62 protein-coding genes, 1 pseudogene and 1 other annotated feature (1 of these 64 only partly in view) are annotated in these 57,671 nt (G+C 36.9%); of the genes and pseudogenes, 8 read left to right on the forward strand and 55 right to left on the reverse strand.

Going from position 1 to position 57,671, the window contains the following annotated elements; translation table 11 throughout:
• Window positions 1-620 precede the first annotated feature (620 nt).
• From KO172_RS00335 to KO172_RS00365, 6 genes are all read right to left on the reverse strand, one after another.
• The gene (locus tag KO172_RS00335; RefSeq protein WP_019213882.1) at window positions 621-1,310 is read right to left on the reverse strand and encodes a hypothetical protein; all 690 of its coding nucleotides are present in this window, start codon (window positions 1,308-1,310) and stop codon (window positions 621-623) included.
• 5 nt (window positions 1,311-1,315) lie between these two features.
• Window positions 1,316-2,059, reverse strand: a complete 744-nt coding sequence (locus KO172_RS00340) for a restriction endonuclease subunit S (protein ID WP_019213883.1) — start codon at window positions 2,057-2,059, stop codon at window positions 1,316-1,318.
• A 329-nt stretch (window positions 2,060-2,388) separates the two neighbouring features.
• Window positions 2,389-3,606: a tyrosine-type recombinase/integrase gene (locus KO172_RS00345; RefSeq protein WP_001291561.1), complete on the reverse strand. Its 1,218-nt coding sequence runs from the start codon at window positions 3,604-3,606 to the stop codon at window positions 2,389-2,391.
• An 81-nt stretch (window positions 3,607-3,687) separates the two neighbouring features.
• Window positions 3,688-3,891: an excisionase gene (locus KO172_RS00350; RefSeq protein WP_000814511.1), complete on the reverse strand. Its 204-nt coding sequence runs from the start codon at window positions 3,889-3,891 to the stop codon at window positions 3,688-3,690.
• 460 nt (window positions 3,892-4,351) lie between these two features.
• Window positions 4,352-4,582: a helix-turn-helix domain-containing protein gene (locus KO172_RS00360; RefSeq protein ID WP_000857133.1), complete on the reverse strand. Its 231-nt coding sequence runs from the start codon at window positions 4,580-4,582 to the stop codon at window positions 4,352-4,354.
• Complete coding sequence (locus KO172_RS00365; protein WP_000804885.1) at window positions 4,579-5,001, reverse strand: sigma-70 family RNA polymerase sigma factor; 423 nt, start codon at window positions 4,999-5,001, stop codon at window positions 4,579-4,581. The genes KO172_RS00360 and KO172_RS00365 overlap by 4 nt, the downstream gene beginning before the upstream one ends.
• 504 nt (window positions 5,002-5,505) lie before the next feature.
• On the opposite strand from KO172_RS00365, the gene KO172_RS00370 reads away from it, so the two are divergent.
• Window positions 5,506-5,859: a helix-turn-helix transcriptional regulator gene (locus tag KO172_RS00370; protein WP_001227347.1), complete on the forward strand. Its 354-nt coding sequence runs from the start codon at window positions 5,506-5,508 to the stop codon at window positions 5,857-5,859.
• A gap of 59 nt (window positions 5,860-5,918) precedes the next feature.
• Here the strand turns inward: KO172_RS00370 and KO172_RS00375 are convergent, their stop codons facing one another.
• The 24 genes and pseudogenes from KO172_RS00375 to KO172_RS00490 all read right to left on the reverse strand — a co-directional run bounded on the left by KO172_RS00375 (window position 5,919) and on the right by KO172_RS00490 (window position 29,186).
• Complete coding sequence (locus KO172_RS00375; RefSeq protein ID WP_012962334.1) at window positions 5,919-6,107, reverse strand: cysteine-rich KTR domain-containing protein; 189 nt, start codon at window positions 6,105-6,107, stop codon at window positions 5,919-5,921.
• A 97-nt stretch (window positions 6,108-6,204) separates the two neighbouring features.
• Window positions 6,205-8,124: a tetracycline resistance ribosomal protection protein Tet(M) gene (tet(M), locus tag KO172_RS00380; protein ID WP_002843300.1), complete on the reverse strand. Its 1,920-nt coding sequence runs from the start codon at window positions 8,122-8,124 to the stop codon at window positions 6,205-6,207.
• A gap of 15 nt (window positions 8,125-8,139) precedes the next feature.
• Window positions 8,140-8,187: pseudogene (locus tag KO172_RS08090) on the reverse strand (hypothetical protein); the annotation flags it as partial.
• Between the two features lie 313 nt (window positions 8,188-8,500).
• The gene (locus KO172_RS00390; protein WP_001224320.1) at window positions 8,501-9,436 is read right to left on the reverse strand and encodes a conjugal transfer protein; all 936 of its coding nucleotides are present in this window, start codon (window positions 9,434-9,436) and stop codon (window positions 8,501-8,503) included.
• Window positions 9,433-10,434: a bifunctional lytic transglycosylase/C40 family peptidase gene (locus tag KO172_RS00395; protein ID WP_000769868.1), complete on the reverse strand. Its 1,002-nt coding sequence runs from the start codon at window positions 10,432-10,434 to the stop codon at window positions 9,433-9,435. Before KO172_RS00395 ends, KO172_RS00390 begins: the two co-directional genes overlap by 4 nt.
• Window positions 10,431-12,542: a CD3337/EF1877 family mobilome membrane protein gene (locus KO172_RS00400; RefSeq protein WP_000214903.1), complete on the reverse strand. Its 2,112-nt coding sequence runs from the start codon at window positions 12,540-12,542 to the stop codon at window positions 10,431-10,433. Before KO172_RS00400 ends, KO172_RS00395 begins: the two co-directional genes overlap by 4 nt.
• A gap of 68 nt (window positions 12,543-12,610) precedes the next feature.
• Window positions 12,611-15,058 (reverse strand): conjugal transfer ATPase TcpF, encoded by a 2,448-nt coding sequence (tcpF, locus tag KO172_RS00405; protein WP_000331160.1) that lies wholly within the window; start codon window positions 15,056-15,058, stop codon window positions 12,611-12,613.
• Window positions 15,042-15,434: a conjugal transfer protein gene (locus KO172_RS00410; RefSeq protein ID WP_000723888.1), complete on the reverse strand. Its 393-nt coding sequence runs from the start codon at window positions 15,432-15,434 to the stop codon at window positions 15,042-15,044. Before KO172_RS00410 ends, tcpF begins: the two co-directional genes overlap by 17 nt.
• 88 nt (window positions 15,435-15,522) lie before the next feature.
• Window positions 15,523-16,020, reverse strand: a complete 498-nt coding sequence (locus KO172_RS00415; RefSeq protein WP_000342539.1) for an antirestriction protein ArdA — start codon at window positions 16,018-16,020, stop codon at window positions 15,523-15,525.
• Window positions 16,021-16,136: 116 nt separating this feature from the next.
• Window positions 16,137-16,358, reverse strand: a complete 222-nt coding sequence (locus tag KO172_RS00420) for a hypothetical protein (RefSeq protein ID WP_001009056.1) — start codon at window positions 16,356-16,358, stop codon at window positions 16,137-16,139.
• A 42-nt stretch (window positions 16,359-16,400) separates the two neighbouring features.
• Window positions 16,401-17,591 carry a MobT family relaxase gene (gene mobT, locus KO172_RS00425; protein WP_191619837.1) on the reverse strand — a complete coding sequence of 397 codons (1,191 nt, stop codon included), beginning with the start codon at window positions 17,589-17,591 and terminating at the stop codon, window positions 16,401-16,403.
• Window positions 17,592-17,783: 192 nt separating this feature from the next.
• Complete coding sequence (locus tag KO172_RS00435) at window positions 17,784-19,169, reverse strand: FtsK/SpoIIIE domain-containing protein (protein WP_000813488.1); 1,386 nt, start codon at window positions 19,167-19,169, stop codon at window positions 17,784-17,786.
• A gap of 28 nt (window positions 19,170-19,197) precedes the next feature.
• Window positions 19,198-19,581 (reverse strand): YdcP family protein, encoded by a 384-nt coding sequence (locus KO172_RS00440; protein ID WP_001234286.1) that lies wholly within the window; start codon window positions 19,579-19,581, stop codon window positions 19,198-19,200.
• Between the two features lie 18 nt (window positions 19,582-19,599).
• On the reverse strand, window positions 19,600-19,914 hold the full coding sequence (locus tag KO172_RS00445) for a YdcP family protein (protein ID WP_000420682.1): 315 nt from the start codon (window positions 19,912-19,914) through the stop codon (window positions 19,600-19,602).
• 339 nt (window positions 19,915-20,253) lie between these two features.
• Window positions 20,254-20,514: a restriction endonuclease subunit S gene (locus tag KO172_RS08095; RefSeq protein ID WP_084691357.1), complete on the reverse strand. Its 261-nt coding sequence runs from the start codon at window positions 20,512-20,514 to the stop codon at window positions 20,254-20,256.
• Window positions 20,499-22,538: an HsdM family class I SAM-dependent methyltransferase gene (locus KO172_RS00450; RefSeq protein ID WP_019213886.1), complete on the reverse strand. Its 2,040-nt coding sequence runs from the start codon at window positions 22,536-22,538 to the stop codon at window positions 20,499-20,501. The genes KO172_RS08095 and KO172_RS00450 overlap by 16 nt, the downstream gene beginning before the upstream one ends.
• A 25-nt stretch (window positions 22,539-22,563) precedes the next feature.
• Window positions 22,564-23,175, reverse strand: a complete 612-nt coding sequence (locus KO172_RS00455; protein ID WP_019213887.1) for a DUF8453 domain-containing protein — start codon at window positions 23,173-23,175, stop codon at window positions 22,564-22,566.
• A 378-nt stretch (window positions 23,176-23,553) separates the two neighbouring features.
• Complete coding sequence (locus KO172_RS00460; RefSeq protein ID WP_019213888.1) at window positions 23,554-23,967, reverse strand: hypothetical protein; 414 nt, start codon at window positions 23,965-23,967, stop codon at window positions 23,554-23,556.
• Between the two features lie 589 nt (window positions 23,968-24,556).
• A complete protein-coding gene (locus tag KO172_RS00465) occupies window positions 24,557-24,688 on the reverse strand; it encodes a hypothetical protein (RefSeq protein WP_019213889.1) in 132 nt (43 codons plus the stop codon).
• A gap of 412 nt (window positions 24,689-25,100) precedes the next feature.
• The gene (locus tag KO172_RS00470) at window positions 25,101-25,463 is read right to left on the reverse strand and encodes a plasmid mobilization protein (RefSeq protein ID WP_215491653.1); all 363 of its coding nucleotides are present in this window, start codon (window positions 25,461-25,463) and stop codon (window positions 25,101-25,103) included.
• Window positions 25,464-25,828: 365 nt separating this feature from the next.
• Window positions 25,829-27,238: a VapE domain-containing protein gene (locus KO172_RS00475; RefSeq protein ID WP_019213891.1), complete on the reverse strand. Its 1,410-nt coding sequence runs from the start codon at window positions 27,236-27,238 to the stop codon at window positions 25,829-25,831.
• Window positions 27,239-27,507: 269 nt separating this feature from the next.
• Window positions 27,508-27,876, reverse strand: coding sequence for a plasmid mobilization protein (locus KO172_RS00480; RefSeq protein ID WP_019213893.1), 369 nt, complete (start codon window positions 27,874-27,876; stop codon window positions 27,508-27,510).
• Window positions 27,869-28,990: a site-specific integrase gene (locus tag KO172_RS00485; protein WP_019213894.1), complete on the reverse strand. Its 1,122-nt coding sequence runs from the start codon at window positions 28,988-28,990 to the stop codon at window positions 27,869-27,871. The genes KO172_RS00480 and KO172_RS00485 overlap by 8 nt, the downstream gene beginning before the upstream one ends.
• A gap of 1 nt (window position 28,991) precedes the next feature.
• Window positions 28,992-29,186, reverse strand: coding sequence for a hypothetical protein (locus tag KO172_RS00490; protein WP_019213895.1), 195 nt, complete (start codon window positions 29,184-29,186; stop codon window positions 28,992-28,994).
• 269 nt (window positions 29,187-29,455) lie between these two features.
• Between KO172_RS00490 and KO172_RS00495 the strand changes: the two genes are divergently transcribed.
• Window positions 29,456-29,887: a helix-turn-helix domain-containing protein gene (locus KO172_RS00495; RefSeq protein WP_019213896.1), complete on the forward strand. Its 432-nt coding sequence runs from the start codon at window positions 29,456-29,458 to the stop codon at window positions 29,885-29,887.
• A 48-nt stretch (window positions 29,888-29,935) separates the two neighbouring features.
• Here the strand turns inward: KO172_RS00495 and KO172_RS00500 are convergent, their stop codons facing one another.
• From KO172_RS00500 to guaA, 3 genes are all read right to left on the reverse strand, one after another.
• A complete protein-coding gene (locus tag KO172_RS00500; protein ID WP_019213897.1) occupies window positions 29,936-30,376 on the reverse strand; it encodes a hypothetical protein in 441 nt (146 codons plus the stop codon).
• Complete coding sequence (locus KO172_RS00505) at window positions 30,369-30,575, reverse strand: helix-turn-helix transcriptional regulator (RefSeq protein WP_019213898.1); 207 nt, start codon at window positions 30,573-30,575, stop codon at window positions 30,369-30,371. Before KO172_RS00505 ends, KO172_RS00500 begins: the two co-directional genes overlap by 8 nt.
• 381 nt (window positions 30,576-30,956) lie before the next feature.
• On the reverse strand, window positions 30,957-32,492 hold the full coding sequence (guaA, locus tag KO172_RS00510; protein ID WP_215491654.1) for a glutamine-hydrolyzing GMP synthase: 1,536 nt from the start codon (window positions 32,490-32,492) through the stop codon (window positions 30,957-30,959).
• 134 nt (window positions 32,493-32,626) lie between these two features.
• On the opposite strand from guaA, the gene KO172_RS00515 reads away from it, so the two are divergent.
• The gene (locus KO172_RS00515; protein ID WP_215491655.1) at window positions 32,627-34,696 is read left to right on the forward strand and encodes a YcdB/YcdC domain-containing protein; all 2,070 of its coding nucleotides are present in this window, start codon (window positions 32,627-32,629) and stop codon (window positions 34,694-34,696) included.
• Between the two features lie 57 nt (window positions 34,697-34,753).
• Here KO172_RS00515 and KO172_RS00520 read toward each other — a convergent pair whose 3' ends face one another.
• The 13 genes from KO172_RS00520 to KO172_RS00580 all read right to left on the reverse strand — a co-directional run bounded on the left by KO172_RS00520 (window position 34,754) and on the right by KO172_RS00580 (window position 46,870).
• Complete coding sequence (locus KO172_RS00520; protein ID WP_215491656.1) at window positions 34,754-35,800, reverse strand: M42 family metallopeptidase; 1,047 nt, start codon at window positions 35,798-35,800, stop codon at window positions 34,754-34,756.
• Between the two features lie 2 nt (window positions 35,801-35,802).
• Window positions 35,803-36,237, reverse strand: coding sequence for a type II 3-dehydroquinate dehydratase (gene aroQ / locus KO172_RS00525; protein WP_215491657.1), 435 nt, complete (start codon window positions 36,235-36,237; stop codon window positions 35,803-35,805).
• Window positions 36,234-36,740 carry a shikimate kinase gene (locus KO172_RS00530; RefSeq protein WP_215491658.1) on the reverse strand — a complete coding sequence of 169 codons (507 nt, stop codon included), beginning with the start codon at window positions 36,738-36,740 and terminating at the stop codon, window positions 36,234-36,236. The genes aroQ and KO172_RS00530 overlap by 4 nt, the downstream gene beginning before the upstream one ends.
• A complete protein-coding gene (gene aroC, locus KO172_RS00535) occupies window positions 36,737-37,783 on the reverse strand; it encodes a chorismate synthase (RefSeq protein ID WP_215491659.1) in 1,047 nt (348 codons plus the stop codon). The genes KO172_RS00530 and aroC overlap by 4 nt, the downstream gene beginning before the upstream one ends.
• Window positions 37,761-38,996 (reverse strand): 3-phosphoshikimate 1-carboxyvinyltransferase, encoded by a 1,236-nt coding sequence (locus KO172_RS00540; RefSeq protein WP_215491660.1) that lies wholly within the window; start codon window positions 38,994-38,996, stop codon window positions 37,761-37,763. The genes aroC and KO172_RS00540 overlap by 23 nt, the downstream gene beginning before the upstream one ends.
• Window positions 38,968-39,972: a 3-dehydroquinate synthase gene (locus KO172_RS00545; protein ID WP_215491661.1), complete on the reverse strand. Its 1,005-nt coding sequence runs from the start codon at window positions 39,970-39,972 to the stop codon at window positions 38,968-38,970. Before KO172_RS00545 ends, KO172_RS00540 begins: the two co-directional genes overlap by 29 nt.
• Window positions 39,965-40,783, reverse strand: coding sequence for a 3-deoxy-7-phosphoheptulonate synthase (aroF, locus tag KO172_RS00550; RefSeq protein ID WP_215491662.1), 819 nt, complete (start codon window positions 40,781-40,783; stop codon window positions 39,965-39,967). The genes KO172_RS00545 and aroF overlap by 8 nt, the downstream gene beginning before the upstream one ends.
• On the reverse strand, window positions 40,773-41,555 hold the full coding sequence (locus KO172_RS00555) for a shikimate dehydrogenase family protein (RefSeq protein WP_215491663.1): 783 nt from the start codon (window positions 41,553-41,555) through the stop codon (window positions 40,773-40,775). Before KO172_RS00555 ends, aroF begins: the two co-directional genes overlap by 11 nt.
• Window positions 41,545-42,552 carry a gluconeogenesis factor YvcK family protein gene (locus KO172_RS00560; protein ID WP_215491664.1) on the reverse strand — a complete coding sequence of 336 codons (1,008 nt, stop codon included), beginning with the start codon at window positions 42,550-42,552 and terminating at the stop codon, window positions 41,545-41,547. The genes KO172_RS00555 and KO172_RS00560 overlap by 11 nt, the downstream gene beginning before the upstream one ends.
• Entirely contained in the window at window positions 42,545-43,414 is an 870-nt protein-coding gene (gene rapZ / locus KO172_RS00565; RefSeq protein ID WP_215491665.1) for an RNase adapter RapZ, read from the reverse strand. Before rapZ ends, KO172_RS00560 begins: the two co-directional genes overlap by 8 nt.
• Window positions 43,415-43,424: 10 nt before the next feature.
• Window positions 43,425-44,201: a PHP domain-containing protein gene (locus KO172_RS00570; protein WP_215491666.1), complete on the reverse strand. Its 777-nt coding sequence runs from the start codon at window positions 44,199-44,201 to the stop codon at window positions 43,425-43,427.
• Window positions 44,194-45,096 (reverse strand): UDP-N-acetylmuramate dehydrogenase, encoded by a 903-nt coding sequence (gene murB, locus KO172_RS00575; protein WP_215491667.1) that lies wholly within the window; start codon window positions 45,094-45,096, stop codon window positions 44,194-44,196. Before murB ends, KO172_RS00570 begins: the two co-directional genes overlap by 8 nt.
• Before the next feature lie 319 nt (window positions 45,097-45,415).
• Window positions 45,416-46,870 carry a YfcC family protein gene (locus KO172_RS00580; protein WP_251320097.1) on the reverse strand — a complete coding sequence of 485 codons (1,455 nt, stop codon included), beginning with the start codon at window positions 46,868-46,870 and terminating at the stop codon, window positions 45,416-45,418.
• 199 nt (window positions 46,871-47,069) lie between these two features.
• On the opposite strand from KO172_RS00580, the gene KO172_RS00585 reads away from it, so the two are divergent.
• The 5 genes from KO172_RS00585 to KO172_RS00605 all read left to right on the forward strand — a co-directional run bounded on the left by KO172_RS00585 (window position 47,070) and on the right by KO172_RS00605 (window position 53,136).
• Window positions 47,070-47,858, forward strand: a complete 789-nt coding sequence (locus tag KO172_RS00585; RefSeq protein WP_215491668.1) for an HAD family hydrolase — start codon at window positions 47,070-47,072, stop codon at window positions 47,856-47,858.
• 64 nt (window positions 47,859-47,922) lie between these two features.
• A complete protein-coding gene (murJ, locus tag KO172_RS00590) occupies window positions 47,923-49,473 on the forward strand; it encodes a murein biosynthesis integral membrane protein MurJ (protein ID WP_215491669.1) in 1,551 nt (516 codons plus the stop codon).
• Window positions 49,463-51,211, forward strand: coding sequence for an ABC transporter ATP-binding protein (locus KO172_RS00595; RefSeq protein WP_215491670.1), 1,749 nt, complete (start codon window positions 49,463-49,465; stop codon window positions 51,209-51,211). The genes murJ and KO172_RS00595 overlap by 11 nt, the downstream gene beginning before the upstream one ends.
• Window positions 51,212-51,289: 78 nt before the next feature.
• Window positions 51,290-52,177: a protease complex subunit PrcB family protein gene (locus KO172_RS00600; RefSeq protein WP_215491671.1), complete on the forward strand. Its 888-nt coding sequence runs from the start codon at window positions 51,290-51,292 to the stop codon at window positions 52,175-52,177.
• Window positions 52,178-52,308: 131 nt separating this feature from the next.
• The gene (locus KO172_RS00605) at window positions 52,309-53,136 is read left to right on the forward strand and encodes a C39 family peptidase (RefSeq protein WP_215491672.1); all 828 of its coding nucleotides are present in this window, start codon (window positions 52,309-52,311) and stop codon (window positions 53,134-53,136) included.
• A gap of 45 nt (window positions 53,137-53,181) precedes the next feature.
• On the opposite strand, the gene KO172_RS00610 is transcribed toward KO172_RS00605, so the two are convergent.
• From KO172_RS00610 to KO172_RS00650, 9 genes are all read right to left on the reverse strand, one after another.
• Window positions 53,182-53,667: a GNAT family N-acetyltransferase gene (locus KO172_RS00610; protein WP_215491673.1), complete on the reverse strand. Its 486-nt coding sequence runs from the start codon at window positions 53,665-53,667 to the stop codon at window positions 53,182-53,184.
• A gap of 67 nt (window positions 53,668-53,734) precedes the next feature.
• Entirely contained in the window at window positions 53,735-54,115 is a 381-nt protein-coding gene (gene rplL, locus KO172_RS00615; protein ID WP_479680623.1) for a 50S ribosomal protein L7/L12, read from the reverse strand.
• A gap of 22 nt (window positions 54,116-54,137) precedes the next feature.
• On the reverse strand, window positions 54,138-54,674 hold the full coding sequence (gene rplJ, locus KO172_RS00620; RefSeq protein WP_374047643.1) for a 50S ribosomal protein L10: 537 nt from the start codon (window positions 54,672-54,674) through the stop codon (window positions 54,138-54,140).
• Window positions 54,675-54,729: 55 nt separating this feature from the next.
• Window positions 54,730-54,843: a sequence feature (ribosomal protein L10 leader region), on the reverse strand.
• A 53-nt stretch (window positions 54,844-54,896) separates the two neighbouring features.
• On the reverse strand, window positions 54,897-55,595 hold the full coding sequence (rplA, locus tag KO172_RS00625) for a 50S ribosomal protein L1 (RefSeq protein ID WP_215491675.1): 699 nt from the start codon (window positions 55,593-55,595) through the stop codon (window positions 54,897-54,899).
• A 51-nt stretch (window positions 55,596-55,646) separates the two neighbouring features.
• Window positions 55,647-56,072 (reverse strand): 50S ribosomal protein L11, encoded by a 426-nt coding sequence (rplK, locus tag KO172_RS00630; RefSeq protein ID WP_215491676.1) that lies wholly within the window; start codon window positions 56,070-56,072, stop codon window positions 55,647-55,649.
• A gap of 61 nt (window positions 56,073-56,133) precedes the next feature.
• Window positions 56,134-56,730 carry a transcription termination/antitermination protein NusG gene (gene nusG / locus KO172_RS00635; RefSeq protein WP_251320098.1) on the reverse strand — a complete coding sequence of 199 codons (597 nt, stop codon included), beginning with the start codon at window positions 56,728-56,730 and terminating at the stop codon, window positions 56,134-56,136.
• 2 nt (window positions 56,731-56,732) lie between these two features.
• Complete coding sequence (gene secE / locus KO172_RS00640; RefSeq protein ID WP_215491677.1) at window positions 56,733-56,924, reverse strand: preprotein translocase subunit SecE; 192 nt, start codon at window positions 56,922-56,924, stop codon at window positions 56,733-56,735.
• 18 nt (window positions 56,925-56,942) lie between these two features.
• Window positions 56,943-57,092: a 50S ribosomal protein L33 gene (rpmG, locus tag KO172_RS00645; protein WP_019213927.1), complete on the reverse strand. Its 150-nt coding sequence runs from the start codon at window positions 57,090-57,092 to the stop codon at window positions 56,943-56,945.
• Between the two features lie 141 nt (window positions 57,093-57,233).
• Window positions 57,234-57,671, reverse strand: the end of a protein-coding gene (locus tag KO172_RS00650; protein ID WP_215491678.1) for an S-layer homology domain-containing protein. It continues 1,257 nt past the right edge of the window; only the last 438 of its 1,695 coding nucleotides appear in the window; its start codon lies beyond the right edge, outside the window; the stop codon is at window positions 57,234-57,236.

Here is a 57,671-nt window from a genome sequence, read left to right on the forward strand (position 1 = left end):
TCGTTCAGTCACATTAAGCAAATTTATGAGATAAAATTAGTGGATTTTTGTAGCTTGAGTTTTTCGCTCTCCCAAATTTCGCTGGAAAATTTGATGAGAAAGGCGATGTGCAGAATTTTTGCGAGTGAGTCGTATAGACGATACGTCGCAACGAGCAAAATCTTTTTTATCAACACCAAAACCCATTTATTCAAATTTGTGAGATAAAACGGAATTATTTTGCGATGTGCAGAATATTTAGGAGTGAGGCGGGCTAAACGCCCTCCCATATCCTATCTAGTTCAATGCCGTGAGTCACGAGATAAAACGGTTTATTTAAAACTCTATCAACGCCAAATTTTATTTATTCAAAATTTGTGGAAATAAATGGATGGATTAGACGTAGATGAGGAGGCTCACAAACGAGTCGTATAGTTAATACTTCGAGTTTGTGAGCCGACAAATCAAGTTTAAGCCGCCATTTAGGCCGCAAATTTTACTCCCACTCTTCATTATCAATCATACGCTGTATCTAAAAGCATTTAAATCAAGCCATTTTATTTTTATAAATATTAATAAATCCGCTTAATTATACCACATTTTATTATTTTTATACCCATTCCAGTACCAGTACCAGACATTTATTCACACTTAATCAATTCTAATACAAGTGATACTAACGATAGCATTCTAAAATATAAATATTCGATAAAAGAACTATTTGGTAATTTCTTTTGTGTTGTTTCTGAATGTCTTATATTGTATGAATTACCAATTTCTGTTAATTCAATAAATTCTTTATTTATTAGTTCTTCAATTTCTTCTTGATTACTTGAAATCTTTTTTATAATTTTATCTACGGAAGATTTTTTATTTGCACACTCTAAAGTCTTAAGTCGTTCAAACGCATCCCATATTTTTTCAAGTCCTATTTTCTTTTCTCTAGATCCTTTTTTACTAATATATATTTTAGACTCAAGAATCAAATTTTTTAATTCTTCTTCTGCTGAAGATGTTGTACATAAATTTAGCAATTCTTTTGAATCATTACTAATGTTATTTCCTTCAATTTCTAATTCATCCTCATTCATTAATACCCATGTTAATAATGCGGCTTTTAATTTTTTTAATTCTGGCCTGTAATCATATTCTTCTCCAAGTAATGCTGCTTTTCCTTCAACTTTAATAACTGAAATTATCTTTGGTAAAATTAGTACATATTTCGTACTCAAACTATTCCACAAATCTTGAGAACCGTTTCTATGCTCTAATTGTTGTTCAATTACTTCTATATCAGCTTGTATAATACTAAACACTTTATTTTTTTTCATATTTATCACCTAGCTATATCTAATTTCATATCGTTAATTTTTTGATCTAAATATATTATAATATCTTTCATAGATAGTTTTTTTAGAGCTTGCATTAAATTTTCCATAAATGTAAAGTCAATTTCTCCATTTTTATCTACTGGAAATTTGATATATTTATTTTTAACTACATCCCAACCACCTAATTTGTTTTTATATGAATATATAGGCAAATCAGTAACTTTATTTATACAAGATACAAAAAACAAATAAACATTAGGGCTTAAATTTTTATTTTTATCTTTCCATTCAATAGCATAGGCATCTGACAATACTGAAAATTCTCTAGACTGATAGTACGATCTATATACATCGCTATTAGATGGGATAGAAATAACATTTTTTATTATAGTGGCACCTGTCTTAGGTGCAAAATAATTTAAGCCTTGATTCATAAAGCTTGAAGTTAAAACGGGAAGAATATACTCTCCTGTAGGTTCTTTAGGCAATTTCTTTGCTTTATATGGTAATTTCTTTGTTTTTACTCTTTCAAAATAATCTCCTATTTTAAGTTCTTGCCACTTAACTTTCTTTAAATTATCTATTGCACTTATTTCTACATCCTTTAGTTTATAATCTTTTAATCCTGTAACATTTAGATAAGCTTCTAGCTCGGAGAAACGCTGAGCTTCCAGTTCGGCGACAAAGGATTCTATAAACTCAAAATCTATTTCATTGTTTTTTTGAGGAAGTAAAATTTGTGAATTCAAAAAAGTGTCATTTACATCTCTAACTAAAACATTTAATAAAATTGGTTTTAATGAATTTAAAGCTGTTGTAAAAAATGGTACAGTACTACTTTTTACATTAAATAGCGGGATTATTTTTCTTACAAATTGACCAGCATACCATTGTTTTTTTCTATAAACAAAGTATAAATTTCTAATTATCTTTTTATATTTTCTTAAATGCTCGTAAAGCCTTATTCTATGTGCTTTCGAGTATTTTTACTGTAGGAAGATACTTCACGTTTCTTTGCATATTTCCTCATGTCTTAGCTGTCAGAAGTGGTAAATAAGTAGTAAATTCATTTGTACTACTAAGCAACAAGACGCTCCTGTTGCTTCTCTTTATTCAAGCGTTTCATTTCTGCCATTGCAGAATCGAATGTTGCATGTGCGTAATAGTTCAGCGTCATGGCTATATTAGCATGTCCCATAATGTACTGTAATGCCTTTGGATTCATTCCTGCATTTGCATAGTTGGTACAGAATGTATGTCGCAAACTATGTGGAGTGATGTGTGGCAATTTATCCTCGTTATACTTATTGTATTTCTTAACAAGACCTTTCATCATGCCGTTGTAATCACTTGCCACTTTTGGATAGTTCTTTCTATTAAGAAAGAGGAAATCACTATATCCATCAATCTCAACACGCTTATCATTCTTTCGATTCGCTAACACTCGCTTAAATGCTTGATAGGCTTCTTCAACCATAGGAACTTGACGTTCGCCACTTTTGGTCTTTGGTGTTTCAATGTAGTACCCAATTTCAGTATCTCTCAATAGCTGATGGTCTATATTGACAAGACGATTCTCAAAATCTAAATCTGGAAGTGTCAAACCACCAAACTCTGAAATACGAAGACCTGTTTTTAAGAGTATCAGAATTTCATCATAATTTTTGCTGTAGGTTTTATCAGCTTTTGCAAAGGCTAACAGTTTTTCTTCCTGTTCTTCTGTTAGTACGGTCTTAGGGACAGTATCATCATCAAGAACTGCTTTCAGTTGAAAGTCAAATGGATTCTTCCGAACACAATCATCTTGTATAGCAATATAGAATGAAGCCTTTAAAGAACGTTTGTAGTTATTGATGGTTTGATAAGCATAACCATTTTCACTCATTCTAATAGCCCATTCTTTAGCGTCTGATGGCTTAATACTGTCAATACTTCTTACACCTAACTTGTCTTTCTTCAAAATATCCATAAGATATTTGCGTCCAGTTTCAGTGTTTTTTCTAACCTTTGGTCTTTGAGCGTTCTGTTTTGCGTAAAGCTGGCAGAGTGTCATTTTCTTTCCTACAACATCAATACCATCATGAATGTCTTTCTGTAACTCTGCGATTTTCTCTCTAAGTGAGATACAATCACGCTTTCCTGCTGGTACTCGGTCTGTAGCCACAAGTTTCCACGAGTAAACAAATTGCGGTTCTCCAAATGAATCTATATATTTGTATAAGTATCTTCCGTCTTTTCGTTGGCTCTCTCCAGTCTTTAAGATTCGACCTTTATTGTCACGTCTTTTTTCTGACATGGCATTTGCTCCTTTCCTTTATGGAAAGAGCCTTGATACGACTTAATACTATTTTATCATATACAAGACCCTTTGGCGACGCTAGATTGCGTCCAATGTATCTATAATTTTTTCAAATTGTTTTCGTTTAATCTGAATACGATTGCCATTCATAATCAGCCAATTTGCATTTTTATTTTCCTCTGCCAAGCGTCGTAGCTTGTTTTCGCCAATACGAAAATATTTTGACGCTTCTTCAATGGTTAGGGTATAACGTTCCCAAATAGGAATGTCAGTCTGCTTCATAAAATCCTCCTTTCCAAATCACTTATTTGGATTTCATAAAAGTTGTTTTACCAGCAATCGAACAGCTTTAGCAAAGCTCACGGGAGTTCCACCCCTGCATGGTTCTCATGTAGCCATACTCATTGCCTGCGACGGTTTTATCACGCTCGGACTATTGACTGTATGGGAGTATCATTATCACGATAAGAATGTCGTTGCAGGCAATCCTGCTAAAGATTGCTTCTCGGATCACTAACATGAATCGCTCGCTATCTTTATAAGATAGGTCATGGCGGTTAGTTCCGTTGGCTCTTTTCTTATCGAAACGTATTCGATTACTTTTATTCAGTTTTCAAAGAACAATGGCTCGTTAGCCTATCAAAACACATTGAAAGCTCAATATGCTTTGGTGGAATAACAAACCTCCCTGTTCGGGAAGCGTGGAATGGTTTAGCACGCTTCCACGAAAGGAGAGAGGATATTACTTAATTTCAAATGACAAAATCTTTGTAATCAGTCTGGTTTCCATTCTTCCACGTAAGACTTCATCAACGACCATACTTTGATTGCCATATTCATCTTTCATAAGTCGTAGGGAACGCTTCGTTATGTACCCTCTGTAATGATGTAGAATCTGGTTAATCGCTTCGGTATCGCCATCTGTTGCCTTTACAATGAGAGGAAAGGGAATCATAGGATATTGTGTTTTCATTCTTCAAATTCCTCCATAAACTTTTTAATTAAGGCTAGTCCACTGGTTCTATGCCGATAGACAGTAGAACGGTTCAATTTCAACAGGTCTGCAATTTCTGAATCGCTCATGTCCATAAAGTAAAACAGCAGTAGAATTTCACGTTTCTTGTCTGGCAACTCACGTAATGCTTCACTCAACAAATCATTTTCAACGCCTACTGATAACCCATTGAGTGTAAAAATCTGAAAGTCAGTTGAATAGTTATCTGTTGTCGCAAACTGGCTAACAAGATAATCGCCAACATCCGAAAAGGACACCTCACGCTTTGCAATCCTTGAAAGATAAAGCATATAATTCTTTCGCTCGTCTTCCATAGCACGTTTACAGATATAGTCAAACTGATTTTCTATTGTGGTCTGAAAAGAAGATGGTTTCATGTTTCTCACCCCCTTTCTGTCTAGGAAAGGAAGTGAGCCTTGCTCGTTTATCTCCTTTCACTCTTAGTCCCAATGTGAAAGGGGGATTTGTTGCATTACTGATAAATAAACTTTGTAAAAAAGTTCTGAATAGCCAAAAAAGCATATAAACAGATTTATTTCTCTGTTTACATGCTTCTGTTATTCTATCTATATGATTTATAAAACCACATTGGTGGACGTACTTATCTATTGCAGATAGACGACTTTTTTTGACAAGAACCCAATGTAAGGAAATTTATTGTATATGATGTACTTCATGGCGACGTTGACCTCCAACAAACCGCCATTTGGAAGTAATATACAATATTTTAACAGCGTAAATAGCACTACCATATAACGGTTTTTTTTATTGGCGTTTAGTAGTGCTTTTTATTAAATATAAACCTATAAACCATATAACACGTTTTTCTATACCTGTTTTTAATTCAGTAGGAACAATAAAATGTATAGAGGTGGTCTACTATGCGTAAAAAAGAAGATAAATATGATTTTAGAGCCTTTGGTTTAGCCATTAAAGAAGCTCGATTGAAACGAGGTTTAACTCGTGAACAAGTGGGAGCATTGATTGAAATTGACCCACGGTACTTAACTAATATTGAAAATAAAGGGCAACACCCCAGCATACAAGTTCTTTATGACCTTGTATCGTTACTTCATGTTTCCGTTGATGAATTTTTCTTACCTGCTAATAACTTGGTAAAAAGCACCCGACGATTACAGATAGAGAAATACATGGATAGCTTTACAGACAAAGAACTATCCTTAATGGAATCTTTAGCCAGCGGTATCAACGAAGCAAGAAACATCGAAGACTAATTAAAAGAATCCATACATAACGGAAAGAGCCGATAAAATGAGATTGTATTAATCTCATTTTATCGGCTCTGCGTCTTTGCGTCTGGCTCTGTAATCACAGTTACTTTGAACTGCTTTATTTCAATTAAATTTTCTTGTCTGCATTTCGGACAATAGAGGGGGAATTTTTTTAATTCAGTATCTTCCCTTATCTTTAATCGTGTTTTATTTCCACATACAGGACACAATATCCACTTGTAGTTTATAATAACTATCTCCTCCTTTACACTTTAATTCAAATCTTTATTAAAAAATATTTCATCTTATTTAACAAGAAACCATATTTATATAACAACATAAAATACACTAAGTTATTTTATTGAACATATATCGTACTTTATCTATCCGACTATTTGGACGACGGGGCTGGCAAACAGGTTCACCGGTAGTAACATGGTACCCTTTTAACTCTGTTAAACAAACACTACGTCCATTTGTAAAGAAAGTTAAATCACTACGATATTCTTGAATACACCGAGCAGGGATTTCTCCACTAAGAATGACCTCATTATTTTTCAATTGAGTGTCTACGATGTTCGCACAATATTTAGGAGCATCGTTGTATGCTCGTGAAAGATATTCCTGTGGCGCATAAATTTTAAAACTAAGATATGGCTCTAACAATTCTGTTCCAGCTTTTTTTAAGACTTGTTCCAATACAATAGGAGCAAGCATCCGAAAATCTGCTGGGGTACTAACAGGGCTATAGTATAAGCCATACTTAAAACAGATTTTACAGTCCGTCACATTCCAACCATATAATCCTTGTTCGCAACCATAGCGTATCCCTTCCATAACTGCATTTTGAAATGATTGATTTAAGTATCCAAGAGAAACCGAGCTCTCATACTGCATTCCACTTCCCAACGGAAGCGGTGATACAGATAAACCAATGGAAGCCCAGAAAGGATTTGGCGGCACTTCGATGTGAATGGTATATTCTGCATTTTTTAACGGTCTCTCCATATAAATGACTGTAGGCTCTTTTAGTTCTATCTCCACATGATACTTTTCTTGCAACAGTGCACTAATCACTTCCATTTGTACTTTCCCTAAGAAAGAAAGTATAATTTCATGTGTCGTAGAATCCACGTAATATCGTAGAAGCGGATCACTATCTGAGATTTCCAAAAGGGCATCAAGCAACATTTCTCTCTGTTCAGGTTTACTCGGTTCAACAGTTGTTTGTAGTAGAGGGTGCGGATTTTCAATCTTTTTTCTCTGTGGCAATAGTTTTGTATCTCCAAGAACACTATTTAACTTCAAAAACTCATTTTGCAAAATAACAATTTCTCCAGAATAAGCCTTATCGATTTTACATAATTCACCATTTATTGAAGTATACATTTCTGTAATTTTTATTTTTTCCTTTTCCGATATTCTAACCGAATCTCGCAAATGCAGTACGCCACTATAAAGACGTATATATGCAAGACGCTGTCTTTTTTCCGAATACTCAATTTTGAAAACTTTTCCGCAAAGTTCAGACTGACCTCGATGTGTTGATGAATAAAATTTATTCGTAATCACTTCTATAAGGTTATCAATCCCTATATTGTTTTTTGCACTTCCGTGATAAACAGGGAACAGGGAACAATTCTGAAATCTTATGCTTTCCTCTTGTTCGAGTTCCAATGCTTCTAATGATTTACCGGACATATATTTCTCTAAAAGGTCATCGTTTCCCTCTATTACCGTATCCCATTGTTCAGATTCGGTAAAGTTCGTCACACACATATTAGGATACAGTTCTACCTTCTGTTTGATTACAATTTCGGCAGAAAGTTTCTCTTTAATATCCTGATAAACCGTTGATAAATCAATTCCATTTTGGTCAATCTTATTGATAAAAAAGATTGTGGGAATCCCCATTTTCCTAAGTGCATGAAATAATATACGAGTTTGTGCTTGTACGCCATCTTTTGCAGAAATCAGTAGAATTGCCCCATCTAAAACTGATAATGAACGATATACTTCTGCTAAGAAATCCATATGTCCTGGCGTGTCTATGATGTTCACCTTCGTATTTTCCCACTGAAAAGAGGTTATTCCTGTCTGAATTGTAATTCCTCTCTGACGTTCTAAAAGCGTATTATCCGTCCTCGTTGTACCTTTGTCCACGCTTCCTAATTCTGTAATCGCTCCACTGTTATATAATAAGCTTTCTGTTAAGGTAGTTTTTCCTGCATCAACATGAGCTAAAACTCCAATATTAATAATTTTCATGTGATTTTCCTCCATTCAAAAACCCAAAAGGGCATAAAAATCCCAGTGATAAATACTTTTATCACTGGGATTTTTATGCATAACCATAGGTATACAAAGCATACAGATATTCTCTGGATACTTTAGAATCACATGATAAAGGTATTCTTAAACTGGGTACAAAAAACTAAGCCCTCCTAAAAAAGGACATCTAATTATTTGTTCCCACTATCAAATTGACAGTTTATTTAAGAATACCTTGCCGCATATTTATTAACTCCTTTTAAATAGATACTTAAATAATAGCACGTAAGAGCATATTTGTCAAGGAATCTCCAATTTTTTATCAAAGAGAGTACGTGATTACAAAATAGCTGTAATAATGTACCAATATTTGTTATTCTATAATCTTCCAATTACTCCCGTTCTTTTCAAGTACCAAATCAAATTGAGATACCTGCGTTGCTTTGGTCTGCTGGTCGATATACTCCACTGTCAGCGATACCGTGACTTGATTATCCTTACGATTGTGAATAGGATTTACCAGTTCTTGAAAGATGTACTCTTTTCCGATTGGTTTTAATATCCCGTCATTCACATAGTAGGAAAGTTCACTGGCTGTCGCTGTAGGATAGAGCTTGAAGAACGTCGTTAAAAACTCATTGATTTCATTGGTTGTAATGGAATCAACCGTCCCCTCACTTTCAATGGCTTTTGGTTTATAACTTGATTTCTTAGGTATGTTGGTAATGGTCGGATTCTTAACCAGTACCATATTTCCAGAACCATCTACATAGACACTCACTATATAAGCAGAGTGGACGGTCTTTGTATTTTCTCCCTCTGTAATGAGCTGGTCTACACTGTAGGTTACATTAAACTCATTGTCGCCAGTTGGCTCTACCGTCCATATCTGAAATCCTCTTACAGAAGACGATACAGGAATATCTTTGCGTACTGTATCAACATTGAGAGCTTGAAGTTCATCTGTCAGATAGCCTTTTAGACTTTCCATTCGATTATCAATGGACTTATCGGATTGCTCCCATGAATAGTAGACTTTCGCAAAGTTCTCTACAAAATTTTCTACATGATGAGTATCAACGTATTCCTTTTCTATGATAGTTGTTTCGTGAATAGTATGAGTATCTATAGCTGTAAAGTGCTTGAATATCGCAAAGCTGAAACTAAGCCCTAAAAGTACCCACAAGGCAATCACAACCTTTTTATGAGGATTGACCTTATAGTAGACACGAGGTTTCTTTTCCTTTGGTATCTGTTTTTCTTTATTCTGATTTTTTCTAAATTTCATCATTAAATCTTCCTTTCTCATTGTTTGATTCGTCCTGCTCCCACTAAATGCTGTTGCCAGTAGGGGCTTGTTAAGTCGGCATAACCGATTGGGTCGCCTGCATGAAACATACGGTTATTGCCAAGGTATATCCCAACATGAGTAATATAAGAGCCAGCGTTATAGGTAGAATGAAAGAAAACCAAATCGCCAGCTTGTGCTTCCGATAGTGGGATATGCTGGGTCACATCATATTGCTGTTGTGCGGTTCGTGGTAAGTTAATTCCAGCTTTTCCATACGTCCATTGTGTCAGTCCGCTACAATCAAAAGAAGTAGTCGGGGAAGCTCCACCGTAAACGTATCGCCAGCCCTCATATTTCAGTGCTTCGTCCATGATGGCTTGTACCGTATCATCATCAAACTCTGTTGTGACAAGATACTGCGTTACCAGTTGCACATAAAACATATTGCCATAGTTGTATCGCCAGCCCCCATTGATAGGTATGGCTATGGGATTGGGGTAAGACACTTTTTCGCCACCTGAATACTCTTTTGAGAAACTTTGAGCCAGTTCAAAGGTATATTTATTTCCACGATTAGCCACATACCCTAAGAAACCACCACCATAATTGTAGGACTGGATAACCGATTCTAAATCTACACTGAGCCTTTCGCTACTGGCTAATAATTCACTGAAATACTTCACACCTTGCTTAATGGATTCTTCTGTACTCAATGAATTAGGTGGAAGACCGAGGGATTCCGAGGACTGCATAACATCTTCCGCAGTACCGCCCGATTCCACCTGTATAATCGCAAGAAGTATGTTGACATATTCTTCAACGCCATATTCTTTGGCATATTTTTCTACCATAGGCTTATGAGCCAGCACTTCTGCGGAAACATTCACACCTCCATAATGAATATTGGAAATTCCGCTGTCCTGTTCATCTGAAAATAAAATGGCAACAAACAGAAGCAGTGAGAAGACCATCAAGAATAATCCAGAACCACCAATCACTAAAGTTTTCAACTTCATGGTTTCTTACCGACTTTCTTAATGGTGGCGGTTTTGATTGGTGGTCTACTTCTTGTATTTTGTAGTGGTACTCTTTGAACAGTAGACGGACGTTCTTTTGTGATTGGACGTTGTGAAGTTCTATCTGCTGTAGTGGTTGAAGTTGCTGGCTTTTGAACGGTTTTTTCTTGAACGGTATTGCCTTGGCGTTCCACTTTTGGACTTGAAAAATCGGACTTAACTGCTGGACGCTCTTGTTTGGCTTGTTGAGATTCCTTATATGAAGTCTGAATATTAGACTGTTTTGAGGTCTGTTCATCATGATATTGTTCTTGTCTTGTAGTCGGTCTTTCATGAACAGAAGAAGCAGGCTGTTTTTTCTGTTTGACCTGTTCCATTTCAGAGCGACGCTTCGCAATGGTTTTTCGCCTTTGTTCCTGCTGTTCCTTGCGTCCACTGGCTCTGTCCGCTTTGGTTTGAGAAATACTACTGGTTAAATCACGGACATTCTCTTTTACTTTGGATTTTCCTTGATATACTGCATATCTTGCATTGGTCGGCAAATCTTTAACCTGTTCTTTCAAACCACTAGCAGTGTCTACCATTCTGTCTTTGGTATCAGCTACTGTACCGATGGTTTGACCGATACGTTTTCCAAGTGTTGATTTTTCCTTTCCGTCTGGTCGGGAGTGATCTGCTTGTGTCCTTGCAGAACTCCCCGAACCCGACTGTCCTTTTTTACCTGTAACAATGGCAGACCCAGCCCCTAGAGTAGTCATGGAACGTCCAAGTTTCCGCTGTAGACGGTGCATGTGAGCGTGCATAAGCATACGAGGTTTTCTCATCACACGACTTCCCACACTTTGAGAATCGTTACTCTGTAGAGAAAACATACTCATTAAATCGCCCAGCTTGAAGTAGATTCCTGCAAAGGTCACAATCTGTAGAAAAGCAATCAAAAAGAACGGATAACCAGCCGATAAGGTATAGAGCATGGTTGAAATACTAAATGCTGTCGTAATAATCAATGTGATTCCAGCTCGTGTCAAAATGGTATTAAAGAGCTTTGTTATGGCTCGTTTTGACATACCATCAAATGATGGAATCATGCTTAAAATAAAGCTCACAGGCAGAAACATAGCATAGATGATAAAAAGTACCTGCGAGAAAATCATGATTCCTGTTAATAGGAATACAAATATGGAAATCCCAATATTGAAGACAAATAGGAAGAAGACTGTACCTAAACGGTTAATGGTCTTTGTAATGGTTAGATTGGTATTGCTTCTGTCTTCAATTTCTTCCGCAACAATTTTTTCTCTGTCTTCGCCATTGTTGGAATCTGGGCTGGTGGAGAGCAGGCTTTCCACACGGTCAATACCGATACTTTCAATGTCTGAACTGTTGTATTGAAGCAGTAGCCACGGTTGCTGAACCTGTATGGAAAACAGGCTATCTCTGATTAAGTCCACGCTGTCCTTGCCTTGACTATCGGAATGGGGCATGACAATCTTCGTGCCAAGTGATAAACTGGCATTACTGATGTCTGATGAAAAGTCATTGATTTTTTTAATGTAGTCGGGAGCGTAGGCAATAAAGGAAGCCGATAGGATAAACACCAGCACAAAATTCATAATGGCATGAATTGCCTTTGTGGTTTCTCTCTTTATCAGTCCCGTATAGGCAACATAAACCCCAAGAACCAAAATCAAGAGTAAGAGGAATCCAACATAGAAACCCTCTGTTGAAAATCCGTTTGCACTCACACCAGCTAAGGTCTGCATATTCTTACCAATGGAATCTGCTGTAGCGGAAATGAAGTCTAAGGAATAGGCTTCCTGTACTAAGTAACCTGTCGCATTGGAAACATACAAACTGATTGTCCAAATAAAATTGGTAATGGCATATAGTCCATACATGACCTGTTTTCCAATCCCGTCCGACCAGTTCCACGGAAGCCAGCCCCAGCTATTATCCACATAAAAATCCAGTTGATAGTTTTCAAGTGGGTATCGGCTGTATTCATTTGCCACATTGACCGTATCATCTACCAAGCCCGCAGCTTGAACCACCGTTCCCAGCATGGCTAAAAGAAAAATGGCAATCACAAGTGTGAAAGCCACTGTCATTGCCACTTTACCTAGACGTTTCAGCATCCAGTTTGATTTTATTCTGTTTACTATTGATGGTTTCACATTTACACCTCTTTTCGCACAGGTGGTCTGGTATCAAAGGCATGGAGCAGTTCTTCAAATACAGGGTGGAACTGTATCACACCGACACGACCATATAAATCACTGATAAGGCATTGCCCGTTTTCCAAATCACGCAATCGCTTCTGATTGTTTTCGTCCTCTGGGTCTACACCAAAAAAGGCTAAGGTCTTTTTAATCTCGTTAAGGTCAGTGGAACGAAATGCAAATTTTAAGCCGAGGTTATTTTTCAGTTTTTCATCTAAGAGGTCGTCTGTATTTTGGGTCACGAAATATACCCCAGCGTTCATAGCACGACCAGCCCGAACCAGCTTCATAGATAGTGTTTTTCCTTGTGCTACCTGTAAAAAGCTCCATGCTTCGTCTAAATCTACAATCTTGAAAATGCTTCGGTCTGTATGGATAAAGTCTAAAGCAAAGGTACTAATGACAATCAGCATAGCAACGGATAAAAGCTCCATAGTGGTATATTCCTCAAAGGAAGTTTCCTTGTCGGGAAGTACCAAGTCCGCAACCTGTATAATGTTCAGTTGTTTTTCTAAGCTGATAGACTGCTCCACATAACCATTACTGAATAATAAATGTGCAAAGTCATAGTCTGTAAAACTTTCGATATGGTCGGCTATACTGGTACTTAGTGGCGTATTCTCAACCCGTAATTCCTCAATCACTTTCATCAACCCTCGTACTTCACTATTGGTTACTGCACGAATGGCTTTTCTAAGGATTGGGAAGCGTTCCCCATCACGAGAGGAAATCCCCGTAAGGAATGTCAGAATATCAATAGCCAGTGATTCAGAATCTTTGGGATTTTTCATAATCACATAAGGGTCAAGTAAGCCTTTGTTTTTCTCATCAGAAGTCAGAGTGACGATATTGATTTCATGGGAAATCTCTGGCAAGGTTTCTTTCCATCTGCCACGTTCTGCTTTTGGGTCTACAATCACTGCTTGTGCCCCATAAAGCACCGCATAATAGACGATAAGGTTATTCGCAAAGGATTTACCACCACCCAGCGAACCAACAAAAGCCGACGCTAACGCATTGGTTACTGAACCCTTAACCCCTTGACTGGCAAGAGCAGGTTTCAGATAGACATTGCGTCCAGTATCTAAGCTGTAGCCAACATAAATCCCCTCATTTTCCCCCAGCATTTGAGTAGCACCAAAACCTAAACCAGCGAGGAAATCAGAGGTCACGTATTGAATATAATCATTCATATAACGCTTGCTGGCAGGTAAAAATTCTTCATGTAAGCCGAGCATATCCCCAAATGGTCGTACCAGTTTTACGCTTAAATCGTCATAAAAATCTTTCACTTCATTACAACGACGTTTGAGTTCGTCAAGATCATTTGCTGATACCCTTACCACATAAGACAGCTTGTACATAGATTCCTTGCTTTGGTCTAAATTGGTTTCCAGCTCATTCACACTTTCCAGAGCTTCCGCCACATTGGAGCTGGTTTCATTATCACTTTGCCAAGCGTGGTTATCCAAGTCTTTCAGTTCTTTCTTTTTATTGCGGACAGTAGATAGGGCTTTACGATTCGCTACAATTTCCACATTCATTGACGTATCAATCGGGAATGTAAATTGCTGTTGCTGGTAGTAGAAGATTTCAGAGGACGGGAAGTCCAGTTCTCCGACAATGCTGTTAATGGTAAAGTAAGCTACATAGACGGTTTCATCTTCCTGCTGGATTTTCAAATATCGCTGTTTTTCTTCCACCAAACAGCGAGTAGGCTTAATCAAGTCATAGTATTTAATCAGCGTTTCATTATCCAGCTTTTTCTTTGATAGATGGTACTCATACTCTTCATAGGCAGTGCCTGTCTGTCCGTAAAGGTGTTCAATCAGATAGCCGAAGTCGTCCTTATCTAACCTGCGGATTTTGAAACGACGAGAGATTTTATTTTCTAAGAGCTTTTCCATCTTCTGAAAACGCAGGATTTCATCATTACTCATACTAACAAAATCGCCCATCAGCTTATGGTTCACATCATAGACAAAATCAGACAAAGCATTTTTTGCTTCAACGGTAAGACTTTTCATAGAAAACTCCTGATCGTTGAGAAGCAACTTAAAGCCGATAAAGAAACGGTAGTTCACTTGATTTTCGCCAATCATGGATATTAAAGCGTCTGTCTGTTGGTCGATTTTGTCATAGGCAACCGCTTTGAGCTTGCCAGTGACTTCATTTTTGGAACGCTCTTGTGCAGAACGTATGCTGGATTCTGTACTGATTTGTAAAGCATGAATTTTGCCATCACGATTTTGTGCGATAAGCTGTCTGAAAGAATCATGCACTTGTATTTTCTGTTCTGGACTTAGAAATGAGTAATTGTAAGGAACAAGCTCATAGTAAGCATAACATTCCCCGTCTTTATTCCAGACGAGATTGTTTTCAATGTATTTAATTGGATATGCCATAAAATTCACTCCTAACTGCTGTAATGGCTTCTTGTGGCTGGTTTCTGCCAAGCGTTACTTTTTTTCCTGCATAGGTCAGCTTTGGTCGCAGTGCATAAGCAATGACAGACTTCAAAAATCCATAAGGCTTTTTACCATCAAAAGTTTTTGTAGACATAAACCATGTGAAAGCCACAGGAATCCCAAAGTATTTGAGAAATGCTCCCTCTATCATGGAAAGAGGGGGCAAGTTGCCAAGTATCATCACTGCAAAGAGTGACACGACAAACCATGTCATTTGCGTAAAGGTTATGGGAAACGGAAGTCTAAAATCATTGATAGAATACAGTACCTTTTCCACAGACCAGATACTGGTATAGCTTCGTATTTTCTTCATGTAATCAATCCTTTCATAAAAAATAGGGGTAGCTGATTGAGCCACCCCGTAAAATAGAAAATCTGCCAGTAGTAATGTACCGACAGATTTAATAGACGATTTCAAAAATCCCATGATTGGTTGAGATAAACGTTCCTGAAAGGTCTAAATCCCGACCATAGGCTTGATAATCAATATAGTTTTGAAGACTAGCTGGTACTTCGCCTAAAGCACCCGTTTCTTCAATGTAGTAGCGTGCCACGTCATACATATCATCACAATCGGAATGAATGATAATATCCTCTTGATGTTCGCTTAGTTCTTCAATGCTTGAAAAATGAGTGAGCAGAGCAGATAGCTCCGATTGTAATTCTTCGGGTAATTCCGATACCATTTCCCATAGTCGATTGAGTTCGCCAATGGAAGTGTATTCGTCAACCGTAAAGGGTAACTCGTAGTCATGAATGGCGTATTCCTCATATTCATCATTCAAGCCGATTTTCTCTTTGACTTCCTCAAAGTCAATGGGAAAGGTAAACCACGCACCGACCAATTCGCCCTCATTGTATTTGCCTAAATTCGCAATATAGACTTGCATATCGTCCATATATTCACGTCCTTTCTTTGTAGAGATTCAAAAATCCCTACCGCACTTCGTTTGGTGTACCATTCCTTTGCGGAACATAAGAAAACCACTTATATTCCACAAAAGAACGGTTTTATTTAAGCACCAATAATGCGATTGAATAGCTCTAGTAAAATGTCTTTTACTCCAGCAGCGTTGAAGACTAAGCCAACCGCAATAATCGCAATAATTAAAAAGCCAATCAGTTTGCTAAACTCACGCTTGAAGCCAAGATACAAGCCAATCACAACGATTGCTAAAAGCACCAGTGATTGAGCGTTTGATAGAAACCAGTTATAAAGGTTTTGTCCAAAATTCATAAAAATGTTCTCCTCTCTATATTCAATGAATTTGTATTTGAGTTATTTTTTTGTTGTTATCACGTCCTGTTCTTTTACTGACTGTTGCTTCAAAATCTGCTTGTGTCGGTCTGTCAGTTTCGCATGGTCGAGAATGTCTTTTACAACCTGCGTCTGGTTGATTTCATCAAGTTTAATCGCAACCTTTAAGGTCGGGGCAACTTGATGAGATAGCCAGTTCAGCGTCCTTTGGAAGGAGTAAGGCTCTGGTTTTGTGGTTAGTTTTAATCGTTCACGATTGTTCCCAATAAACCAAGCCCATTCTTCATTCAGTTTCCAATCAGAACGAGGTTTGGAATCGTCTTTATCTACAAAACGGATATACCGATTGATAATTTTAAAGGCGGTATGCTCTGGATTGTCATAGACGAGTAAATCACGGACTGCATAATAGGCACGCTCATTTTTCAATCGAATCTCAAAACGGTTTTTTACTTCTGCGTCTTCAATGGGAATATCATTTTTCTTGTACTGCTCGTAGTCCTTTTCATAGATACAGAAATAAACTTCACTTTGTAATGAACCGATATAGAGGGTGTTTCCCATACATTCCTTTTCCTCTTTGCGTACCAGTTCGCCACTGCGATAGCTTTTAAAACTGCGGAAGACGGAGATACATTCTTCCTGTTGGCACTTTTCAGTGAGTACAGGGATATTTAAAATCCCTGTCTTATCGTTAATGGCAAGGTCAAGGCGTTTCATCACACCGCCAGCCACCAAAACGTCCATAAAGAACTCATACCAGCTTCTTTGTTGTGCCAGAAGATAGCTTTCAAATTGTCTGCACCCACGACCTTTCAATTCCACCAGAACTCCTTTGTCCAGTTCATGGGAGCAAAGGACGAATATGTCGCCTAAAGCATAATGCTCTGAATAAGAATAGAAACCATAGTCCTCATGAAGAAAATAGGACAGTTTCAGTTGTAAGATGTTTTCGACCACCTGCTGTACGTCTGTTGTCGGAAAGCGAATTCTTACATAATCAAACAGCATTTCAAGGGGAGCGTCGGGATTGAAGCGTTCCAGAGCTTCCCAAAGGGACTGCTGTAAATCCTCTGATGGCTTGACTTTTCCTGTTTCAATATCGCTTAGATACTGCCTTGTAATACCAGTCGCAACAGCTAAACGGTTTTGAGATAGTCCATAAGCCAAGCGTTTTTCTTTTAAATGCTGTAACCAAGTTTGTTCATTCAGTAAAAATCCCTCCAATCAAAAAGGCGTATGTCAACTTTTAAAGCCCATTTGACATACGCTGAAATTTTGTAAATCCCTTGTAACCAAAGGATTTTCTAATGTTTTTTTGACTGTTTCCTGTCGATTTGTACCCCCCTGTTAGATACGGGGGGTTAAGTGCTGGCGTGGCTATTGCCACACCAGCCAGCAAGATCAGTCCACACCTGCGACTTCCGCTTCGCACGTCGCCTGCGTGGACTGTCTGCTGTTGGATAACTTTTTAATTTCCTCCAAGAAATCATATCCTTTTGGTACAAGGGGAGTATAAAACTCTGATATGACACTTGTTCCTACATCAACATAGCCACGACCTTTGATTCGCTTTAAGAAGAAATCCTTTTGTACGTCACTGCCAAACATCATGCCATAGCCCATTTCAGACATACGACCTAAAGCCACTCTGAAATTAAACTGATCACGGATTCCGTCGCCTAAATATTTTGCGTCTGGACGTTGACAAGCCAGTATTAGAAAGAAGCCAGCTTGACGACCTAACATGACAATCTGTTTCAGCTTATTCATAACTGCGGTGTTTTCTTTTGTTCCCAGCATTTCCATGAAAGCGACGTATTCATCAAAGATTAAGAAGTGTGCCGGGAGACCTAAGTAAGCATAATTTTTGCCAGTCTTATAGTTCTTCATCTGCTTCATTTCCTCACTACGTTTCATCATTTCTTCATAGAATGTTTCAATGCAAGAAAGCAAGTCTTCTTTTCTATAGTAGACATTTGCCATCACAGAACCTAAGTCCGCAAGATCAGCATTTTTCGGGTCAAGAATATACAGTTTTGAATCTGTATGAAGCAAGGCTTCAATCAGTGTCAGTATAAAGTAAGTTTTACCGCCACCTGTACCACCAGCAATCAACATATGAGGGAGCTTATCATATTCCCACCATACGTTTTTCATTAAGCGAAGTTTACCATCTTTAGCTTCTACTTCATCAATAGAAATACGACTGGCTATGGTGTCATAGAGCAAAGTATATTCCACATAGGAATCCTTTAACTCTTTATCCGTCAGCTCACAGTACAAGCCACTCTCTAATTTCTTTTCCAAGTGTAAGAGTTGGTCTTGATATTTTCCCAGCGTGATTTCCACCCGTATCTGTATCAAGCCATTTTTAAGTCGATAATACATTTTAGGGAAGTAGGTTATCTTTTCCTTTGTACGACCAGCACTATCTTTAAAGAAACCCTCTGTTTTGACCTGTTCAGATTCATACCACTTGTTTTCAAGTATCATCTTTGCCAGTTTTTGACGGTGGTAAAGTTGTTTAACCGTATCATAGCGAACCCGTTTGAATACAAACGCTACCAGCAAGCAGATAAGAATTGCGACACTGAAACTGATAATTAAATAGGGAATGTCAATCTTATCTGCTTGTGATAGGTTAAAATCCTGCCAGTTGATCTGCTGGATTGTCTTCACATGAAACAGTCCGACAACCAGCAGGAAAACAGGCAGGAGTGACGCTATCGTAAAATGAAAGACTAAATCTTTACCAGATGGGCGAATCCTTTTACCACGCTGTTTCATGCGAAAAAGTCTCCTTTCTACCTAGCGACTATTTGTCTTGTGTCGGTTCTTTCTTTGCTTGTGGTTGAGCTTTGAATGAACTAGAATCCTTTGTCAGCACAATATCGTCTGCCTTGATATACCAGTCAACATCTGCTCCTTGATAGGTGGCAGTAGCAACGGTGTCCGCAATGGGATTGATAAGTTCCACCCGTGCGTTATAATCAAACTCTTTCAAAGGCACGCTGGCAGGAATACTTACTTGAATCATGCGTCCTTGTCCTTTGGATTTTAAGTCATAGGTACGTTCCTTGATTTCATCTGAAACCGACCCGTCTTCATTTTGGATTCTCACTTCACGACGTAGAGCAGAGAATTTCAATTCTCCAAAAGTCGTGTCTTTATCTAATACAATGCCATTTGCTAATCTCATCATTTTTCCTCTCTTTCTTTATTCTTTTATCATGTCGTCAGCATGTAAAAGGTAATTTGTAAAACCACGAGTGCCGATTTTGTAGCCCTCTGCGGTAATACGTGGATTGACTAACTTCACACGTTCCTCAAAGCCGAAATGTTTTTCGCCAGCTTCAGCAGGAAGCACCACCACAATATCATCTGCTCTTTGAACATCAGAATAGAGATTATAGCTTCTTGATAAGACAGTTAGCCGTCCGTTGATTCTTCGCTGAACGACTTTATCCTCGCCAGCAAATTCTAAATTGCCGAATGTTTTTTCCATGTTGGGAATCACAAATTTAAGTTCCATATTTTTACCTATCCTTTCTTTTTTATTGGCTGAATGAATGTTTGATGGTCTTAAAGAGTGGGGAACGACCTTTTGATTCTTGATTTTTTGTTTTCATAAGTTCACTTCCTTTCAAAATCGGGTAAAAAAATAGACACCTCATTTTTTGAAGTGTCTACCTATTAAATATTCAAATTTTATTGGAAGTATCTTTATATCTTCACTTTTCAAGGATAAATCGTCGTATCAAAGCTCATTCATAAGTAGTAAATTAGTAGTAAATTGAGTGGTTTTGACCTTGATAAAGTGTGATAAGTCCAGTTTTTATGCGGATAACTAGATTTTTATGCTATTTTTAAATTAAAAAAAGTCCATTTGTAACAATCCCAAGCTCCAATTACCAGCTAAATTGATATTCTCTTCATTTATAAATCCTGTCGTTTGTAATACTCCCTGATTGTAGGATGTTCTTGTTATATAATCATATTCTTTACCATCTACTAATTTATCAGAATTAAAGCTTGATGTTTTTTCAATATTAAATAAGTCTCCAACTCTAAATTCGCCCCACTCAACATTTTGGAGTTTCTCGTTTAGTGAGGCATCTATTTTTTTAAGAATGGAGCCTCACTTTCATTTTTCATAACAGCTGATACTTCCCAAACCAGAAAGTCTGCTACTGTTTTTTTAAAATCATCAAGTGTAGGCCTTTTATCAATTGGTGCTGATTGATTCCAATCCGCTCCATTTTCTGGGTCAATGTTGCTTTCGTAGTATTCATCTTCAGTAAAAATATTTAATTTTGACTTGCCAAACCTAACTAGGTCTACCACTTCTTGGTATCTTTCCTTTGCTCTATCAGTATCTCTTAGGTTGTTTGATGCTTTTTTCCTGTTGCTCCTTGTATATCCGTCATTAGAAAAATCAATAAACCTTACTATATCATCTTTTTGATGACCTTCTCCAACCCTAAACACATAGACATTGGTCTGTACACTTGATTTTCCCATAAACAAATCAATAGGCATCCTTATACTTGCTATTAGTGTATTGTTTTCTAATATTTTTTTGTTGTATTCTTTAGCCTTTCCACTTCCAGCAGAACTTTGAATAATAATTGCAGCATATCCCTTATTCATCATAGACAAGGCCTTTTTTACAAAAATCATTCCACAACCATCAGCTGAATAAGGTGGATTTAATACAAAAGCTGTAGCGGGAAAGTCTTCATCAGCCTTGCCAAAGCCATACCTCCCATCAAAATCTATAAGAGAGTCTTGGTTTATGATATTGGATGAACCGTCACCCATAAGAATCATATTAAGTATTGCAAGCATATAAATATTTGGCAAAATTTCTATACCCAACAATTGTTCTGCCTTGATTTGTAGGATTTTTCTCTCTAATTCTAGGGGCGATTTTATTTTGTTTTTAGCATCAATCATCATTTCGTTCATTGCTGCTACTAATAGGCCTGCTGAACCAGTTGCAAAATCCCATACATAAGAATCTTTGTCAACTCTTGCAAGTTTAACAAGCAGGTGTGCAACATAGGATGGGGTAAGAACAACATCATTTAATTTATCTTGGCTAAAACCAAGCCAAGAATACATTTCATTGAATAACTTTCCTGTAAAATCAGTTGTTAATCCAATTTTGTAATAAATTCCTAAGTCATCTACAATTTTACAAAAAATTCTCTTTAATTGACTTTCTCCATTATATGGTTTATTTATATTTTCTGATAATAAAGTGTTTTTTAGTGTTCTTACAATAAGATTTTGTTTTTTCTCTGTTAAGTTTTTATTTTTAAGGAAGGCTTCTATTTTTCTTACGATAATTTCGCCATCTGTATCTCCTTCTTCAGTAGATGATTTAAGGTCTGATTTTTCTAGTGGTCTAACTTTTCCAGCTATGCCCAGTGTTGCCATAATAGAGGCAGAAACTAGATAAACCCTATCATTTTCACTTAAGCCCTTTTCTTCTTTATAGATATCATTGTTAAGCTTTGTAAGAGATGTCTCAATTTCTTTTTCTCTTTTCTCTCTTAATTTATCTAATTCATCATTAGATAAATTAAGTTCATTAATCTTTTTTATAAAATCATTAAAGTTATCTTTATTAAGGAAAGATAAATCTGTGTAATCATCAACTTTTTGACCTATGCCTAAATTATTTTTAGATACATAATATACCCCTATAGAATGTTCTATTGAACCATCTAATCTCTTGAAGCCAGTAACACCTATAGAAATTACATCTGTATAAGAAGTATAGTGTAGTATTGCATTTGCATAATGAATAGCTCCGTTAACTGCATAAGAATTAATATTTTTATAGTTTGGTTCATTTTTGCTAGTTGTGTTATCTACATTTCCATCTTTATTTAGTTTAACTAATTTATCCTTATATCCCTTGTATTCAATCAAAATAGGATAATAATTTAAGGCTTCATCTTGCAATAATAATTTAGCATCTGGTCTATTTCCTCCAGCTCCTCCACTTTTAGATGCATACTCATTTAATGCTTTATCTATTTCATCATTCAAACTTTCCTGTTCTAGTTTATAGTCTAAACCGTAACTCTTCAACCAACCATTTACTAAATCAGCTATGTTAGGTTCAATGGATTGTAACTTCGCCATATTAATACCTCCAGTTTTACTTTTATTAATGATATTCTTTTTCAATAATTTTTTTAATGTTTACACCTAAATTGTTAATAGAGCAACTTATTGATTTTAATTGATCATTTTGTTTTTTAAGTGCACTTACTATATCATCTTCAATTGAATTTACAGTATATATAGTCATATAATTTTGCACATCTATACTAAAACTATTGTTATAAACTTTACCATTTGAGCAATAAGTTATTTCACCTTTGGCAGGCTCTTTATGTTCTTTCTTTATATAATTATTAGCTCCAAAAAATAATAAATAGCTTTGGTGTGTTCCTAAAATGCATATTTTCCCTTTTTCTTTTTGTAAAAGATTTTTAAAGTCTGGTTCTAATCCATTGATAAATTCATCTGATATATTTATACTAATGTTATTGGCAATTCTATTACCATTATTTGTGAATTTTAACCCGAAAAATATCTTATTTATCAACACAAATTCAACATCAATATATGGTCTAGTATTCTCTTCAAACTGAACTTTCATCTCTTTAACTTGTCTCATAGATGCCTTTGCCGATTTTAAATTAGCTACGCATATAATTATAGAAGCAACAACGTTTATTAAAGTGAGAAAGAACATTGCCCACTCTACTGACATTTGCTCAACTCCTTTATTTTAAAATAAATCAAAACTTGATTTTTATATTACTATTATAAATATATTTATTTCATTATATCACATTTAGCTTTATATTGTTATTAATAATTTTCTATGCACTTCGCATTATCCTTAAATTTAATTTGTAAAGTTCTATAAATGTAAGATGTACACATCAAGAAATGTATATTTTACACTTCTTGATGATTACTATATCACAGATAGTATTTTATTTTATTTAACGTAGATATAGCCTCTATATTATTTTTGAGCCTTTCTGATGGAGTTAGTTTTTCAACTAGAACCTCATTCGTGATTTGAAAGTTTTTTAAGTTTTGATCAACAAAAAAAGAAGCCTTTTAGCTTCTTTCTCCAAATCTATTCTTCTATTATTTCCTTTATTAGCATCTCTCTCAGTGCTGACATCATCACTGGATATTGAGGACTGTCCTCGCTCTCTATCTTCCACGCTTTCATCATTCTCGGCTTTTCCGTCTTGATGAAGTTCTCTGCTCTCACTTGCGTCTCTTTCAAGTGGTCTATCAAGGTCTTGTCCCAATATAGTTCTTGAAGTTTCATCCAGTTCTCGTCCGTTTGTTCCAGTGACAGATAATCCAGCCTCATTATCGCCCAATTCACTCCATGATTTTTTTGGAATTCCTCGTCCGCTAGTAGCTCGTCCTCCACTATCTCGTTCATCTTGTACGCTATCTCCTCCGTGTCCTCGCATTGATCGAACGGACTCTCTATCCCAATCTCCTCGTATTCTTTCAGACTCTCCTCGAAGCTCATTTTCTATACCTCCTATATCTTCTCTTTTACTTTAGTGCTATTGTACAATATATTATTAACATTTGTCAAGCCTTTTCTTCTTTTTTCTTATTAAGCAAAATAAAAAAGGAACTATAAATAATTATAGCTCCTCTATATGATTTTTAACATGTTTCCGAAGATACCTCCATCTCCCACGCTAGGGTCTACAGATAAATCTAAACTGTAATGTTTTTCGCTATCTCGGGTATTTCCGACGCTCCCGGTTAAGCTAAAGGATAAAACATTAACCCCCAATTCTCTTTTAATTGTAAGTATATTATAGCACATCTAAGATAGTCTTTCAACTACAAACAAACAAATAAAATTGTGTTTCACATAAACTAAACACTTCTAATGCAAAAATCAAAAAGGAGTAATGCTGATTCATCACTCCTTAGTCAATTTTATTGGCTTTTTAGCAATACAACCTCACTAGCCCTTGAGTCCACCGATAAATTGTAACGGTGATGTTTTTAGCTATCTCGGGTATTTCCGACGCTCCTGGTTAAGCTAAAGGATAAACATTAACCCCCAATCCTCTGTTAATTGTGAATATATTATAGCACATTTAGCTTAATCTTTCAAATTCTTTTTCAAGTTCTTTAGCTTGTAACTTAAGCTCTTTAATTTTTTCAGCCGAATCCTCTTTTTTCTTATTTTCTTTCTCAATTTTGTCAAGAATTCTCTCTAATTTATTCATAACATACCTCCTTTTTACTCATTTTAATTTTAAGCTATCTAAAACGCTCATATCTCGATTTTATATACTTAGCCTGCTAAGTATATGGAAAGACTCTTAAAAGCCGTGCTACGCTTAAAATATGATTAAAAATAGAGTGAGCATAAAACTTGCTTTATAATTTAAAACCAAGCTTTTCTTTTCCCATTCTTAAATATTTTCTTCTTAATCCCAAGCAGTTTCGATGGATATTTTTCTATCACTTCTGCAAAATTTATTGAACCGTAAATTTCTCCATAATTCATTGCTTCTAATATATCATCTTTATTTTCTTTAACTTTAAAAAATCATAGGCTGATACTTTTAATTGCATAGGTAAAGTTTTTATTTCTATATTTAAACTTACCACCTCTTTTTATATTACATTATAAATTTATTTACTATTACCTTCAAATTTCTTAGGGTTTTTTAATAACTGTGAATACAATTTATATAAATTCTTTGATAAATTATTCAAATCTTCTTGCATCTTTTTTACATCATTTTTATAAATAACTGCGTTTGTATTTGCAACTTTTGCAATCTGATTTATATTATTCCCCACTTTAGAAATTTCCCATTGCAAATCTCTAAACGGATTAAGATCAACTACATTAATTTCTTTTTCTAAAACACATTCTCTTATAAAATGGCTCATAGTTTTGCACTTAGCTTTTCTCATTTTCTCTTCAAAAAGGTCTCGCTCTTTTTCTGTCAATCTGATTTCTAATCGTTCATTTCTAACTCTGTTTTTCATAAAATTCTCCTTTCACTACCTACTTAATTGGGGTCTTAGGGCTCTCCCTAACATGCATAAAATTATTAAAAAATAAACATAGTTTGAAAGTTTTTTAATCAAATTTTTCGCAAGTGTACGGACACTTGCTGTGCTTGCTACTAACATATTTACAATAAACACCAATAAATTGTTCAACAGAAAATGTAATTGTAATTGTAATTTGCAAAATTAAAACTATTAAAATCTGATAAATTATTTTTTACCTATTAAGATGTTTATATTATCTAGCTTTTATTTTTATTAATTCTATTTGAAAAGTTTTTAAAGTACAATTACAAATTACAAAATTACAATTTACTTAAATTTAAATCTCCTATTATTTTTTAATTATCTTTTTTCCATTCTTCAGGTATGCTTTTTTTATCTATTTCTATAAAATCAAAATTAGAATTTATTTTCTTTTCATAATACATAGTTACAGGGATTGATACACCACTTGGCGATATTCTTTTAGTTTTAGATAGACGAATCGGATTCCATTCTGGAAAATAGTTATACATGATTTCTGAAAATGATTTTGACTTAATTTGATATCCTTGCATAAGTAATTCCTTAAAACATGTAATGTTTGGTTCTACACTACTTCTTTTATATTCTTCTAAGAAAGATCGAATTTCTTCTACATCTGGATTCAGGTATTTAAATTTTTCTTGTTCTTCTTTTAAGTCTTTTAAAAAATCATCTGGCAAAGTCCATGAGTGAGATTTGTTTTTATATATTTCATACCCTAACGCAAATGCCTGGCTAAAATCTTTTTTTATTGTATTGAGATAATCTTCTTCGGACGCTCCTCCTAGAAAATCTTTATCTAAATAAATTGGTTTTAATCGTTTATCTTTGTTGCATGCAACTGGAAGATATCTCCTCTCGCCTGTATGATCATTAAGAAAAGTTATTTCATTTAATGTGCCTATAAATATACAAGTTCTTGGAACATCTTTTGAAAATTTTTCATAAGGGATTCTAATTCTATCATTTAGTTTTGATAAAAAAGATTTCGCCTCATTAGCAGATTTTGCATTTCTTAATGCAACAAATTCTTCGATTTCTACAACTGTTTTGCCCATCATATTCATTATAGAATCTTTTCCTTGTATTGTATCTAAAGTGCAAAACCAATCGTCTTTTAGAGCAAGGTATCTTGCGAATGTAGATTTGCCTATACCTTGTCCACCTACAAGTACCATCATTTCATCAAACTTAGATCCTGGTTCAAATATTCTTTTTATTATACCTAAAATCATATGTTCCATAATCCAGTTATTTAAGTCTGTATCCTCCGACCCTAAATAAGTTGGCAGCAATTTTCTTATGGCGTTTTTATCTCCATTCCAAACAAGACTTTCAATATACTGTACTGGTGGACTAATTTCATTCTTATTAGCAACGTATTTAACTGCCTCTAACATTTTATTAGAATTGTAATTTATTCCAAACTGTTTTTCTATTTCAATGCCTAGCCTATTATTTAATGAATCATCCCAAAGACGAATTTCATTTGGTTTAATATTTTTTTCACCTATAATTTTTCCTTGGAATTTAATCTCCTTTGTAAAGCTATCACGAAAAATTTTGCCTTCAATTATGTTGTTTTCAATACAGTATTTAGGATTTAAAATCGTTGTTATAACATTATTTACATTTTGATTTACAGTGCCATTTCCATTAATCTTAAGGTCTGAATTTAAATATGTTTTATCAGCTTCAGGAAATATTAAATTGCTATAACTCATGATAAAACCTCCACTTTTTAAATAACCTATAATTAGAGCATTCGCAAGGAGTATATTTCATAAATTTTATAGTATTCTTAATAACATTTTTAAAACACTTAATATAATTTACATCATCTTTTTTACAAGTTACTTTCCTTTTCTTTTTTTTCATTTCCACCAGCAAATATTTACACTTATTTAACATTTTTTTACCTCCTAGCTTGTATAAATATAGCTCCTGTGGTATAATGAGCTTGCTACAGAACACTTCACAGGAGTGTGGGCCTTTACTCGCTATAGTAAAGGCTCTTTTCTTTTTTAAGTTGTTCATAAATTTCTAATACATATAATAAAATGTCGCTATCTTCTCCATCTAATTTCCCATACTTTTTGATAACTTTTGCTAATTGAAATATTTCTTTAGATATGCTATCAGCAAGTCTATAGTCAGGCACAATATTAATCATGGTATTAGATAGCATACTGATAAAATAATCTTGTTTTTTAAGCCCACTAAGTTCAATTTTTTTACATATTACATCATATTCTTCTTCTGAAACTCTAAAATTTAAAATCTTATTTCTTTTTCTGTTTATATTAGGCTCTTTTTCTTTCTTTTTAGCTTTTAAATTTTGCATATACTTATTTCTAAACATAGGTATCATCCTCCAATAATTCATTCCAGTTATTTTGTGTCTTCTCTCTAAGATGTGTTAAAGAAATAGCCATTTCTTTTTGTTTGCTTGGGAATAAATGTGCATATCGGTAAGTTATATCGATTGATTCATGCCCAACTCTATTTGCTATTGCCGTTGCAGAAAAACCAAGCTCTATCAATAATGATACATGAGAGTGCCTCAAATCGTGTATTCTAATCCTTTTCACGTCTGCTTTTTTTGAACCTCTATCCATTTCATGGTGCAAAAAACTTCTTGAAAAGTTAAATATCAAATCTTTGGGTTTTAATTTGTAAAACCCTTTCAAGTAAGATTTAATTTCATCCGATAAAAAATCCGGCATAACAATTGTTCTTATGCTTTTCTTAGTCTTAGGTTCTGTAATAATATTCTGTCCATCAATTCTTTGCAAAGACTCATTAATTGTTAAAGAGTTTGTGTCGAAATCAAATTTTTCTTCTGTTAAAGCTAAAAGTTCCCCTAATCTTAGTCCACACCAATACAATATCTCAAAAGCCACAAATGATTCTGGTTTATCTTTAATCACATTAGCAAATAATTCATACTCATCCTGTGTCCAAAAAAGCATTTCTCCTGAATCTTTTTCTCCTATTGATCCTACATCTCTAGCAACATTAGTTTTTAAGTTATAGTATCTGCAAGCATGATTTAGTATACTACTAAATTGAGCATGAATTGTTCTAAGATAAGTATTAGAATATTTATTACCTCTGTCATCTTTAATTTTCATTAACTCATTTTGCCACTGTATAATTGTTACTTTATTTATATCTTTCATTGATAAATTTGCAAAATATGGCATTATTTTATTATCTACAATGTATTCCTTAGTTCGCCATGTATTTTCTTTAACACGTGGCTTTTTATCTCTTTTATATAGCTCGAAAAACTCTCTAAATGTCATATCAATAGAATCAGCGTACTGATTTAAGAATTCTTTTTCCCAATTATTAGCTTCTTTTTTTGTTTTAAACCCCCTTTTTTTCTTTACTAGTTTTTCGCCCCTCCAATTTGTGTAATTAAATTTGCAAAACCAAGTTTTGTTTCCGCTTTCATCTCTAAACGCTGGCATTTTATGCCTCCTTTACTTCTTTAGATCCATAACAATATTTTTCCATAAAATATCTTCTATTAACTTTTCCTCTTTGTACTCTATATCCTAGTTCTATAAGATCTCGATTCATATCATTAATAATTTGATATGCTGTTGTTCTACTAATATCTAGGAATTCTTGTACTTCTTTTGCATTCATAAAAATACTGTTCATATAGTCCTCCTTTCAATTTTATTGTAAGATTCTACATTCCTAAGATAATTAGGACGAGCACTAATTTAAATAACTTACTTTTTTAGTTCATATTCGAACTGTTTAAATATATTATATCAGTTCTTTTATGTTCTGTCAATAGTATTTTTTAAATAATTATTAGAAAATATTATTCATATTTCAAATAATATTATTAGAACATTTTTGTTGCTATTTTATTTTTATTATGATAAAATATATTTATAAAATATAATTTGGGTGGTGTAATTATGATTTCTGGAAAAAAATTAAAAAAACTTAGACTATTACGGGGTTTAACACAAAATCAATTAGCCATTAAATCTGGCATAACCGATGCAGCAATAAGAAACTATGAGTTAGGGAATAGATCTCCTAACAAAGAACAACTAAGAAAAGTTGCAGAAGCTCTTAATTGTGATATATCAGCATTAATTGACCACGAAGCTAACTCGCCTTTTGAAATAATGCAAATAATTTTTGACTATGAAAATGACATGAAATTTAGGCCTATAACAGGAGGCGGAGAAACAACAAGTCTGTTATCCAATGATATTGATTTTAATAATTTTCTAATAGAATGGGATGAAATGAGGAAAAAACATTATAATGATGAAATAACAGATGAAGAGTTTGAAGAATGGAAATTATCATATCCAAAAAAATCAAGATTTTTAAAATAAAAATATGTACGCAAAAAGACCGCAGCTTGAAGCTACGGTCTAATTTTTTTACATTTCTTTTTCAAATTTAGAATGCCAAAATACTGCATATATTTGTATAGAAAGATAGATTGCAACTAGTATTATTATTTGTAACTCATCAACACCCATCAATGAAAACATAATAAGCATGGCTGCAAAGAGATAGGTCATTAAGTCGTAGGCCTTTGCCTTTGATTTTTCTGCAATCAATACGTTTCTTTCGTCCTTCTTATCAATTTCAAGCTGTCTTATTAACTCTTTGTTATTTTTTGTAGAGAAATATTTAATTATATTTCCCATGAAATGTCCGAAAACTCCACATCCAATACCGATAAATAAATACGGAATAGCGAGGACTGTCTTATTTACACTATCGATGCTTTTGTGAAGATAGAATCCCGTTAAAACCAGTGCTACTCCAAAAAATACTAAAATCCAATCTTTTAAGATGCTTTTGTTTCTATTCATTTTCTTCCTCCTCATAAATAAAAATATCTTCAATTGTCAATTTAAAAAATTTAGCAATTTTAAAAGCTAAAATAATTGAAGGATTATACCTTCCATTCTCTAGAGAACCGATGGTCTGCCTTGACACTTCAAGGATATTTGCCAGTTCTTCTTGAGTAATTCCTTGACTTTTTCTAATTTCTTCAAGTCTATTTTTCACATTTAATTACCTCCCATCAAATGACAAGTTAACTTTACATATATTATAATTCTTTTTAGAGTAAATGTCAAGTAAACTTTCCATTTTTTGTGATGATAAATTTTATTTATGGTGTTGGTTTAATATAAATTTTTGATATTTTGTTTAGTCTTATTTCTGGTCTTTTTCTTGCCATAAAAATTCCTCCTGATTATGATTATCTAATCAGGAGGAGTTTATATACACAAACTAATTCAAAGTCTCAATTTTTTGTCCAAATGTAAACCACTTGGAACTATTATTCAATTTATTCTTTTTTACTTCCAGTACCATTTGAGTACCAGTAGCCATTTTTCATTCTCTATATAGCTTGTAATCAAGCCATTTTAGAAAATTTTGCGATTACTCCCACTCGATTGTTCCTGGTGGCTTCGATGTTATATCATACACCACTCTATTAATTCCTTTTACCTCATTTATGATTCTATTTGAAATTTTTGCAAGTATATCCATATCTATAGGGTAGAATTCTGCTGTCATGCCGTCGGTGCTTGTTACTGCTCTTAGGGCGCATACGTAGTCGTATGTTCTTTCGTCGCCCATAACGCCTACTGTTTTTATGTCTGGTAGCGCTGCAAAGGCTTGCCAAATCTTTCTATATAGGCCGTTTTTCTTTAGCTCGTCTATATAGATGGCGTCTGCTTCACGAAGTATGTTTAGTTTTGCCTCTGTAATCTCGCCTATAACTCTGATGGCAAGGCCTGGTCCTGGGAATGGATGTCTATAGATAAGGTCTTCATCTAGTCCAAGTTCAAGTCCTATGGCTCTTACTTCGTCTTTGAATAACTCTCTTAGTGGCTCTATAAGTCCTTCGAAACCTATGTCATCTGGAAGTCCGCCAACGTTGTGGTGACTTTTGATGACTGCTGAACCGTTTGTGCCTGATTCAACTACGTCTGGATATATGGTTCCTTGTACAAGGTAGTCAATCTTACCAAGCTTCTTTGCTTCTTCTTCGAAGACTCTGATAAACTCCTCGCCTATGATTTTTCTCTTCTTTTCTGGTTCGGATACTCCAGCTAATTTGTCTAGGTATCTCTTTTGTGCGTTCACTCTTATGAAGTTGATCTTGAATCTGTTCTTAAATATCTCTTCAACTTGATCGCCTTCATCTTTTCTAAGTAGACCGTGGTCAACGAAGATACATGTTAGCTTGTCACCTATCGCCTTGTGCATAAGTACTGCGGCTACTGATGAGTCAACTCCTCCTGATAGTGCAAGTAGTGCCTTCTTGTCTCCAACTTTTTCTCTAATCTCTTTAACTTTATTTTCAATGAAATTTTCGCTCGTCCAGTCGCCCTTAAGACCTGCTATGTCATAAAGGAAGTTTCTTATCATCTTGTCGCCGTCGATGGAGTGCTTTACTTCTGGGTGGAATTGCACTGCGTATATCTTTTTTTCTTCGTTTTCCATCGCTGCGATAGGACAGTTGTCTGTCGATGCTATGCACTTAAAACCTTCTGGTAATTTGGATATGTAGTCTGTGTGACTCATCCAAACTTGACCGCTCTCTACACCCTTAAACAGCTTTGACTCTTCATAGTGGCAGATGGTCTTGCCGTACTCTCTGTTCTTCTCTGAACCCTTCTTTACCTCTCCACCTAGTAGGTGTGCTGTTAATTGAGCCCCATAACATATACCTAAGATAGGTATGCCTAGTTCGAATATCTCCTTCGATATTGATGGTGAGTCATCTAGGTAGGCTGAGTTCGGTCCGCCTGTAAAGATTATTGCCTTAGGCTTCATTGCTTTTATCTCTTCAACGCTCTTAGTGTAAGGAATTATCTCTGAGTAGATATTGTTCTCTCTAACACGTCTTGCGATTAATTGCTTGTATTGTCCTCCGAAATCTATTACTAAGACTAAATCGTGTTTCATTTAATCACCTCTTTCAATAATTATATCACAAGTTTATTTTTAAAGCTATAAGTTTATCAAATAAGTTACAATTTTATCGATATTGTTATATAACTATAGTAAAGTGGTATAATATATACAAAGGAGATGATATTATGCTTAAAAGATTAAATGTACTTGTTTGTGCTATCATCATTATGGCTATAGTGGTATCGGCTATGCCAGGGCGTGCGCTTGCACAAGCAAAGACTAGTGATGCAGCTTCTGATAAGGCTGTAGAGAAATTAGTTTTAAAAGCAAAAGAGGTATTTAATATCAAAGACGTCTACGACAATTTCGAGGTCAATAGTTCGACTGACAACGAATACGGCACTATATACAACTTGTCATGGACTAAGAAGGACGGCTCGAGTGATGTTAATGTCAGCATATCAAAGGATATGCACATCACTAATTACAACATTTACGATAACAAAAAGTATGAGACGCTTAAACCAAATTATTCATATGATGCTTTGAAGAAATATGCTCTTGATATGATCAAAAAGATTGACCCAGTAAATGCTAAGAGCCTTAAGCTAAACGAAAACTCTTATCGAAACATCGACAGTGACAACGCATACAATTTTAACTTCGATAGATATGTAAATGGTAAACATGTTTTAGGTGACGTCGCAAGCATCACAATCAGCTATCTTGACAAGAGCATACAAATGTACTCACTAAACTATAACCATGGTTTTGACTTTTCAAAGACTGATGAGTTCGACTCTCTTAAGAGCAATTTAACTATGGACGAGGCTATCAAGATCTACAAGGACAATGAATATCTAAAGCCTATGATTAAGTTTGTGATCAATGAAAAGAAGGAACCAAGGCTTACTTTTAAGACTATATATAGCAACGAGTTAAATGCAAACTACTATGTTAATTCGACTACTAAGAAATATGAGCGCTACAACTACCCTATCTTTTTAAATAATTATATGAAGAAGGACGCTGCTGCTACAGAAGAGGCTATGGATGGTCTTAGCGAGTACGAAGTTAAAGGCATTGACAAGATTAAGGGCATCAAGTCTAAGGACGAAGCTGTTAAAAAGGCAAAAACTTTTGTGAAGGACGCTAGCAAAGCAAAGGTGACTTTATCAACTTTAAATCAAGACTACATCTCTAAGGACTACGTCTACAACATCAATATGGAAAGTGGCAAAGATGAGAAAAAGACTTTCTATAACATTTCTTTAGATGCAAAGGACTTAACTCTTCTAAGGTACAATGTTTATAGTAACTTTGACAAAAGCGATAGCAATAAAAAAGATTTAAGTCCTGACGAATTAAAGAAGATTGCTATGGACTATATCAAGAAGAATGCAAGTGACATAGCTGACAAGAGCCTAGAACTAATAAACACTGAGAATAACTCTGTATACTTTGTAAGAGTGATCGATGGCTACTACGTTCCTGAAAATTTCATTAACATAGATATATCAAAGGATACTAAAGAAGTTAATTCTTATTCTAGAACTTGGTACAGAAAAGCACTTAATTATGATAAGGCAAAGATATCTACAGATGAAGCATATGATCTAGTGAAAAAGGAAATTGATTACGAAGAAGTTTATCAATATATAAGGGATAATTCTGATCCAGCTAAGTCAAAAGTAGTAATGAGCTACATTCCAAAGAGTGCTAGAATCGAGATTGACGCAATAAGTGGCAAGCTTGCTAAAAATTCTAATGAATTTAGAAACTACTCTGACCTTGAAAAGTCTAAGTATAAAGACAAGGCTACTCTACTTAAGCAAATGGGCTACAGCTACCTTGAAAATGAAATTATGCCAGAGAAAAACTTGAAGCAAAAAGATTTCGTAAGCTTCATGTATAGATATGGCTCTAAAGATATTGACAAAGATGACGCAATAGACGATGCTTATCAAAGAGCTATAAGAAATGGCATCATAAAAGAAAATGAAGTGAATAAAGAAAAAGAATTAAGCACAATTGACCTAGCTAAGTACATGGTAAGACTAAAAGACATGGAAGAGCTTGTAGGAAAGGATATATTTAAGCCAGTGAATGCAAAGGCTAAACTAACAAACGAAGAAAATTCTTATCTAAGCCTTGCAAAGGCACTTGGCTATATAAATTATGACACAGTTGACAAGAACGCAAAGATTAATAGAGATGAGTTTATAAACATAGCTTATAACTACGTATTCAAGTAAATATACGCATAAAAATGCTTACAGCGATCGCTGTAAGCATTTTCTTTTATACAAGTATTAATCTTCTAATAAGTAAGCTAGTGCTAGTCTAAATGTTGCGTCAACTGCTTCCTTGTGTGTTCTTTCAAAGCTGTGTGATGCGTCAACACCTGGTCCTATAAGTGCGGCTCTTACGTTCCAGCCAGCTCTTAAAACTGCTGATGCGTCTGATCCGTAATATGGATATATGTCTATTGCGTATGGAATTTCGTGTTTTCTAGCAAGTTTGATAAGTTTTTCGCTCATCATCTTGTCATAAGGTCCTGAAGAATCTTTTACACAAACAGTGCATTTATATTCAGATGATGTTTGTCCTGTACCTGGCGCTGCCATGTCTACAGCTATGAACTCAACTGTCTTTTCAGGTAGGCCTGCACTTGATCCGTGACCAAGCTCTTCATAGTTTGAGATGAAGAAGTTTGTTGTGTGCTTTGGCTTAATATTATTTTCCTTTAAATATTTAACTAGTCCAACAAGAACTGCAACGCATGCCTTGTCGTCAAGGTGGCGTGACTTAATGAAGCCTGATGGTGTAACCCATGTGCCTGGATATAGGTATACATAGTCACCTACATTTATGCCAAGCTTCTCTACATCTTCTCTCGACTCTACCTTTTCGTCGATTCTAATCTCCATAGAGTCTTCGTCTCTCTTTGTCTCGTCAGCTTTTGCTCCATAAACATGTGTTGAAGAAACATTAGTAAGTATAGTTCCTGTGTACTCGCCATCGTCGATAGTTGAGATAACGCACTCACATCCTTCGATAACATTCCATGGGTAGCCGCCTAATTTAGTGAGTTTAAGTCTGCCAGTAGATGTTATGTCCTTAACCATGCAGCCAAGTGTATCAACGTGAGCTGATAATGTTACTTGTTCTTCATCGTCTTCGCCTTCAACTGTTACATAAAAACCGTTCTTAGCATTCTTGTGTGCCTTTAGGCCGTACTTATTAAATTCATCTTCAACTAAGTTTAGTGCCTTGATAGTGTCTCCTGTTGGTGATGGTGTTTTTAAAAGTTTCACCATAAACTCGACCATGTAGTCTAAATCGTACTTAATGTCCATTATTATTCCTCCCTTAATATATAGTCGATTGCTAATTTATATGATTCAAAATTGAATCCTGTTATCACTCCGTCACATGCTGGTGCTGTGATAGATTTTTGTCTGAACTCATCGCGTGCCAATATATTTGTTAAGTGCACCTCAACTTTTTTAAGCTTCAAAGCCTTTAACGCATCGTATATGGCGTAGCTGTAGTGCGAGTAGGCAGCAGGATTGATGATAAGTGCGTCGTAGTCTTTATAAAGCAGCTCTTGAAGCTTGTCAATGATGACGCCTTCACAGTTTGATTGAAACTCATCAAGGCTTGCCCCCTTATCACTTGCATAAGCTTTAATTTCCTCTACTAGCTCCTTATATGTTTTATTGCCATAAATTCCGGTCTCTCTCATACCAAGTATATTGATATTGGGTCCGTTAATTACAATTATCTTCTTCATTTAATCACTCCTTGTACCTTAAGGCGTCTCTTGAGCTCCTTACACATCAAGAAGACTGACTTGTCCGTCTTTATACTCATGTCTTTATACTTTTCGAAGAGTGGCTCCCTCTCCTTATATAGCCTAGCCATAGGGTCTGTACCCTCTCTTAGTAGAGGTCTGCGGCTTGTATCGAGCTTAGTCATTAAAAACTCGAGCGGCCTCTTTAGGTAGATAACGTAGCCATGCTGCTTGAGATATATCATATTCTCCTCGCGTATTACTGTACCGCCGCCTGTTGCTATGACCCTTCTGTCAAGACTAGCCGCCTTCTTGCATGCAGCCGTCTCCATCTTCCTAAACTCTTCCTCGCCATACTTTTCAAAAATTTCGTTTATGCTCATGCCTGCCTTCTTCTCGATCATCCTATCCGTGTCGATGGCTCTATAGCCAAGCATCCTTGCAAGCTCATGCGCTATGGTAGTCTTGCCACTGTTGGGCATACCTATGATGACTATGTTCATGCTCTCACCAAGATATCATAGAGAGCAAGTGCCGCATAGCACTTCATAATTGTGTAGACGCGTGGCACGACTGCTGCGTCATGTCTACCTTCTATATTGATGCTAGTGTTCTCCATGGTCTTCATGTTTATGGTTCTAAGCTCACGTGATATTGATGCGATAGGTTTAAAGACAACACTTACTACTATGTCCGCACCGTTTGATATGCCGCCTATGATGCCTCCATTACTATTCTTTAATAGCTTCACTTTGCCATCTATAACTTGCATCTCGTCAGCGACTTCGCTGCCTAAACTATGCGCATAGCCTAGGCCATATCCAAAGGAGACTGCCTTAACTGATGGTATTAAGTATAAGTACCTCGCAAGTTCTCCATCAAGCGGAGCAAATGGCGGCTCGCCAACTCCTGCTTTAACGCCTTTTATTATGAGCTCAACCTCTGAACCTACACTGTCGTTTGCTTTCTTTATATCAGCTAAGTACTTATCAATCTCATCGTCACTGTGCTTGTACATATGGTAGCTCTTCGATAAAAATTCTTCACCGCACTCTTCGTCAATTATATCGCCCAAGCGCTTTAGATGCGTTTCAAAAGTGATGCCTTGCTTCTCAAGCTCCTTTAGTACTATGGCTGCTGCTGCACAAACTGGTGCTGTAAGACGTGCGGAGAATATACCTGAGCCGCGATAGTCATTAAAGCCCTTGTACTTTATATATGCACCGTAGTCTGCCTGCGACGGCCTAGCAAGGTCTTTGTTCTTCTCGTAGAAGCTACTGTCGACATCTGCGTTCTTTATAAGTATGCTAAGTGCTGCTCCTGTTGTGCGTCCATTAAAGACACCGGATATGATCTCGTAGTCGTCCTTCTCCTTACGCGCACTCGCAGCTACTGAGGAGGGTCTCCTAGCTTCAAGTACCTTGTCAATGTAGTCTGTATCGACCTCAAGTCCACTAGCAAGTCCATCGAGCGTTGCAAGCATATACTTACCGTGCGACTCGCCTGATATTGTTAGCCTTATATTATTTCCAATTGTCGATGACATTGACCTCGCCTCCTAAACTTTGGTAGTCTTCAAAGAACTTTGGATAAGACTTCTTCACGCACTCGTAGCCACTTAAGAATATGTCTTGATCAAGCTTAGTCGCAAGCACAGAGAGCATCATCGCTATCCTATGGTCATTATACGCGTCAAACTTGTTAGTGTACATAACTATGTCCTCTAGTGGATTCACAATCAATGCCTCATCAGTAAAACTTATCTTCGCACCAATCTTTTTAAGCTCATTTATTATGGCTTGCACTCTGTTTGACTCCTTATAGATCAGCCTCTTTATCGATGTGAATGTCGTCTTGCGCTTTCTAAATAATGCAGCCATGGCTAGTATTGGAACTATGTCAGGAGAGTCTTTCATATCGATAATAAGGTTTTGCGTTTGATCGTATCTAGCTAAGATGTCTATGACTCTTCTGTCGCCTTGTATGCTACCCGCCTTCATATCCATAATCTCAATATCTGAGCCAAGATAGTTTGCTACGTAGAAGTTCGCAGCATTCGAGTAGTCTCTCTCTATAGTGTACTCGCCTTTAGACTTGAACTCTTGTCCGCCCTTAATCTTAAATTCATTCTCACTCGCATCGACCTCTATGCCGAAGTCTTCAAGGCACTTGATACTCATGTCTACATACGAGCGTGACGATAGATCACAGTCTAAAACTATGCGTGAGTCAAAATCCATGCGTGCAAGTTTAAAAAGTAGCGACGAAACAAACTGGCTCGAGATGTCTTCTGTGATTATGTATTCATCCTTTACCAAGTCACCCTTTATGCTTATGGTTTTCTTCGCATCGTTTCTGTGAAACTTTACGCCGTTGTCGTTAAAGATTTTAAAGACTGGATCGTTCGGCCTTTCATATAGCTTGTCGCCCATGTATATCTCGTGCAGCTTGCCATCAAGTATATTAAAGAGCATGAAGCGAAGCGTTGTGCCAGATGCTTCTATACGTATTCTGTCAGGACTCTTCTTATTCTCACGCGGCTTAACAAGAACGTCACCGCTGTCTAAAAGATCAAAGTCTGCAAAGCTTATCAGGCTAAGCATAGTGTCTTTGATGTCTTCTGATAAGTCAAAGCCCTTGATGATGGTATTTTCTCCAGCAAAAGAACTTGCAAAGATGTATCTGTGCAAGTAGCTCTTTGAGTGGTTTACATAAACTTTACCCTCTAATTTAGAATTTTTTATTCTTAATATGCTCATTATAAAGCTCTACAACCTTTCTTTCATTCATCCTCTTGACTATGGCATTGTGCCCCTTCAAGAAGACAAAATTTATCTCATCACCCAAAATCTTCTTGTCGCTCTTAAGTGATTTTATCTCATAATTTATTTCTTCAAGTGGATAATATCTGTGAATTAATTCAAAACTTCTCTTGTAAGTTTCTTCATCTGTTATACCTAAAACCCTACCAAGCTCTAGGGCAATCTTCATGCCGATGGCAACGCATTGTCCATGCGAGTAAGTGTAATTACTCATCGCTTCTATCACGTGGCCAAATGTGTGACCAAAGTTTAACGCCATGCGCGCGCCCTTTTCATTTCTGTCTTCACAAACGAAGTGAACTTTCGTAGCGATGGACTTCTCTAAGACATCTTCAATGTCCCTCTCATTGATAAGCATCTCATATAGGCCGCTCTCGTATATAAGTGCGTGCTTAATGACTTCTGCAAGACCCGAGATGTACTCCTCTTTAGGAAGCGTCTTAAGCGTGTCTATAGCGATGTATACCTTGTATGGATCGTAGAATGTTCCGACTATGTTCTTTTTATCACAGAAATCGATTCCCGTCTTGGAACCAATAGATGCATCTGTCATTGCAAGTAGACTAGTCGCTAAGTTTATATGCTTAATGCCTCTATATAGTATGGACGCTGCAAAGCCACCAAGGTCCGTTACTACACCACCACCAACGTTTATGATTAATGAGTACCTATCAAGTTTATCGCAGGCATACTCTAAAAGCTTTTCTAAATTAGAGAAGCTCTTCGACTCTTCGCCTGCGTCTATCACATAAAGGTAGGCAGAGTATCTCTTCACAAGCTCATCTATAAGTGCTCTTTGCTCTCTATAAAGGTTTCTATCTGTTAAGACAAGGTAGTGTGTGAAGCCTTCTACATCTATCTCACTCGCCTTACGAATTATTTTTATCTCATAAGAAAGTTCTTCTTTAGTCATCGATCTTGCCCATTGCCTTAAGTATCTTCTTTAGATCAAGCACTAAGTCATCGAACTCCGCATAGTTTATTGCCTGCTCGCCATCAGAAAGCGCCTCTGTCTTCTTGTCATTAACTTCGATGATGATGCCATCCGCACCTACTGCCGCGCTTGCAAGACTAAGTGGCTTTACAAGGTAGTCTATGCCGCCTGCATGCGAAGGATCAACTATGACAGGAAGGTTTGTGTACTTCTTAAGTATAGGTACACTTGCAATGTCAAGCGTGTTTCTCGTTGCAGTCTCAAAGGTTCTTATGCCTCTTTCGCATAAAATGACATCTTCATTGCCGCCCTTTAATATATATTCAGCAGCTGCTATAAGCTCTTTTATCTTATTCGCAAAGCCTCTTTTTAATAGAACTGGTTTATTTATCTTACCAAGCTCTGTTAGTAATGAAAAGTTTTGCATGTTCCTTGCGCCAACTTGTATGATGTCAACCGCATCCATAAAGTAATCAAGCTCTCTTAAATCCATTAGCTCGGAGACGAATTTCACGTCATAGAGCTTTTTGATCTCTTTAAAGTACTCAAGCGCTTCACGTCCCAAGCCTTGAAAGCTATATGGCGATGTCCTCGGTTTGAAGGCGCCCGCTCTTATAAGCTTGATGCCGCGTGATGATAAAAATTTTACTTCATCAAGAAGCGAATCATAAGACTCACACGCACAAGGACCGGCAATCACCGTAAAGCCGTCGCCTATCTTTTCGCCTGCTATATTAATAATTGTCTTTTCTTTATATGTTTTTGATGATTTTTCTTGTTCAAAGTTCATTTCTATCAGCTCCAGTCCAAATTTTAAACGCTTCCTCAGCTTGACCCATAAACATGCCCCAGCCGTTCATAGTGATGAGACCCGCTTCTTTAGCAAGTGCCAAAAACTTTGTCTCTTCGGGGTTATATGTTAAGTCGTAGGCAAAACCTGCCCTGCTCATCTCTAAGTCTTCTATTGATAGTGGGCTCTCATCAAGCCTTCCTTCCATGCCAAGACCTGTCGCGTTTATAATGACGTCTTGCTCCATACCATAACCGTATGGATATATCTCTATATCGTCTTCGAAGTTCTTTAGCTTGTCGTGCGCTTCAATCTCATCACGCGTATAAACTGTGATGTGGAAGATATCCATCTTAAGTAGCGCGTATATGATGCTGCGAGCAGCTCCACCTGTACCTAAGACTGCATAAGAGTACCTCTCGTACTTTGGTATTAAGCTGCTTATGTCCTTCATAAAGCCAAGGTAGTCAGTGTTGTGAAGGCACAGCTTATCATCTTTAATGTAGGCAGTGTTTGCCGCCTTTAAAAAGTCTACCGCCTCACTTACTTCGTCTGCGTGCTTTAGCACCTCTTCCTTTAGAGGCGTTGTGATGTTAAAGCCAAGCACCTCGCCAGACTTTGCTTCACTTATAAAACTTGCGAGACTATCTTTATTCACTTCGCGCCTTTCGTAACTTAAGTCAAGTCCCTTTTCATCAATAAAATTCTTCATCACTTCTGGCGACTTCGAATGTGTGGTAGGGCTTCCTATCACGTATAATTTATTTCTCATAAGTCTTTACCCTTCTAGTCTTTATATAGTAATCAATGATCATCCTCGCAAGCTTGTCACTATCGTGTCTAACATAATCCTCGTCATCATCTAAGCAGTCACCTTCGATGTAATCAACCCTCTCTTCATCTAAGAATTTCTTGTCATCATCCGTTAAGAATATTTGCTCTTGACACTCATCAAGGTACTTTTGCTTAAGCTCTTCACTGAGGATTTTGTTGTTAATAATGACAGCGTCTATAAGTTTCGCCGAGTGCTCATATATGGCTTCGATGTGATCTTTAATACTCATCTCGTCAGTCTCACCGTGCTGCGTCATAACATTTTGCACGTAAATCTTCTTTGCAGATGAAGACAGTATCGCTTCCTTCACACCCTTTACAAGAAGGTTAGGTATTACCGATGTATATAGACTACCGGGACCTATAAGTATAATGTCCGCCTTCATTATGGCATCTAGCGCTCCATCGATAGGCTCAACATCCTTAGGACAAAGTTCCACCCTCTTAATTTTTTTATTATCTTTAATAGCTTCTGCCGGCAATATGCTCTCGCCAAAGGCCTTGCTCTTGTCATCATATGTCGCTTCGATATTGACATCGTTCACGGTGATGGGCATAACAGTACCCTTGACCCTTAGTATGCTCGATGCCATCTTGACAGCTTCTTCAAAGGAGCCGTATATCTCATTCATAGCAAGCAAGAATAAATTGCCGAAGGATTGACCCTTTAGCTCGCCCTTCTCAAAGCGATGCGAAAGCAATGTGTTCATCTCGGGCTCAATGTCCGACAGTGCTAGTAGGCAGTTACGCACATCTCCCGGTGGTAGCATACCAACACTTCTTCTCAAAACGCCGCTTCCTCCTCCATCGTCCGCCATCGTTACAAGGGCAGTGATCTCTGATGAGTAGTTCTTGATACCCTTTAAAAGCGTCGATAGTCCAGTGCCGCCACCTATGGCAACTATCTTTGGGTTTAAGCTTCTATAATTAAACATTGCGCGCCTCTTTATACATATCCCTGTTCTTTAAAACAGTAAGATTCTTCTTTTCTTTCAAATATTCATATAACCTTTCAGCCATGTAGACACTTCTGTGCCTTCCTCCAGTGCATCCCATGCCTATAGTAAGCTGGTTTTTGCCTTCCTTGATGTAGTTTGGTAACAAAAACTCAAGCATGTCCACAAGCTTTTTAAAAAATTCTTCAGTCGCGTCAAATTTTTCTAAAAATTCTTTTATTTCATCATCTAAGCCTGATAGTGGTCTTAGATCGTCAAGGTAGTACGGATTTGGTAGGAACCTTACATCGAATACAAGGTCTGCCTCCTCCAAGATGCCATACTTAAAACCAAAGCTCTCTACTACTATGGTAAGCTTCTTTCTAGTGATGGTGTTTGAAAGTATATCGTAGAGCTTATCCTTTAGGTCGCTGCTCTTCATAGAGCTTGTGTCTATGATGTAATCCGACTTGTTCTTAAGCTCCTTAAGTATCTCTCTTTCCTTTTGTATACCGTCTTTTAATGAGCCGTCCTTGCTTAATGGATGCGGCCTTCTTCTTTCGTTGAAACGCTTAATAAGCTCACTATCTCTCGCGTCTAAGAATATTAGTTTGAAATCTAAATTCTTTTTTTCAAGCCCATCTATCACAGTGAGCATATCGTTAAAAAATTCCTTACCTCTAATATCCATACCGAAGGCAACCTTGTTTATGTCTTCATTGTCACTGTCTATTAGCTCAAAGAATTTTGGCAATAAAACAGGAGGCATATTGTCAATGCAGTAAAATCCATTATCTTCCATAAAATTCAATAAAGAACTTTTGCCGGCACCACTCATGCCTGTTACTACATATATGTCCATATTTCGCCTCCTATTCTACATAAATATTTTTAATTCTCTTAATATCAATTTGAGCTTCGTTCGCTCTTCTTAATGCTTCTTTAACATCGCCAACACGCTCTAGTTTGTGCGCGTCCGAGCCAACATATAAGTCAACATCTATATCCTTAATCTTGATTAAGTCTTTAACACTAAGGTTTTTGTGCGATGAATTTATCTCTAGCGCAACGCCGTGCTCCTTGCATGCCTTTGCAAGTCTAACAACATTGACATCTATCTTGTCACCCGGGTGAGTAATGATGTTTATAGGGTACTTCTCTATCGCCTTGATGTACGAGTCGGTAACCCTTTCAGTGATTTTTTCGTGCCACTTTTTGAATGGCTTTGAAATCTGCGGCAATAATGAGAGCTTCATCTGCTCTACGAAATTATTCGTCTTGATGCCGTAGTGAAAGCCCATAAGCACGATGTCAAGGTAGTCCATGATGTCCGCGTCAAGGTCCACAGTGCCGTTGAAGTCAAGTAGGTTTGCTTCAACACCCATAAGTATCTTAAGGCCCTTCTCGTTATATTCCTCGTTTAACTTGTCTATCCTTGCTCTAAGAACTGGCAAGTTGCTTCTTTTTATACCAAACATATAGTGGGATAGGCCGTGATCTGTTATCGCAAGCTCCTTAAGACCCATCATATATGCTTTCTTCGCACTCTCTTCAGGCGTTTGTGAGGCATGTCTTCCAAGATTGCCCTTAGTTCCTGATGAGTATATAGTGTGCGTATGGTAGTCGCCATATAATCTAATTTTATTCATTTATTATCCTTATCTCCTCTTTGAGATCAACAGCAAACTTTTCTTTTATTATCTTCTTCACTTCACTTATCAAAGTTACTACATCATTAAAAGTAGCTCCTCCTGTGTTGATAATAAAACCTGAGTGCTTAGGACTAACCATAGCACCACCTACAGAGAGTCCCTTTAGTCCTGCGTCTTCAATCAGCTTCGACGCATAGTAGCCTTCCGGTCTTTTAAATACCGATCCAGCCGATGGATACTCAAGTGGCTGCTTGTCCTTTCGTCTTTGCGTGTAATCTCTTTGTTCTTTCTCTATATCTTCCCTAGATTTCTCGTAAAGCTTGAAGTATGCACCTAGTATGACATAGCCTTCATCTTGAAAGACACTTCTTCTGTGCCCAAACTTTGCTTCACTCGCATCTATCTCTACTATCTCCTTGTTTTTTATACATCTTATCTTAGTCACTAGATCTTTGATCTCGCTACCATATGCGCCGGCGTTCATATATACACCGCCTCCAACAGTGCCAGGTATTCCAGAGATTGCTTCAAGGCCGCCAAGACCTAGCTCAAGCGCCTTGTTTGCAAGACTCTTAAGTGATGCACCCGCCTCGGCATATAAAACATCTCCATCAAGCACCTTTATCTTTGCAAAATTTTTGTCAAGCACAATGACAGGTCTAGTGAGTCCCTCGTCACTAATAAGTAAGTTGCTACCCTTACCTATGAGCATATATGGCGTCTTCGTCTCGTCAAAGAGCCTTACAAGATTTAGTACTTCCTCGTCACTCTTTGCTTCAATCAAAAGTTCTGCCTTGCCACCTATCCTAAACGTAGTGTACTTAGATAAGCTTTCATTCTCTTTAACTGTTTCTATATTTAATTTTCTTATCTCGTCAATTATCTTCTTCATACATTCCTCCAATGTAATTATATCATAAGTGGGGCACATTTTCTATATCTATGTAAAAAAGGGTCAAAGTTTTTTACGCTTTGACCCATAAGCCCTCTTTGCTTATGTATAAAGCTAGCATATATATAAGAAGCCTCTCACTATACACCACGCCTCTTTTATATATGCAAGCGACCTATTATATGCCTCGCTTACTATATATAGACAAACTTCTCACTATATACCTCACTTACTATGTATATGAAGCCTCATCATATAGCAACGCTTTGCACATAAAAAAGAGTCCCTTACGGGACTCTTTTGTAATAGTAAACAATTTTTAGAACATCATCATTGCAACAGTCAATACAATTATTGAGAATATTACTGTGAATATAAGAGGTTTCTTAACCCACTTATACCAAGTACCTAATTCCATCTTTGAAATTTGTATTGCACCCATAACAACGCCTGATGTTGGTGTTACATAGTTTACAACACCTTCTGCAGCGCAGAATATTAATATCATAACTTCTGGTGAGTAGCCAAGTTTAGCAGCTAATCCGCCCATAACTGGGATAGATAGTGTTGCAAGACCTGATGTTGATGGTATGAAGAATGATAGTGCGATATAAACAACGTATGCAAATGGTACGAATAAGAATACTGGTAAACCAGATAGTGCTGTTGCTGATCTGTCTAGTATAAGAGCGTCAATGTGAGTTTGAGCCATTAGTACTGATGCAGCTCTTGCTACAACGATAACTAAAACTACTGACAATATGTCTTGAGCTCCAGCTATGAATGCATTAACCATTTCTTTTTCAGATAATCTTCCGATACAACCGATAATGATTGATACTAGGAAGAATAATACTGAAATTTCTGGGAAGTACCATTCACCAAGTGGTGTTCCAGTTAATACTGCTGACCAGCCTTCAAATGCTGTTACACCAAAGTCTGGCCAAGGTATTAATGAAATAATCATAATAATGAAAGTAATTGCGAATACAACAAGGATAAATTTGTGTCTACCTGTAAATACTAATTCATCTTCACTCTTTGTAGTTCTGAACTCTTTGTCCATAACTTCTCTTTCTTGAAGTGATAGTATTGTTGATCCTTTGTCTTTGTGTACTTTGCTAGCGTATTTTAATACGAAGTACATAGCTGTACCTAAAGCAACTGCCCAAAGGATAGCGCCTATTAATATAACAGTACCTTTGTTACATTCAACTCCTGCACCGTTAAGTGCGTCCATAGCTGCACCTGTAGCGAATGGGTTAACAGTTGAACCAAGTACGCCGGCACCTGCTCCAAGAAGAACAGTTGCTACAGCAACTAGTGTATCAAAGCCTGCAGCTACCATCGCAGTGATGATTAAAGGATATAGGGCAACAGTTTCTTCTGCCATACCGTAAGTTGATCCACCGATTGAGAATAGGATCATTAGTACAACGATAAGAGCCATTTCTCTACCCTTCATGTTCTTAACTAATCTGTGTATACCAGCTTCAAGAGCTCCTGTTTTGTTAACAACTGCTAGGAAACCACCGATAACCATAACGAAGATGGCGATATCTATGGCGTCAACAAAGCCGTTGTAAAAACTCATTGCTATGTCTGGTAATTTCGCTGCTGATACTTCAGTAACAGCTTCTTCAGCTCCCTTAGGTACTACAGGGGCAAATTGTGCTCCATTAAAAATCCATGATAAGATTGCAACAAATAGTATTATAAGGATAAGAATACTATAAGCACTTAATGAACGTTTCTTTTTTTGTTTTTCCATCATTTTACCTCCTTAATGATTGTTTACTATCCTTAATATTAATTATACTACAACGCATCTATTTATGCAACACTTTTTTATCCTATAGTGATAACTTTATCAATATCTAATTCAGTTGTATTGTCTTTATGCTATCTTCCATATATAATATATAAGTACTCACTCATCATATTGGGTATCATATGTCTATTGGAGGTGCAATATGAAATTAAATAATATAAAGGCAGCGTTCTTTGATATGGATGGCACTATAGTAAGCTTCACTTCGCATACTATAAGTGAGAGGGACATAGCTGCGATTAATAAATTAAGAGAGAGAGGGATTAAGGTCTTCATCTCCTCAGGTCGTGATGAGAGTAACATAAAGAAGGTCTTAGACAAGACTCTTGAGGTCGATGGCTATGTGTCGATGAATGGTAACCTTAACGTTGTTAATGACGAGGCGGTATCTAAGTACTTTATGCCATATGATGATGTTAAGTTTTTAGTAGATGCATCAGATAGGTTTGGCTTTGCCTTATCGCTCTTTACTGAAGAAGGCGTCTTCTTGAACAGAATCGATGATAGGGTTCACGCCGTGCATGACTATGTAGAGGTGCCTATGCCGAAGGTCATTGACTTTAATAAGCTCGACTTAAGTAGAATCTTTCAAATGAATACCTACACTACTAGAGCCTTTGATGAGGAGCATCTTGTTCCCTATGTAAAGAACACTGTCTTTAAAAGGTGGAACGACGACTTTGCTGACATCAACAGCGCGTCTACATCGAAACTTCACGGTATACATGACATCATTAATAAGCTCGGCATCGATATAAAAGATACCATCAGTTTCGGTGACAGTGAAAATGACCTTGAGATGATAAAGGGTACTGGCATCTCTGTCGCACTAGGTAATGCCATGGACATCATCAAAGATGCTGCGACATATATAACAAAGGACTGCGACGAGTCAGGATCTGCTCACTTCATCGAAAACTACATCTTATAAGCTTGATTTTTTCTATGCTATGTGATAAAATTCAAGAAGAATTTAAAATAAAAGAGGTTTATAGATGTCAAATAAAAAAACTGTTATAAAATCATTGGCAATGATATCCGTCTTCACGCTTATAAGTAAGATCATGGGCTTCTTCAGAGAGACCATGATAGCGTCGAAGTACGGTGCCAATCTTGAAACTGATATGTACACTGCTGCAACAACTGCAGTTATCTTTTTAATAGGTGCACTAGGTAGTGGTCTTAACACAACACTAGTGCCTATCTTTTCAGAGGTAGAAGAAAAGGAAGGCAAGCGTGGCAAGCTTAAGTTCATGAACAAGATTATGAACATCATAGGTCTTATATCCATAGTCCTATGCGTTCTTGCATACATCTTTGCTCCTTTCATCACTAAGGCCATAGCTAAGGGCTTCACAGGCGAAACTCTTGCCTACACAAGCTACCTTATGAAGATAGGTATACCTATCATACTTTTCTTGTCGATCACGTATATTTTCTCAAGCTTTTTACAATCTGAGAACGTTTTTGGTCCCTATGCCATCATGGGCATACCATACAACTTAATCTACATCTTCTTCCTTATCTTCTTTGCAAGAAAAGGTAACATTGACCTGCTTATGTTCATAAGCGTTGTCGCAGCGTCTATGCAGTTTCTTATACAGCTTCCTGCTGTTAAGCACAAAAGGTATAGATTCACACCTGACCTTGACTTCAAAGATCCATACGTACAGAAGATGTTTAAGCTTATCGTTCCTATACTCATAGGATCGAGCGCATACCAAATCAACCTTGTTGTAGATAAAACTCTAGCCTCAGAGCTAGTAAGTGGATCCATCTCGGTTCTAAACTATTCATCCAAGATATATCTTATGATTATATCCGTCTTTATTATGGCACTGACAACTGTTATCTTCCCTAAGCTATCGTCTTCTATGGTTAGAAACGAAAGCAAGGAAATCAGAAGCATAATCAGTGAAAGCGTTGACACGGTTGCGCTTATCACTCTACCTGCTACCTTTGCCATAGTCTTTTTAAGCTACCCTATAGTCGAGATTTTATTCCAAAGGAATATGTTTAACGAAACAGCGACACTTATGACATCGGGTGCGCTAACATTCTATATACTTGGACTCTTCTTTGCATCGCTTAGGATGATATTTGAGAAGGTCTTTTATTCAATGCAAAAAACGAGGATACCTATGATCAACGGTCTCATAGCCGTTGCAGTTAACATAGGCTTCGACATCATACTAGTTAGGTTTATGCAGCATAGAGGCCTTGCCCTTGCGACATCCATCTCTTCACTAGTTTCGGCAACAACACTATACATCAGTTTGAAGAAGGTTTATCCAGACATCGAGATCAAAGATAATCTTATCTCGCTACTAAAGATACTCGCCTCTTCCATACTCATGGCGGTGACTATGTACTTACTTTTCACTCTTGGAGTAAAAGTTTTAGGCGAAAAGAAGATAGTGAAGTTCCTGACTATGGCTGTCACTGGATGCATCTCTCTAGGCATATACCTTGTATCACTTAAGGCTCTAAAGGTACACGCTTTAGATGCTGTATTAAACTTCAAAAGGAGGACTAATGAAAAATAAAGAACTAATCAAACGCTTTTTACCCTACTTTAAAAAATATAGAAAAGTACTATTCCTAGACTTGTTCTGCGCTGTTCTAACAACAGTGTGTGAACTAGTCTTTCCTTTATTATTAAGAAGCATCACTAACACTGCTTCGAAAGACATCTTACTCGTAACTAATGAGTATATATTAAAGGTTGTATTTATCTACTTTTCCTTACGTATAGTTGAGATAGTTGCGCAGTTCTACATGACTAAGGTCGGTCACATCATGGGCGCATACATAGAAAAGGATATGCGTAGCGACGCCTTTAATCATTTGCAGCACCTATCAGATAGTTTCTATAACAACACTAAGGTCGGACAAATCATGGCGAGGATTACCAATGACCTCTTCGATGTAACAGAGTTCGCGCACCATTGCCCAGAAGAGTTCCTTATAGCAGGAGTGAAGATATTCATCTCCTTCATCATCTTGGTAAGGATCAATGTCTTATTAACCGTAGTCATGTTTACCATGATACCGATTATGATCTACGCATCAAGCTCGTACAATCACAAGATGCGCCGCGCCTTCAAAGAGCAAAGAGACCACATAGGCGACTTAAACTCTGGACTTGAAGACTCGCTGCTTGGCTCCAAGGTCGTTAAGTCCTTCGCCAATGAAGATGTTGAAGTAGAAAAGTTTGAGAAAGACAACGACAAGTTCCTTGAAATCAAAAAGAAGAGATACACATACATGGCAGGCTTTGCGACAGTAAACAGAATATTCGACGCCATCATGTATACTATGATCATAGGTATAGGCGGCTTCTTAATCAAGGCTGGCAAGATATCCGCAGGAGACATGATAGCCTACGTTTTATTCGCAACAAGCCTTCTTACAACCATCAAAAGGATAGTCGACTTCATGGAGAACTTCAACGCCGGCATGACTGGCATAGAACGCTTCATCGAGATTATGGATACAGACGTGGACATCTTCGACAAGGAAGATGCAGTAGAATTAAAAGATGTTAAGGGCCACATCGAGTTCAAGGACGTAAGCTTTGCCTACCCTGACGACAAGAACAAAGTCCTATCAAATATCAACCTAACAGTTAATGAGGGCGAATCCGTTGCCATAGTAGGACCATCAGGCTCAGGTAAGACTACTTTGGTAAACCTTATACCGCGCTTCTACGATGTTACTAAAGGCGAGATACTAATCGATGGCAAGAACATCAAAGACTTCACACTAAAGTCACTAAGACAAAACATCGGCTCAGTGCAACAAGAAGTCTACCTATTCAGCGGCACTATACTAGAGAACATCAAGTATGGTAAGATAGACGCTAAGAAAGAAGAAGTCATCAACGCAGCAAAGCTTGCAGGCGCCTACGACTTCATCATGGAACTAAAAGACGGCTTCAATACCTACGTTGGTGAGCGTGGCGTTAAGCTATCAGGTGGACAAAAGCAAAGAATCGCCATCGCGAGAGTCTTCCTAAAGAATCCAAAAGTTCTTATACTTGACGAGGCAACATCTGCTCTTGACAACACTAGTGAAAGACTTATACAAGAGTCGCTTGAAAAGCTTTCACAAGGAAGAACAACACTAACCATAGCACACAGACTATCGACTATAAAGAACGCAAAGAAGATCATAGTCCTTACAGACGACGGCATCAAAGAAAGTGGTACACACGACGAGCTTATGTCCAAGAAAGGTCTATACTACGAACTATATACTGGCTCGCTTCTTGATCTTAAATAATTTAACACTTTTGTAATCTCTTTTTATGCATTTCTATGTTATAATTAACTTAGTAATCATAGTAAAGGAGGAAAACATATGAAGAAAAGAATAATAAGCGCCCTACTTTTAATTGTAATTTTGCTTACAAGCACAGCCATGGCCATGGATACACCAAAATTAAAAGGACACTGGGCAAAGGATAAGATCGATACAGGCTTTATGGATAAATATTTCGCAGAGCTTGCAAAAGAAAAGTACGCAAAGTTCGATCCGAACGCTCCACTATCTGCCATAGTTTTCGCCAAGGCACTTGAAGACCTCTCAAACGAGTACGGCTACTTCAAGGTCAATATATATGCTAACTCCGAAACACTTACGAGAGAAAAGATGATCGACTACATCTTTGACGGTGTGAAGAACATAAAGTTTTCGCGTAATGACAATAAAGAGCTTGACTTCACAGACATCGAAGACATGGACAAAATCAGAAAAGAAAAGCTAGGCTACCTTGTAAACAAAGGCATCATATATGGTAACATTAACAAGACTTACGCACCAAAGAACAAGCTTAGTCAGGCAGAAGGCATACTAGTCGTGCAAAGGATATACGAGATCTTGAAGGCAAACGAGGGCGAGAAGAACGCAAAGAACCTCTCCTTCGAAGTGCAAAACATCTCAGAAGGACTTAGCAACAACGACCAAAACATCTACTACAAGAAAGTTGATGATCAAGTGCTCATTACCTTCACACTAAAGTTTCCTAGTCCCGGCTACGAAGTCGGTGTAGAAAAAGTACTGCTTAGTGAAGGCAAGATAACGATATATCCGCAAGTGCATGCACCCGGACCTAAAACAATAACCCTTCAAGTCATCGCATACAAGACAGTGACACTTGCACTAAACGCAAGCGAAACAGGAGACGGACCATTTAGCATCAAAGTTATAGGTAATGATGACAACAATCTTGAAATTAATACTAGATAATAAAATTAAGCACTTCATTATTGATGAGGTGCTTTTTTCATGTCAAAACACAAATTTAAGAAATTCTTAAGACTTATTTAAGAAAAAATTAAGAATTGCCTTGTATAATGAGATTATGAAAGGATGATCTTATGCGTTATATTGACCCCGATAGTAAAACATATAAAAGGAGAAGTGCTAAACGCAGCGGCAGAAGAAGAAAGAGAAGCAAAGCTAGAAGATTAGTCTTCTTCGTCGTTGTGCTTCTAGCCTTATACCTAGTCTTTGGAAGAAATATTTTAAAAAGAGCCTACAATAGACTCTACTCCTTTGTAGAAAGGTCGAGCCTTGCTAGACTCATAGTTCCTAGCCCATACACAACTATAAAAATGGATACTAACGAAAAGTACGCAGGACTTGGTCAAGAAAAAACTTCCGGCGATGGATATTTCACAAAGTTCACAACAGTGGATGCTAATAAAAAAACTTATATTGAGTATAAACAAAATATCGACCCGTGGAAGAATAATGATTATTGGAACGGCAATATGGAAGACTACGGCTGTGGCATCACAGCTATGTCCATAGTTTTGTCTGGCTACGGTCAAAATCTTACGCCAGAAGACTTAAGGACAAAGTACTACCCTCGCCTTGATTATGCCAAGCTTTCAAAAGAGCTAAAAAGCTATGGCGTAGACAACACAGACTTTTATTTCGATGCAAAATCTTTATCAAGTGAGAGCATCATTAATCATCTTAAAACGAATAGGCCTGTTATAGTATGCATATGGAACAAGCCTGAAGAGAACCGCTTCACGAGTAAGTCACACTACATGGTGCTCTTAGCAGCAACAGATGATGGCAAAGTCTACATCTCAAACCCCAACGGCGGCGAAAACGACTACAGAAGCTCAGGCTGGTACTACATCGACGAGATACTTCCTTACCTAGCCAAGGCGATGTACATCACATCTTATTAATACACAAAACACCCTATCAATCGATAAGGTGTTTTTTTGCATCCGTTATTCACTTTTTACTAGTTGATACGCCCTTCTCTCGTCGCCGCTTTTTAGATAAATGATGCCAGTGTATGCAAAGCCCAATTTCTTTAGCAGCATGCACATGGTCTTGTTATCTTCGTGAGTGTCAATGCGCACATTGTCCACCGTCCTCATCGCATAGTTAACAGCGTCCCTAAGCAAGTGAGTGCCCCTACCCTTGCTCGCTATCCTGTGAATAACCGCGTATCTTTCATCATTAAGCCACGCGCCATCAATCACTTCATACGTCTCCTCGCCCGCGTAGCTCAGCATGAAAACCCCGTACACGCCCTCAGGGCCCTCAGCTACATACAAGTCTCCCCTTGCTATGTCAGTAAGTAGCGCCTCTTCGTCAGGGTATTTATCACTCCACTGCTTCATATTGCCCTCAGCACGCATCTTCGCCTTCGCTTCCTCGTATATAGGCATGATACTCTCTATATCGTCCTTCTTTGCCTTTCTAATCATAAATCCTCCTACGTATATGTATAAAAAAGGCAGCCCCTATGGACTGCCTTTCGCATTGTTTCTTAAATTACTTTAATGTAACTTTTGCTCCAACTTCTTCAAGTTTCTTCTTCATTTCGTCAGCTTCTGCCTTTGGTGCAGCTTCTTTGATTGTCTTAGGAGCGCCATCTACTAGGTCTTTAGCTTCTTTTAAGCCTAGGCCAGTGATTTCTCTAACTACTTTGATAACTTTAATCTTTTCAGCGCCTGCTTCTTCAAGAACAACGTCGAAATCTGTTTTTTCTTCTGCTGCTGGAGCTGCTCCGCCTGCTGCTGGTGCTGCTGCAACTGCAACTGGTGCTGCTGCTGATACTCCGAATTCTTCTTCTAGTGCTTTAACTAGTTCTGATAATTCTAATACTGTAAGTGATTTTACTTCTTCAATTAAATTTGTAACTTTTTCTGACATTATAAATACCTCCAAAAATTTTTTATGCTTCTTTTGCTTTTTGTTCAGCAATTTGGTTAAGAGCTACAACTAAGCCCTTCATAGTTCCATTTAATACATTGGCAAAGCCTTGGATTGGTCCGTTTAAGCCACCAAGTACTTGTGCGATAAGAACTTCCTTCGATGGTAGTTCTGATAATTGTTTTAATTGATCAAGTCCAAAGATGTCTTTGTTAACTAAACCAACTTTGATTTCAAGTTTGTCGTTTCCTTTTGCAAACTTGTATGCTACTTTTGCAGCTGAGCTTGGGTCGTCGTATGCAAATGCTACTGCATTTGTTCCTTCCAAGTACTCGTCTAGTCCTTCAACGCCGATTTCGTGTAGAGCAAATCTAAGCATTGTGTTTTTGTATACTTTGTACTCTACGTTGTTTTCTCTGCATTGTTTTCTAAGGTCTGTAACGTCTGCAACGTTTAATCCTTTGTAGTCCATAAGAACTACGGATTCTGATTTTTCAAGTTTTTCTTTAATTTCTTGAACTACTTGTTTCTTTTGTTCTAAAACATGTTCTTTCACTATTTCACCTCCACTGGAAAAATAGGAACCTTAGCTCTCGGCTAAGCCCGTTTAAGTCTATGTCAATAAAAAACCCTCTTATAGACATAAGGGGGTTGATACTGGCTATCTATCCTCGGTAGGTAATTAAGCTTAACGCTCCTACTGTCTACGGTTATATATTCCTATTAAATTAACTCTGCTAACTAGTTTATTATATCAAATGCTTTGTGAGTTGTCAACAGTTTATTCAGTAATTTTTGAGCTGTTTACTCTTACTCCAGGACCCATAGTCGATGTAAGTGTAACTGATCTTAAATACTTTCCTTTTGCTGCAGCTGGTTTAGCTTTGATGATAGCTGACATGATAGCGTCAAAGTTTTCTCCAAGCTTTTCAGGGCCGAATGATACTTTTCCGATAGGGCAGTGAATAATGTTTGCTTTGTCTAAACGATATTCTACTTTACCAGCTTTGATATCTTTGATTGCCTTTTCAAGTTCGAATGTAACTGTTCCTGACTTAGGGTTTGGCATTAAGCCCTTAGGTCCTAGTACCTTACCTAGTCTACCGATAAGACCCATAGTATCTGGTGTTGCAACGATAACGTCGAAGTCGAACCAGTTTTCTTTTTGAATCTTTTCAACCATGTCTTCTGCTCCAACATAGTCTGCGCCTGCTTGTTTAGCTTCTTCTTGTTTGTCTGCCTTTGCGATAACTAAAACTTTTTTAGTTTTACCTGTACCGTGTGGTAGTACTACTGCGCCTCTTACTTGTTGGTCTGCATATCTTGAGTCAACACCTAATCTGCAGTGTAGTTCAACAGTTTCGTCAAATTTAGCCTTTGCTAGTTTAACTACTAGACCGATGGCATCTTTTGCGTCAAAGTATTCTTGTCTATCGAATTCTTTTAAACTGTCTTGGTATTTTTTACCTCTTTTTGCCATTTTCTAACCTCCTTGTGGTATTAACGATTTTTCTCCCACCTGTAAGTAGAATTACTCTTCTACTTCAACGCCCATACTTCTTGCAGTTCCAGCAACCATGCTCATAGCTGCTTCTACACTTGCTGCATTTAAGTCTGGCATCTTCAATTCTGCGATCTCCTTAACTTGATCTTTTGTAAGTTTTGCTACTTTCTTCTTGTTTGGTTCGCCTGAACCGCTTTGAATGTTAAGAGCTTTCTTGATCAATACTGGAGCTGGTGGTGTCTTTGTGATAAAAGTAAATGATCTGTCTTGATATACTGTTAAAACAACTGGTATAATTAGACCTACTTTATCTTGAGTCTTAGCATTGAACTCCTTTGTAAATTGCATAATATTTACGCCGTGTGGTCCAAGTGCAGTTCCTACCGGTGGTGCAGGTGTAGCTTTTCCAGCCGGTATTTGAAGTTTGACAATTGCACTAACTTTTTTTGCCATATTCGCACCTCCTCGATTATTGTGCTAATGCACTTATATATATTATCTTAAATGATAATAGCTATTTAGTGATAGGGCTTACTTGGTAGTATTCAAACTCTACTAGTGTGTCCCTACCGAACATATTAACAGAACACTTTATTGTTCCTGCGTCTTCGTTGACTGAATCTACAACTGCTTCGAAACCCTTGAACGGTCCGTCTGTAACGGCTAGGTGGTCTCCGTGTTTGTAGTTTATGTCTTTCTTTGTATCGTCGATTATCGACTTTGTATGAACGCCTAGGTTATAAAGTTCTTTCTCTGTTAATGGTATTGGTTTTGATTGTGGTCCAACAAAACCTGTTACTCCTCTGGTATTTCTTACTAGATACCATGATTTATCGTTGATAATCATCTTGACTAGCACGTAGCTTGGGAATATCTTTCTGGATTTGATTTTTTTGACGCCATCCTTTTTTTCTACGTATTCTTCTGTAGGCACTTCAACTTTAAACACTCCGTCAGCTGTGCCACGATTAACTATCATCTTTTCAATTGTAGCTTTTACCTTGTTTTCATATCCTGAATACGTATGGATTACATACCATTGGGCATCTGCTTCTCTATCTGATAAATCGATAGATGTAGCTTTGTTTTCGTTTAAATCTAAATCACTCATTGTTATTTAATAAATAGTTTAAATAATGCACCAATTCCCAGGTCAATAAGGTAAACTAATGCTGCTACTGCAACGCTAATTCCAATTACAACTAATGTGTAATTAGTTAAATCCTTTTTACTAGGCCAAATAACTTTTCTCATTTCAGCTTTAACGCCTTTTAAGAATGTACCTGTTTTACCTTTCTTTTCCATGCTATCAACTCCTAAAAATTATTTTGTTTCCTTATGTGCTGTGTGTTTCTTGCAGAACTTGCAATACTTTTGAAGTTCAATTCTTTCTGTTGTGTTCTTTTTATTCTTCTTTGTTGTGTAATTTCTTTGATTGCATTCTGTACAAGCTAATACGACCTTTTCTCTCATTATATACACCTCCTACTCATATAATACTCTAAAAAGTATTATACAACTACCTATATATATTATCGTAGTTTCGTCAATTTGTCAAGCGTTTTTTAAATTATTTTGATATAAAATTTATTATATTATTCGTCACTCTTTATATTAGTCGTCATATCTGTATTTATATCTGTTGTCATAGCCGTTGTCATATCTATAGTCATCGTATCTATAGTCATATCTGTCGTTTGACTTGTAGCGATCACCAAAGCCATTTTTATCAAGGCCATCGTTTAAACAGCCGCTGTTTGCACTTGGATACTTACTTTCGTTCCACCTGTGATCTTTTGACATCTCTCTATCGTCTATAAGAAAATACTTATACCTAAGCATATCTCTTCCACTGCTTGAAACAGGGTCGTCCCACGTAGTATCTATATGATAAAGCCTTCCATCAATCTCAACTAAGTTCCAAGCGTGTCCGCCCCAGCCTGAAGAGTTATTTGCCTCGCCACTTATTAATTGCGATTTTAATCCAACTTCTTTAGCAAGTAGCTCAAAAGTTTCCGCATATCCTTGACAAATTGCGATGCCGTACTTGAA

The sequence above is a fragment of the Fenollaria sporofastidiosus genome, assembly GCF_943169635.2.
GTDB lineage: Bacteria > Bacillota > Clostridia > Tissierellales > Peptoniphilaceae > Fenollaria > Fenollaria sporofastidiosus.

Excerpts from the sequence above, each read along its gene's own strand:
- KO172_RS00335 (WP_019213882.1), bottom strand. The coding sequence starts at position 1,310 with ATGAAAAAAAATAAAGTGTTTAGTATTATACAAGCTGATATAGAAGTA.
- KO172_RS00345 (WP_001291561.1), bottom strand. The coding sequence starts at position 3,606 with ATGTCAGAAAAAAGACGTGACAATAAAGGTCGAATCTTAAAGACTGGA.
- KO172_RS00350 (WP_000814511.1), bottom strand. The coding sequence starts at position 3,891 with ATGAAGCAGACTGACATTCCTATTTGGGAACGTTATACCCTAACCATT.
- KO172_RS00360 (WP_000857133.1), bottom strand. The coding sequence starts at position 4,582 with ATGAAAACACAATATCCTATGATTCCCTTTCCTCTCATTGTAAAGGCA.
- KO172_RS00365 (WP_000804885.1), bottom strand. The coding sequence starts at position 5,001 with ATGAAACCATCTTCTTTTCAGACCACAATAGAAAATCAGTTTGACTAT.
- KO172_RS00370 (WP_001227347.1), top strand. The coding sequence starts at position 5,506 with ATGCGTAAAAAAGAAGATAAATATGATTTTAGAGCCTTTGGTTTAGCC.
- KO172_RS00390 (WP_001224320.1), bottom strand. The coding sequence starts at position 9,436 with ATGAGAAAGGAAGATTTAATGATGAAATTTAGAAAAAATCAGAATAAA.
- KO172_RS00395 (WP_000769868.1), bottom strand. The coding sequence starts at position 10,434 with ATGAAGTTGAAAACTTTAGTGATTGGTGGTTCTGGATTATTCTTGATG.
- KO172_RS00400 (WP_000214903.1), bottom strand. The coding sequence starts at position 12,542 with ATGACAGTGGCTTTCACACTTGTGATTGCCATTTTTCTTTTAGCCATG.
- tcpF (WP_000331160.1), bottom strand. The coding sequence starts at position 15,058 with ATGGCATATCCAATTAAATACATTGAAAACAATCTCGTCTGGAATAAA.
- KO172_RS00410 (WP_000723888.1), bottom strand. The coding sequence starts at position 15,434 with ATGAAGAAAATACGAAGCTATACCAGTATCTGGTCTGTGGAAAAGGTA.
- KO172_RS00415 (WP_000342539.1), bottom strand. The coding sequence starts at position 16,020 with ATGGACGATATGCAAGTCTATATTGCGAATTTAGGCAAATACAATGAG.
- KO172_RS00420 (WP_001009056.1), bottom strand. The coding sequence starts at position 16,358 with ATGAATTTTGGACAAAACCTTTATAACTGGTTTCTATCAAACGCTCAA.
- KO172_RS00435 (WP_000813488.1), bottom strand. The coding sequence starts at position 19,169 with ATGAAACAGCGTGGTAAAAGGATTCGCCCATCTGGTAAAGATTTAGTC.
- KO172_RS00440 (WP_001234286.1), bottom strand. The coding sequence starts at position 19,581 with ATGAGATTAGCAAATGGCATTGTATTAGATAAAGACACGACTTTTGGA.
- KO172_RS00445 (WP_000420682.1), bottom strand. The coding sequence starts at position 19,914 with ATGGAACTTAAATTTGTGATTCCCAACATGGAAAAAACATTCGGCAAT.
- KO172_RS00450 (WP_019213886.1), bottom strand. The coding sequence starts at position 22,538 with ATGGCGAAGTTACAATCCATTGAACCTAACATAGCTGATTTAGTAAAT.
- KO172_RS00455 (WP_019213887.1), bottom strand. The coding sequence starts at position 23,175 with ATGTCAGTAGAGTGGGCAATGTTCTTTCTCACTTTAATAAACGTTGTT.
- KO172_RS00460 (WP_019213888.1), bottom strand. The coding sequence starts at position 23,967 with ATGAGCTTCGAGGAGAGTCTGAAAGAATACGAGGAGATTGGGATAGAG.
- KO172_RS00465 (WP_019213889.1), bottom strand. The coding sequence starts at position 24,688 with ATGAATAAATTAGAGAGAATTCTTGACAAAATTGAGAAAGAAAATAAG.
- KO172_RS00470 (WP_215491653.1), bottom strand. The coding sequence starts at position 25,463 with ATGAAAAACAGAGTTAGAAATGAACGATTAGAAATCAGATTGACAGAA.
- KO172_RS00475 (WP_019213891.1), bottom strand. The coding sequence starts at position 27,238 with ATGAGTTATAGCAATTTAATATTTCCTGAAGCTGATAAAACATATTTA.
- KO172_RS00480 (WP_019213893.1), bottom strand. The coding sequence starts at position 27,876 with ATGTTTAGAAATAAGTATATGCAAAATTTAAAAGCTAAAAAGAAAGAA.
- KO172_RS00485 (WP_019213894.1), bottom strand. The coding sequence starts at position 28,990 with ATGCCAGCGTTTAGAGATGAAAGCGGAAACAAAACTTGGTTTTGCAAA.
- KO172_RS00490 (WP_019213895.1), bottom strand. The coding sequence starts at position 29,186 with ATGAACAGTATTTTTATGAATGCAAAAGAAGTACAAGAATTCCTAGAT.
- KO172_RS00495 (WP_019213896.1), top strand. The coding sequence starts at position 29,456 with ATGATTTCTGGAAAAAAATTAAAAAAACTTAGACTATTACGGGGTTTA.
- KO172_RS00500 (WP_019213897.1), bottom strand. The coding sequence starts at position 30,376 with ATGAATAGAAACAAAAGCATCTTAAAAGATTGGATTTTAGTATTTTTT.
- guaA (WP_215491654.1), bottom strand. The coding sequence starts at position 32,492 with ATGAAACACGATTTAGTCTTAGTAATAGATTTCGGAGGACAATACAAG.
- KO172_RS00515 (WP_215491655.1), top strand. The coding sequence starts at position 32,627 with ATGCTTAAAAGATTAAATGTACTTGTTTGTGCTATCATCATTATGGCT.
- KO172_RS00520 (WP_215491656.1), bottom strand. The coding sequence starts at position 35,800 with ATGGACATTAAGTACGATTTAGACTACATGGTCGAGTTTATGGTGAAA.
- aroQ (WP_215491657.1), bottom strand. The coding sequence starts at position 36,237 with ATGAAGAAGATAATTGTAATTAACGGACCCAATATCAATATACTTGGT.
- KO172_RS00530 (WP_215491658.1), bottom strand. The coding sequence starts at position 36,740 with ATGAACATAGTCATCATAGGTATGCCCAACAGTGGCAAGACTACCATA.
- aroC (WP_215491659.1), bottom strand. The coding sequence starts at position 37,783 with ATGTCATCGACAATTGGAAATAATATAAGGCTAACAATATCAGGCGAG.
- KO172_RS00540 (WP_215491660.1), bottom strand. The coding sequence starts at position 38,996 with ATGAGCATATTAAGAATAAAAAATTCTAAATTAGAGGGTAAAGTTTAT.
- KO172_RS00545 (WP_215491661.1), bottom strand. The coding sequence starts at position 39,972 with ATGACTAAAGAAGAACTTTCTTATGAGATAAAAATAATTCGTAAGGCG.
- aroF (WP_215491662.1), bottom strand. The coding sequence starts at position 40,783 with ATGAACTTTGAACAAGAAAAATCATCAAAAACATATAAAGAAAAGACA.
- KO172_RS00555 (WP_215491663.1), bottom strand. The coding sequence starts at position 41,555 with ATGAGAAATAAATTATACGTGATAGGAAGCCCTACCACACATTCGAAG.
- KO172_RS00560 (WP_215491664.1), bottom strand. The coding sequence starts at position 42,552 with ATGTTTAATTATAGAAGCTTAAACCCAAAGATAGTTGCCATAGGTGGC.
- rapZ (WP_215491665.1), bottom strand. The coding sequence starts at position 43,414 with ATGGACATATATGTAGTAACAGGCATGAGTGGTGCCGGCAAAAGTTCT.
- KO172_RS00570 (WP_215491666.1), bottom strand. The coding sequence starts at position 44,201 with ATGAATAAAATTAGATTATATGGCGACTACCATACGCACACTATATAC.
- murB (WP_215491667.1), bottom strand. The coding sequence starts at position 45,096 with ATGAAGAAGATAATTGACGAGATAAGAAAATTAAATATAGAAACAGTT.
- KO172_RS00580 (WP_251320097.1), bottom strand. The coding sequence starts at position 46,870 with ATGATGGAAAAACAAAAAAAGAAACGTTCATTAAGTGCTTATAGTATT.
- KO172_RS00585 (WP_215491668.1), top strand. The coding sequence starts at position 47,070 with ATGAAATTAAATAATATAAAGGCAGCGTTCTTTGATATGGATGGCACT.
- murJ (WP_215491669.1), top strand. The coding sequence starts at position 47,923 with ATGTCAAATAAAAAAACTGTTATAAAATCATTGGCAATGATATCCGTC.
- KO172_RS00595 (WP_215491670.1), top strand. The coding sequence starts at position 49,463 with ATGAAAAATAAAGAACTAATCAAACGCTTTTTACCCTACTTTAAAAAA.
- KO172_RS00600 (WP_215491671.1), top strand. The coding sequence starts at position 51,290 with ATGAAGAAAAGAATAATAAGCGCCCTACTTTTAATTGTAATTTTGCTT.
- KO172_RS00605 (WP_215491672.1), top strand. The coding sequence starts at position 52,309 with ATGCGTTATATTGACCCCGATAGTAAAACATATAAAAGGAGAAGTGCT.
- KO172_RS00610 (WP_215491673.1), bottom strand. The coding sequence starts at position 53,667 with ATGATTAGAAAGGCAAAGAAGGACGATATAGAGAGTATCATGCCTATA.
- rplL (WP_479680623.1), bottom strand. The coding sequence starts at position 54,115 with ATGTCAGAAAAAGTTACAAATTTAATTGAAGAAGTAAAATCACTTACA.
- rplA (WP_215491675.1), bottom strand. The coding sequence starts at position 55,595 with ATGGCAAAAAGAGGTAAAAAATACCAAGACAGTTTAAAAGAATTCGAT.
- rplK (WP_215491676.1), bottom strand. The coding sequence starts at position 56,072 with ATGGCAAAAAAAGTTAGTGCAATTGTCAAACTTCAAATACCGGCTGGA.
- nusG (WP_251320098.1), bottom strand. The coding sequence starts at position 56,730 with ATGAGTGATTTAGATTTAAACGAAAACAAAGCTACATCTATCGATTTA.
- secE (WP_215491677.1), bottom strand. The coding sequence starts at position 56,924 with ATGGAAAAGAAAGGTAAAACAGGTACATTCTTAAAAGGCGTTAAAGCT.
- rpmG (WP_019213927.1), bottom strand. The coding sequence starts at position 57,092 with ATGAGAGAAAAGGTCGTATTAGCTTGTACAGAATGCAATCAAAGAAAT.